This window comes from Ruegeria sp. BB6 (assembly GCF_056539385.1).
The window spans coordinates 115,344-172,650 of the sequence record NZ_JBQFUW010000002.1; the positions used below are offsets into that span (position 1 = coordinate 115,344).

A 57,307-nucleotide genomic window follows, 5' to 3' on the forward strand; every position below is an offset into this window, starting at 1 on the left:
ACGGGCTACCGATCAAGGACGCTGCCGCCGAAGCCGCGTTTCAACGTTTCCGAGCCGTTATGATGACGGCCCTGTCCTTCCTTCTGGGTGTTGTGCCCCTGCTGGCGGCAAACGGCGCGGGCGCGGCCAGCCAGAAGGCCATCGGCGTTGCTGTCTTCGGCGGGATGCTGGCGGCCACACTGGTCGGAGTGATCGTCGTTCCAGTGCTATACGCCCTGATGCAAGGACTGCGTGAGTGGATGAAGGGCACCAAGAACGATCCGGGATCGCCCGAGAATGCAACCTGATCAGAAATAGTCCAAAATAGAAAAAGCCCCGCTACCTGCTGGCGGGGCTTTTTGTTTTCTGTCGAGTCATGCAGCTATGGCGCGCTGGTTTTCTATCCAATGTTGGATGCGGTGTACCTGATCTTCATCTAGCCGAAGGCCCAGTTTGTTGCGCCGCCACACGACATCTTCTGCAGTCCGCGCGTATTCTTTGGTCACAAGCCATTCCAATTCACGCTCGGTCAATGTCGCGCCGAAATTTTCGCCTAAGTCTTTTTCGGACTGCGCATCGGCCAGAATAGTCCGCGCCTCTGTCCCGTAAGCGCGCGCAAGACGTTCCGCCCATGCCCGATCCAAGAATGTGTAGTCGGCTTCGAGCCCGGCAATCAGGTTTTGAACGCCATCAACAGGAAAATCTCCTCCGGGCAATGCGACGCCTGCTGTCCACGGCCCCGGCAAATTCGGGAAATGCTCGGCCACTTTTTCCAGCGCGCTTTCAGCGAGCCTCCGGTACGTCGTGATCTTTCCACCAAACACATTCAGGATCGGTGCCCCGCCCTGAGCATCCACCTTCAACGTATAGTCCCGCGTCGCGGCGGTCGCGCTCGTGGCGCCGTCGTCATAGAGAGGCCGGACGCCGGAATACGTCCAGACAATGTCATCGCGCGATATGGGCTGCTTGAAATATTTCGACGCGAAAGCGCAAAGGTATTCCTGTTCCGCTTCTGTACAAATTGGCGGCTCTGAGGGGTCAGGGTGATCTTGGTCGGTCGTACCGATCAACGTGAAATCGCGTTCATAGGGAATGGCGAAAATGATGCGGCCATCCTGACCCTGAAAGAAATAGCATTTGTCGTGGTCAAACAGCTTTCGGGTCACAATATGGCTTCCCCGCACAAGCCGAACACCTTCACGCGAGTTCACTCGTATCTTGGTCTGAATAATATCGCCGACCCACGGTCCACCAGCGTTAATCAGCATCCTTGCCTTCACCAACCGTGACTCACCGCTGTTTTCGTCGCGGATTGTGACATGCCACAGGTCGTCCACTCGTTCAGCCGACATTACCTTGGTTCGCAACATGATCTGGGCACCGCGCGACTCGGCATCCCGAGCGTTTAGAACGACAAGCCGCGAGTCCTCGATCCAGCAATCCGAATACTCGTAAGCCGTTTGGAACTTTTCCTGCAAAGGCCCACCCTCTGGAGAACTGCGCAGGTCCAAAGACGACGTGCCCGGAAGAATTTTCCGGCCGCCAAGGTGGTCGTACATGAAAAGACCCAGCCGGATCAGCCAAGCGGGTCGGCGGCCACGCATCCACGGCATCACTGTGCTCAGCAACCGGGACGTCGGCGTGTCTGAATCGAACCGCATGTCTTCGTGGTATGGCAGAACAAACCGCATCGGCCAGCTGATATGGGGCATGGCCCGCAAAAGGGTTTCGCGTTCGACCAGCGCCTCGCGGACCAGCCTGAACTCAAAATATTCGAGGTATCGCAATCCACCGTGAAACAGCTTGGTCGAAGCCGAAGAAGTGGCCGATGCCAAATCGTTCATTTCGGCCAACGTTACGGTCAGCCCTCGCCCGGCTGCATCCCTGGCAATGCCACACCCGTTTATGCCGCCCCCGATGATGAAAAGATCGCATACCTGTTCGTCTTGCCGTTCCATTCTCGGTCGATTCCCCACGCTGGCACATTCGGCGCCATTAACCCGGCGGACACTCGGTTCGTCAACGTGATTCTTCGTTTATGTTCGCTTTGTGCAAATCAGGCATTTATTTTTTTGTTAAATGTCGAACACTGAAACCTAATTCTTGCATTTTGACGGAAAGAGAACAAAAACGAACACTCTTACTTAACAGGAGACGCCCGTGTCACTTTCTTTCCGCCAGTCGGACATTCTGAAGATCGCCAAGCAGAACGGGCGCGTCATGGTCGAGGAGCTGGCCGAAACCTTTGATGTAACCGTCCAGACAATTCGCCGAGACCTGTCAGAGCTTGCAGATATGGGAAAGTTGGACCGCGTGCATGGCGGAGCTGTGCTGCGATCCGGTGTCTCGAACATTGGATATGAAGACCGCCGCGCGCTGAACGCAGACACCAAAGCCCGCATCGCGCAAGCCTGCGCCGATGACATCCCGGATGGCGCGTCACTTTTCATGAACATCGGAACCTCGACCGAGGCGGTCGCGCGTCAGTTGCTGAACCACAAGGACCTGATGGTCGTGACGAACAATATGAATGTCGCAAACATCCTAGTCGAAAACACGGATTGCGAGATCGTTGTTGCCGGAGGAGTCTTGCGCCGTTCCGATGGTGGCTTGATCGGAAACCTGACAATTTCGACGATCGAGCAGTTCAAGTTCGATTATGCGGTCATCGGATGTTCTGCGCTGGATGCAGAAGGCGACTTGCTGGATTTTGACTTTCAGGAAGTTCGGGTAAGTCAGACGATCATCGCACAGGCCCGTCAGACCTTGCTGGTCTCGGACCATTCCAAATTTCAGCGGACCGCCCCGGCGCGAATTGCGTCTCTGTCCGATGTCGATGCCTTCTACACCGACTTACCACTCTCCGATGATCTGACGCAGAAGTGCAACGAGTGGGACACGCGGCTTTGTTTGGCCCCCTAAGGCCCGTCGTTTTCGCATTTAGCGCGTATTCCCAAACGCGGTTCTTGTCAGACGCGATTTAGCCTGACAATATCACAACATATTGCAATCGTTGCACGGGAGGGAGGCTCCGGGCCATGATCGCGCTTTTATTCGCGTTACTTACAGCCACAATGGGGCTGAATTATTTTCGACTGACCACCGCAGCCAACGTGCTGTTTCTTATAACTCTGGCCCTGAGCGTTTACTGGTTCAAGTTTCACGCTACCAGCCAATTGACGATTCAACTCTAGGGGACTGCGATGACACCTGATCTGTCCCGGAACCTGAACGCCCTTGGCACACTGGCTGTCAGTCTGGTTTTGCTTCTGGCGTATATCTATCAGTTGATGTTGTACGAACTGCCCTGCCCCCTTTGCTTGCTGCAACGCGTTGGCTTTGTCGCCGTTGGGGTTGGGCTAGGGTTGAACCTTCTATACGGTGCGCGGCCCAGACATTACGCCCTGATGCTGATTGCCGCCCTCTTTGGTATCAGCGTTTCGGTGCGGCAAATTCTGCTGCATATCGTCCCGGGCACGGGGCACTATGGCTCGCCTGTTCTGGGTTACCACTACTATACGTGGGCGGCGATCTGCTTTTTCCTGATCCTGCTGGGAACCGCCATCATGCTGATGTTCGAGAGGCAGTACGCTGACGACACATCCGATCAGCCTCGGTTCGGCGGCAGCGCATTGGCGAAGGTCGCGTTCTTCATAATGCTGGGTTTGGCCGCCTTGAACGCAGTCTCGACCCTGCTGGAGTGCGGCCCCGGCATATGCGCTGACCCGCCTACGGACTACAAACTGATTGACGAACTGGGGACCAACGACTGAGGATGGGTCAACCGTCCCTCAAGGAGGCACGAGCATGGGACTATTGGGGCAGCCGCTTGGCTACTATGACTACCTGACATTTCTTGCGCTGATATTGCTGCTTGCTGCGGTTATGGGGCTGTTCCTGTTCCTGATGGGGTTGCCGGGCCGTATTGCGATCAAACGCAACCATCCACATGCCGAGGCAGTCAAGATCATGGGCTGGATGGGATTCCTTGCGATCGTGCCTTGGGTCCACGCGTTTATCTGGGCCTTCCACGACGGGACAACCGTGGATATCCGCCGTATGCCAGACGATGAACGGGACGCCGTGCGCAAAGAAATCAAGCGGTTGGGCGGAACGCTGACAGACGAATATCGCGACCCGCTTGACCCCGACGAGACGCAGAAGAGCTAAGCCAAAGGAACTGAAACACCATGTTTGTCGCCCTCGGCATTACGCTTTTCTACATCATTTTCGTCTGGTTCATTTTCTTCAAAATGCAATGGCTGCGGTTCAACATCGCTTGGGGCATCGTGTCCTTTTGGGTGGGCGCACACCTGCTGCTGATTTTCCTCGTCGCCTTGCGGTTTTTTCAGCCGTTTTCGATCGACAGCCATGTTGTCCGCTCGACCATCCAGATCGTACCCCGCCTGACCGAGCCGACGATCCTGACGGAGGTTTTGGTCGAACCCAACACCCAGGTCAAAAAAGGAGACCCGCTCTACCGGTTCGACGACACCGTTTTTTCGCTAGAGGTTGAGGAAGCCAACGCGCAACTGGTTGCCGCACAGCAGAACGCCAAGATCCTTGAACAGGACGTCATCGTTGCCGCCGAAGCCGTCGAGCGCGCGAACGCTAAGCTCGCCTATTCACTGACGCAGCAAGCGCGATACGAAAACCTCGTCCCTGCAGGCGGCGCGCGTCAGGATGAGTTGGACCGCTGGAATGAACAGGTCACCGAAGATCAGGCCTCGATCAAGGAAGCCGAAGCAAACCTTGAGAAAGCGGAACTGGCGCTGAATTCTCAGATCGACGGGGTGAATACGGGCATCCTACAAGCGCAAGCACAGTTGGAAAAGGCAGAGTATTTCCTTAATAATACAACGATCTACGCACCTGAGGACGGCATGATCGTGTCGCAACAGGCGCGCCCCGGCCTTGTTGTTGGCGATATTCGTCTGGGCGCGATTGCCAGCTTTGTGACCAAGGATAACCCTTATATTCTTGCGACCTATCGGCAGCAGAACCTCAAGTTTGTCGAGGTCGGTCAGGATGTCGAGGTCGCGCTGGACCTGTATCCCGGCGAAATCCTCACCGGCAAGGTCGAGGCAATCTGGTGGGCCACGCGCCAAGGTCAGTACCTGCCCTCCGGCCGCCTGCCCGGCTTTGAGCTGCCCAAATTGCCGGGCCGCATTGCGGTGCAGGTCTCGGTCGATCTTCCTGACGGCCACACTTTCCCCGCCGGTGGGCACGCGGCGGTGGCGATCTACACAGGCCAAGGCAAGAGCTTTGAGTTCCTGCGGCGTATCAATATCCGTCTTTATTCCTTCGCCAACTTCATCCGACCACTGGACATCTGAGGACGCGCAGCATGAACCGGACCAAATTCCGCAGCAGGGTAATCGGTACAGCGCTGAGCGCCGCATTACTTGCGGCATGCGCACCCGTCGGTCCCGATTTCGTGCGGCCAAATTCGCCGGTCGTGAAGCAATGGATCGAGGTGAACAGCCCGAGCGCTGGTTCAAGTGGCTTGACGTCACGCAGTGCGCCCGTGGCGCGCTGGTGGGAGACATTCAACGACCCCACACTGAACAAACTGATTGCAGAAGCCTATGCCCAGAACCTTGACCTGCAAGTGGCAGGAGCCCGCGTTTTGCAGGCCCGCGCGCAGTTGGGCATCGCGTTTGGCGAACTCTATCCGCAATCACAGGCCATCGGAGGGTCTATCGAGCGCCGCCAGATCAGCGAAAACCTTGGGCCAATCTCGGACATTAACCGGATTATCCCCTTGGACACCGAATTTTCGACCTCGCAAGTCGGCTTTGACGCACAATGGGAGCTGGATGTCTGGGGCGCGCAGCGACGAGGCGTCCAGGCTGCGCGCTCGAACCTTGCGCTTCAGGTCGCGAATTATGACGACGCGTTGGTCACTTTGACCGGCGATGTGGCCGCGCTGTACGTCAATATCCGCGCGTTGCAAGAATCTTTGGCTGTGGCGCGCGAGAACATTCAGTTGCAGCAGGAAAGCGCGGACCTTACCGAACTCCGGTTCAAAAACGGCGTCACGACTGAGCTGGATGTGCAGGAGTCCCAAGCGCTATTGAACAACACCAAGGCTTTGGTCCCTGCAATCGAAAGCGATCTGCAGCAGGCCAAGAATGCGCTGGCCGTGTTGCTGGGCGCGACCCCGTCAAGGATGGCCGGTTTGCTGGGGAATTCAGGACGTATCCCCACAGCGCGTTCCAACGTGTCCGTTGGCGTTCCGGCGGAGCTGCTGCGGCGACGCCCGGATGTGCGTGCGGCTGAACTGGCGGCGGCCACGCAATCGGCTCAGGTCGGGATCGCGCTGGCAGACCTTTACCCGCAGTTCATCCTGTCAGGTTCTATCGGAGTGCAGGCTTCGGGCGGTCGCGATCTGTTTTCGGCGGCCAGCACCACGGGACTTGCCAATGCCGGAGTGGTCTGGAACGTCCTGAACTATGGCCGGATCAAGAACAACGTCCGCGCGCAGGACGCGGCCTATCAAGCCCTTATCGCAAATTACCAGAACACTGTCCTGACGGCCTATTCCGAAGTTGAAAGCGCGATGGTCGCTTACACTCAATCCCGCAAACAGGTCGGGTTTTATGAAAACAGCGTCGCCGCATCACGCAAGGCGGCCGAGATTGCGGTGGATCAATACCGCGATGGGGCTGCCAGCTACTCTCGCATCTTGAACACGCAAACGGCGCTGCTGCGGTCACAGGCGAATTTGATCGAGGCACGGCAACAAGTGTCGAACAACCTTGTTTCAGTCTACAAAGGTCTGGGTGGGGGCTGGCAGATTCGTCAAAATCAAGAGTTCCTGCCCGAAACCGTCCTTGCAGAGATGGCATACCGCACAGATTGGGGTGACCTGCTGCAAGAAACGCCGACTGGGGTCAGCCTGAACTGATCGCTATTTCGTCAGACCTTTCAGCCCGCCCGAGATAAGGATATTCACCTCGTACAGTATGCGCGGGGCCGCTAGACCTCCGGGGCTGGCCAGATAGTTCGGGCTCCAATCCGGGTCGAACTTCTGCTTAAAAGACCGCAGCCCCTCAAAGTGGTAGAACTGCTCACCGTGCTCGTACACGAACCCACCAATGCGGTTCCAGATCGAGGCAAGCTGACGGTTTTCGATCCCTGAAAATGGGGCAGCTCCCAATGAAAACCATTGGAACCCCTGCTCTGCCCCCCACGACATCATCTCGGCAAAAAGGGCGTCCATGACAAAGCTGGGGCTGTCAGGCTCATACCGCATCAGGTCCAGTGACAGTTCAGACTTGTGGCCACCCTGAAACAGATTGGCAAACGCAACGATTTCGCCCGTATCCCCGTTGCGCAGAACCGCATGGTCGAAATACGAAAGGTATTCGTTGTCGAACCCACCCAAGGCGAACCCTTTTTCTTCGCCCGCTTTTTGCGCGAGCCAATCATCGGAAATCTTCCGCAACTCGGGCAGAACCGGTGCCAGTTTCTCTTTGGGAATGATTTCAAACACATACCCTTCCCGCTCGGCCCGGTTCTTGGCCTGACGAAAGCGTTTGCGCGACTTTCCGTCCAAAGAGAAGTCTTTCAGCGGAACACGCGCAACCTCGCCGATTTTCAGGATCGACAGACCCAGATCAAGAAAAGTCGGCAGGTATTTGGTCGAAACGCTGTAAAACGCGCAGAGCTTGCCCTCACGGTCTGCCATTTCGCGAAGTTGCCAGATCAACTGCTGCCCGGCCGTTTCATCACCAACAGGCTCTCCCTTGGTGATCAGGGCGTTACCGGTGTCAGCGTAGGCCAGAAAGGCGTTTTCCTCGGGCGAGATCAGGAACTGCTTGTCGCCGGTCAGAGAGATTTGCGCCTCAGTATCTTCGCTTTCCATCGCCAGACGTTCGACCGCCGCGGGGATTTCAGTGCGAACAGGCGGTGGAATATCCCTTCCAAACAAGGTGTTCACGGCGACCACGCCCAGAATGACCGCCACAATCAAGCTCGAACGCAGGAAACGCGACGCATCGCCGTTCCACGCGAATTCCCACCAAAGGGAATTCTGATATTCGACATGAGAATAAGCAAACAAACCAATCCAGAAAATGACGGCCAGCAGAGCAATCACACTGACAAGCCACGGGATATTCAGCCTGAAAATCGACGCGCCACTTACGCGATAGAATGCGCCCCGGAACATGGCGAGCAAGGCGATTGTGCCCAGCATGCTAACCGCCTCGTGCGTGTTCAGACCTTTGGTCAGCGACGCCACAAACCCAACAACCATCAGCAACATGGCCACGACCCACGCCCGATAGAGTTTACGGAACAACCCGCGCGAGACGAGGATCAGCAGGACACCGACCGCACTGCCCGCCAGATGAGACGCCTCGACAAAGGACAAGGGCAGGAAATCCCGCAGAACCCCAAGGTTTTGGCTGCTGGTCGGCAACGCGCCGGAAACCAGCAGGATCACCCCGGCAACGGCTGATACCCCCGCGGCAACCATCGGCACGATCGGACGCAGAATGCGGTAAACCCACGTGGCGGCTCCGCCAATTCTGCGGCGGTGGGTCAACGCCGAAGCGACAGCGATTGACAGACTGGCGATGGCAAAAGGCAGGAACGTGTAAACCAACCGGTACAACAGCAGCGCAGCAATAACGTCCGAGCGGCCAGAAGCCCCCAGCCCCGCGATCAGCGTGGCCTCAAACGCTCCAATCCCCCCCGGCGCGTGGCTTAGGATGCCGACCGCGATCGCACCAATGTAAACCGCAAAGAAGAACGGGTAGCCAATGCCCAGATCATCGGGCATCAGGACATAGAGCGCCATTGACGCACCGAAAAGGTCACCAATGGCCGCGAGGGTCAGCAATCCGGCCAACTTACCGCCCGGCAGATTGAACCCCAGCCCCCCGTAGGCCAGTCTGCGCCCACCCCTTGCCAGCCAGATCAAAAGCGTCGCGAGGCCGATCAGAAGGCAAACACCTATGACGGTTTCGACGGTTTCGTCGATCGGAAGGATTTTGGAAATCCCATCGGGATGAAGGGTCAACAGGCAGCCCAGCAACAGGACCATACCCGACCAGAAGGCTATCCACGATGTGGCGATCACGCCCGCGACCCGCCCAAGGTCCAATCCAAGCGAGGCATAAATGCGATATCTGATCGCTGTCCCCGTGATGTAGGAAAAGCCCAGACAGTTTGAAACGGCATACCCGCAAGCGCCTGCCATACCTGCAACGGGCAAAGGAACCTCACCATCAGCCACGCTTTGAACGGCGAAAACGTCGTACATGGACAGGGAAACAAAGCTGAACGCCGTCCAGCAGACGGCAAAGAACATCAGCTTCCACGACGTGTTCGCCACGTCTGTCTGAACGTCAGACCATTTCACATGCGATGACAATTCATGCAAAACGACCAAAGCGATCAGTGTGACCAAGACTGGAATTGCGATACGGACCAGAGGTCGCTCAAGAAATCCCGTCGCACGTTCGGCCCAGCGAACCGCCCACAGTTCTTCGCCTGTGTCCTGCGTCGTCATGTTGTTCCCCTGCTCTCAGGTCTGACAATAGTCACTCGCGCGCGTTACCCGCTCAAGGAAACTGTTGCACAATTTCCTTGAGCTTCAAAGGACTACGGACATCAGACGCGCCCTTTGCGGGTGGATAGCAGAAGATTGGTTTCGGAACGGGTGATCCCTTCCATCCGGCGTATCTGAAAGAGAATCTCATCCAACTCGGCCAAGGTTTCGGTCCCGATTTCAGCGATCAGATCCCAGCTTCCATTGGTCGAATGCACGGCACGCACCTGTGGTAAGGCCGCGATCCGCGACATTGTCCGCTCGGTGCCGCGGCCTTCAATCTCAAGCATCATCAGGCCGCGAACCGGGCTTTGCGCCACATCCCGACGGGTCAGAACGGTGAACCCCACGATTTCCCCTGATTGCTTGAGGCGCTGCAAGCGACTGCGCACCGTTGCGCGCGTTACACCCAGCGTTTCGGCAAGCTCGGACAGCGACGCGCGCGCATCGCGGTGCAGAGCGCTGAGCAATCTACTATCCAAATCGTCCATACGTTCTTCCCATTTTGTATCATCGGGTACCTTTTTGAACACTTTGCAGTATATTCGCAACCCACAGCGATTGGTTAGATTGTCATATGGATACAGGAAATGTAATATTGGTCGGTGCCCCGATGGATGCGGGGAAACGCCGACAGGGATGCCGCATGGGCCCTGACGCCTATCGGGTGGCAGGGTTGGAGCAAGCTCTGACCAATTTAGGACATATGGTTCAGGACGTCGGTGATATTCGCCCTGATGACACTGACACTCCACCACATGATCACCTTTTCGCTCTGCCAGAATGCGTGGGCTGGACACGCGCCCTAAGCCGCGCGGCCCAAGACGCCGCTGCCAAGGGGCTGCCGATCTTTATGGGCGGTGACCACGCTTTGTCGATGGGCACGGTCAAAGGCATGACCGAATATGCCAACGGAATTGGCCGCCCAATGTTCGTTCTCTGGCTGGATGCGCACAGCGACTTCCACACCCCCGGCAGCACAGACAGCGGTAACCTGCACGGCACGCCTGTCGCCTATTTCACCGGGCAACAGGGGTTTGACGACTTTCCGGCTGTGACAACCCCGATTCCAACCGATCGCGTCGGCATGATTGGCCTTAGGTCCGTGGACCCGGCCGAGCGGCAACGGCTTGAACAGGACCAAGCAATGCTGGCCGACATGCGCAGCATCGATGAACATGGGATTAAAGCCCCCTTGATGGCATTCCTTGACAGGGTGCGGGCCGCAAACGGAATGCTTCATGTTTCGCTGGATGTGGACTTTCTCGACCCCTCAATCGCACCGGCTGTCGGCACAACAGTTCCCGGCGGTGCAACCGAACGCGAAGCGCATCTGGTCATGGAACTTCTACACGAAAGCGGGCTTGTATGCTCGCTGGACCTGGTCGAATTGAACCCCTTTTTGGATGAACGCGGTCGAACCGCAAAACTGATGGTCGATCTGGCTGCCTCATTGCTGGGGCGTCGAATCTTTGACCGCCCAACCCGGAGTTTCTGATGACACAACCTTCTGACAAGGCGCTGGTGCCATTTGTTTCTGTCGACAACATGATGCGACTGGTGCACCACATCGGTGTCGAGCGTATGATCACGAAGCTCGCCGCCCAGATCGAAGCAGACTTCAAACGCTGGGAAAGTTTCGACAAAACCCCCCGTATTCCAGCACATTCACCGCACGGCGTTATCGAGCTTATGCCGACATCGGACGGTGAGGCCTACGGGTTCAAATACGTTAACGGCCATCCGAAAAACACCTCGGAAGGGCTGCAAACGGTCACCGCCTTTGGGCTGCTGGCTGACGTGTATACTGGGTACCCCACATTGCTGACCGAGATGACCCTTCTGACGGCGTTGCGCACGGCCGCGACATCAGCGCTTGTCGGCAGCTATCTGGCACCAGAATCAGCCACAACAATGGCGATGATCGGAAACGGCGCGCAGTCAGAGTTTCAATGCCTGGCTTTCAAGGCAATGTGCGGCATCGATACGGTGCGCCTCTACGACACGGACGCCAAAGCAACCGAGAAATGCGCAGCAAATCTCAGAACGTCAGGCCTGACCGTCATTTTGTGCAAGACCCCTGAGGACGCTATCGAGGGCGCCCAAATCATCACCACCTGCACTGCCGACAAGAAATACGCCACGATCCTGACCGACAACATGGTCGGACCCGGCGTTCATATCAACGCAATCGGCGGCGATTGCCCCGGCAAAACCGAGCTTCACCGGGATATCCTGCTAAGGTCAGACATTTTCGTCGAATATCCTGAACAAACACGCGTGGAAGGCGAAATTCAGGCGCTTGATCCCGGTCATGCGGTCACGGAGATGTGGAAAGTAATGACCGGTGAGGCACAAGGCCGACGCGACGACCGGCAGATCACGCTGTTCGACAGTGTAGGCTTTGCAATCGAAGATTTCTCGGCCCTGCGCTACATCAAAACCGCGATCGAAGGGACAGATTTTTACGAGCCGCTCGATATGCTGGCTGACCCTGACGATCCGCGCGACCTATACGGAATGTTGATGCGGGCACGTTGAACGGGGGCTCTGCCCCCGCCGCCCTGCGGGCGCCTCCCCCGGGATATTTGGGGCCAGATGAAGCAGGGGATCCGCTCTTCATCTGGCTAAAAATATCCCGGAGCGCGAGGCAGAGCCTCGCAAAATACAAACTGCTAACCGGCAAGCGACGGAAGATAGAGAACAATGCCTGGGAACGCGACAAGCAATGCGATAGTGACCGCATCTGCTACAAAGAAAGGGGTCACCCCTTTGAAAACGTCCTGAACACTCAGGTCCGGGCGCACACCGGCAACGACAAAGCAATTCAGGCCGATCGGTGGTGTGATCAGGCAGAATTCAGCCATTTTGACCACAAGGATTCCAAACCAGATGGCGCACATCGGCCCTGACATGCCAAATGCACTATCCGCTGCACTGACAGTCTCGCCCCCGTTCAAAGCCATGACCGCAGGGTAAACAACTGGAAGTGTCAGCAACAGCATCCCGATGGCATCCATGAACATGCCCAGCACCGCATAGGCAAGCAGGATGCAAATCAGGATCAACATCGGAGACATTTCCAGCCCGGTGATCCAATCGGAGAACGCGCCCGGCAGATCGGCAAAACCGAGAAAGCGCACATAGATTAGAACGCCCCAGATGATCGAGAAGATCATCGCCGTCAGCTTTGCGGTCTCAAGCAGTGCGGACTTCAACTCGGTCCAGCGCATCCCGTGGAAAAGAGCGAAGCAGAACACGATAAATGCGCCGATTGCTCCACCTTCGGTAGGTGTACCCCAGGCTTTTTCACCAAAGGGATTGTAGACGAAACAGATGATGATCAGGATTACGGCCACGATCGGAAAGGCACCCGGTAGCGCGGCAAAACGCTGTTTCCACGTAAAGCCCGTGACCGGAGGGCCAACGGTTTTGAACACAACCGCAATCCCCACGATCAGCAATCCGTAGACCACGGCCGAAAACGCGCCCGGAATGAAACCAGCCAACAGGAGTTTTCCCACGTCCTGCTCAACAATGATGGCATAGATCACGAGAATCGCGGAGGGCGGGATCAAGGACGCCAGTGTCCCCCCAGCCGCCACCACACCCGCGGCGAATTGCTTGTTGTAGCCGACCTTCAGCATCTCGGGGATCGCGATGCGCGCGAAAACCGCTGATGTCGCAACTGAGGCTCCGGAGACAGCCGCGAAGCCCGCCGTGGCGAATACGGTCGATACGGCCAAACCTCCGGGCACCCAGGCGACCCAGCGTTTGGCCGCCTCGAATAATGCGCGGGTCAGGCCTGCATAGTAGGCAAGGTACCCGATCAGGATGAAGGTCGGGATCAGGCTGAGAGTATGGGCGGCGACCTTGGAATGCGGCACCTGCCCCGCTGTCTTGACAGCTACCGTCAGAGCTTTGCCGAACCGGTCCGGGTCGTAGCCAAACTTGGCCCAGAAGATCCAGACCAGCCCAACCAACCCTGCCAGTCCAGCGGCAAAAGCCACACGCATGCCGGTCACGACCAATACAAGCAGGCCACCGGTGACCCAGAGCCCGATGTCAATACTGTCCATCTACTCGTCCTGCCCCTCAAATTGTTCGGCTTCGGCTGCGGCTTGCGCTGCGGCATCCTGGATCAAAGGCACGGCCACAGGGCTTTCCAGCCCAAGAACAAAGGCACGGCCGTATCCCCAGATTTGAAGAACCAAACGCACACACAGCACCGAAAACGCGACGGGCGCCAACAATTTTGCAGGCCAAAGCGGGATACCGATGTCGATCGAGCTGTCGCGGCTCCACAATGGCGCGCCGAAATCGAACGAGCGGTCGAAATGGGACCAGCTTCCCCAGACAAGGGCCAGCATCAGCACAAGGATCAGAATGACCGAGATCAGTTCAAACAGCCAAAGCGCCCGCCCATGCAGGCGCGAGATAACGATGTCCATACGTATGTGGCCGCCATCACGCTGCACATAAGAGACGCCGAGGAACGCAATCAATGGCATCGCCTGTTCGATCCAGTCCACGTATCCGGGCAAGGGTGCGTTGATTGCATTTCGCCCGCTAACCGACACGACGGCAAGCACCATCAAGCCAAAGACGGCAAGACCGCTTATCAGGGCAAGAAACCGCTCTATCCTCAGTAGATGGTGATCCAGCCGGCTGAGGCGACTGCCATCTTCCAGCACCGTGGCCTGTCCTGCCATTCCGGTGATCCTCTTGTTTATTATTGGTATCCGGGTGCCCTGTCAGGCACCCGGAACAATCAAGTCAATTTCCGCCGCGCTGCTGTTTCAGCGTCGACTGAACCAGATCATACAAGTCCTGTGCAGGCAGACCCTGTGCGCTCATGTCCGCAATCCACTGTTCGCGGATTGGATCTGCGGCCTTGGTGCGGAATTCTTCGATCACGGCGTCGTCGATCATTACTTTCTCGACGCCCTTTTCGGAAAGCACACCGTCCCACTGCTCGAGCAGACCGCCGTAATTGGCGAGGTAGTGGTCAATCGCCTCGTCAACCGAACTGTCCAGAGCTTCGCGGTGCTCTGGTGACAGCGCCTCGTAAGCATCAATGTTCACGACAACCGGGCAATTCACAGTGCCGGGGTTCAGGTTGGCCGTCCACCAGTCAGCTTCGTTAATAGTGCCGAATGACAGGTGCGCGTGCTGAGCAAACGCTACGGTATCGACAACCCCTGATTCCATCGCGTTGAACGCCTCGGTTGCAGGGACCGAGGTGGGAACACCGCCAACCGCCTCGAACGCCTGACCCAGACCACCCGTCGCACGCACGCGCATTCCGTCGAAATCAGCGAGAGTTGCGCGAGGGTCGCCTGTTCCAACGAGGTTGTACTGAGGCATGGGCGACGTCATGATAATGCGCGCATTCCACTGGGCCATTTCATCCTTTACGGCGGGATGATCGTAGACAGCGTGGCTGACAGCCACCTCCTCGTCCAGAGTGTTTACCCCAAGGAAGGGCAGCTCAAGTACCGTGATCGCGCGGTTTTTGTCACGGTGGTAGCCCGCACAGAACTGGGCCATCTCAAATGCGCCGATCTCGATTCCGTCAAGGTTTTCACGCGGTTTGGACAAACCGCCATAGCTGACATTGATCGTGAAGTCGCCGCCGGTCTTTTCGTTGACCAACTCAGCCAGCTTTTCAACATGTTCGGTAAAGGCGCGACGTTTGCCCCAGACCGAAGCATTCCATTCAGTTGCTGCGGCCTCAGAGACAAACGCAACAGTCAAGGCAGCGACGGCGGCGCCGCTCAACATCTTTTTCATCATGATTTCTCCCTTTGATGCGCCCCCTCGCCTGGGCGCTTGGGGTAAAGCTAGCGCCAACATTACAATGTGCCAACCCCGGACAGCTGTCCGAAAATTCTACAGACAGCTCAGTTGAGCGCTAACAACCAAAAGATGAATTAGAAATGCTTCATTCAAAGTCGGGGGCGACCTGTGCGCCCCACGAAAATCTGTGACATTTAACAGTTTGTCTTTGCTTTATTTTTTCCAATTTTGTTGATTTTATTTACAGATGGCAACCAATGAAAGAAAGTTATTTACAAACTAATCCATAGTTTTCTGTAATTTATTTCCTTGTTTTCAGTTCTCCGTATTATCCGGTACTGGGAGGAAGCGGGTCGACATTGCCGGTTCAGCAGGCAAAATCGACTTAGTGAAATTTAGTCCAGAGGGAGGAGCCTCAGAATGACAACCGCTGCTCAGGCAGATGCCAAAGTCTATCCGCCATCCGCAGATACCGTTGCGCGTGCACATGTCGATGCTGAAAAATACACCGAGATGTACGCGGCCTCTGTCAACGACCCTGTCGCGTTCTGGGACGAACACGGGAAACGCGTTGACTGGATTAAACCCTATACGCAGGTCAAAGACGTCAACTTCGATTTCGGGTCCGTCGGAATCAACTGGTATGCCGATGGCACTCTGAACGTTTCGGCCAACTGCCTGGATCGTCACTTGAAAACGCGCGGCGATCAGACGGCGATTATCTGGGAGCCGGATGATCCAAACGACGCGGCCCAGCACATCACTTACGCCGAACTGCACCGCCGCACTTGCCGGATGGCAAATATCCTTGAGTCGATGGGCGTGCGCAAAGGCGACCGTGTGGTGATCTATCTGCCGATGATCCCCGAGGCCGCCTATGCAATGCTGGCCTGTGCACGGATCGGCGCGATTCATTCCATTGTTTTTGCAGGTTTCTCGCCGGACGCTTTGGCGGCGCGGATCAATGGCTGCGACGCGAAGGTTGTCATCACAGCGGACGAAGCACCGCGTGGGGGCCGCAAGACGCCGCTGAAGTCCAACGCGGATGCGGCTCTGCTGCACTGCAAGGACACCGTAAAATGCCTGGTGGTCAAACGCACCAACGGGCAGACCACGTGGATCAACGGTCGTGATTTTGACTACAACGAAATGGCGCTTGAGGCGGACGACTATTGCGCACCCACCGAGATGAACGCCGAAGATCCGCTGTTCATTCTTTATACCTCTGGCTCCACGGGCCAACCCAAAGGGGTTGTGCACACGACCGGCGGTTATCTGGTTTATGCCGCGCTGACACATGAGGTCACATTCGACTACCACGAAGGCGACATCTATTGGTGTACCGCTGACGTCGGCTGGGTCACCGGCCACAGCTATATCGTCTATGGACCGCTGGCCAACGGCGCGACCACGCTGATGTTTGAAGGTGTACCCACCTACCCGGACGCGGGCCGCTTCTGGGAGGTTTGCGCCAAGCACAAGGTCAATCAGTTCTACACCGCCCCGACCGCGATCCGCGCTCTGATGGGTCAAGGCAACGAGTTTGTCGAAAAGCACGACCTCAGCGATCTGCGTCTGCTGGGCACTGTGGGCGAGCCCATCAACCCCGAGGCGTGGAACTGGTACAACGAGGTTGTCGGTAAAGGAAACTGCCCGATCGTTGACACGTGGTGGCAGACCGAAACCGGTGGTCACATGATGACCCCTCTGCCCGGCGCACATGCGACGAAGCCGGGTTCGGCCATGAAGCCCTTCTTTGGCGTTCAGCCCGTGGTTTTGGACCCGCAATCGGGTGTCGAGATCAGCGGAAACGGAGTCGAAGGTGTTCTCTGCATCAAGGATAGCTGGCCCGGTCAGATGCGCACCGTCTGGGGCGATCATGAGCGGTTCGAGAAGACGTATTTCTCTGACTACAAAGGCTATTACTTCACTGGCGACGGCTGCCGCCGCGATGAGGATGGAGATTATTGGATCACCGGCCGTGTGGATGACGTGATTAACGTCTCTGGTCACCGCATGGGCACCGCCGAGGTTGAAAGCGCGCTGGTCGCCCACGCTGCCGTGGCCGAGGCCGCTGTGGTGGGCTACCCGCACGACATCAAGGGTCAGGGCATCTATTGCTACGTCACCCTGATGAATGATCGCACGCCTTCGGACGATCTGCTGAAAGAACTGCGCACTTGGGTGCGGACTGAGATCGGACCGATTGCCTCGCCGGATGTAATCCAGTGGGCACCGGGTCTGCCGAAAACCCGTTCCGGCAAGATCATGCGCCGTATTCTGCGCAAGATCGCCGAGAATGACTTTGGCGCGCTGGGTGACACGTCGACGCTGGCTGATCCGTCGGTGGTCGAAGACCTGATCGAAAACCGTGCGAATAAGTGAGGATGTGATGGACGCTGCCACGATCACCACACCCGCTGTTCTGATCCTTCTCGGCCCTCCGGGTGCCGGAAAGGGAACGCAGGCCCGGATGCTGGAGGACAAGTTCGGGCTTGTTCAACTCAGCACCGGCGACTTGCTACGCGCAGCCGTGGCTGCGGGGACAGAGGCAGGCAAAGCCGCCAAAGCCGTCATGGAGGCCGGTGACCTGGTCAGTGACGACATCGTCATCGCTATCCTGCGCGACCGTCTGGCCGAACCGGACTGCGCCAAGGGTGTCATTCTTGACGGCTTTCCGCGCACCACGGTTCAGGCGCAGGCGTTGGATACGCTGCTGTCCGAGACCAGTCAGAAGATCAACGCCGCGATCAGCCTTGAGGTTGAGGATGCGGAAATGGTCACGCGCATCTCGGGCCGGTACACCTGCGCCATGTGTGGCGAGGGGTATCATGACACGTTCAAGATCCCTGCGACTGACGGGAAATGCGACAAGTGCGGCAGTTCAGAGTTCAAGCGCCGCGCGGATGACAATGCCGAAACCGTTGCCTCGCGTCTTGCGGCCTATCACGCGCAAACGGCGCCTCTGATCACCTATTACCAAGACCAAGGCGTTCTGAAAGGTCTGAACGCCATGGGCGACATCGACGACATCGCAAGCCAGCTTGAGAAAGTTGTCAGCAGCGCGATGAACTAGGGGAACTCGGCCCGCCCGAAACTCAGGGCCGAATTCCTAAACGAATACTTCATCGGAACCGCCCTGGCGGACCGGAGGGGTTTTGCCTGATGCCACCCGGCCTTGGGCGTTACGAAAAGCGGCCCCAAGCGCTGGAGGACAAAGCAAGGGGTCGCAACAGGAGGAAGCGAAGGAGGACCCCGCGATGGCGGATCAATCAACAAACTCCGCGCAGACTGCCGAGGCCGACAAGGGCTATTGGCAGGCCAATCTGCGTCTCATCTACATCAGCCTCGTGATCTGGGCGCTGGTGTCTTTTGGATTCGGCATTTTGCTGCGTCCGCTGCTGTCGGGTATTTCCGTAGGCGGCACCGATCTGGGCTTTTGGTTCGCCCAGCAGGGTTCGATCCTGGTCTTTCTGGTGCTGATCTTCAACTACGCCTGGCGCATGAACAAGCTGGACGCCGAATTCGGCGTGGATGAGGAGTAAACCCCATGGACCAGTTTACCATCAACCTGCTGTTTGTCGGCGCGTCCTTCGCGCTGTACATCGGCATCGCGATCTGGGCCCGCGCGGGTTCCACTTCGGAATTCTACGCCGCCGGTCGCGGCGTTCACCCGGTCACCAACGGTATGGCGACAGCGGCGGACTGGATGTCTGCGGCCTCGTTCATCTCGATGGCGGGCCTGATTGCCTTTACCGGCTATGACAACTCGACCTTCCTGATGGGTTGGACCGGCGGCTACGTGCTGCTGGCGCTGCTGCTTGCGCCCTATCTGCGTAAATTCGGCAAGTACACTGTCTCGGAGTTCATCGGTGACCGGTTCTACAGCCAGACCGCACGTGTCGTTGCGGTGATCTGTCTGATCGTCGCCTCGGTGACCTACGTGATCGGTCAGATGACAGGCGTGGGCGTGGCCTTTGGCCGCTTCCTCGAAGTGTCGAACACATCCGGTCTGCTGATCGGTGCCTGTGTGGTGTTTGCCTACGCGGTGTTCGGTGGGATGAAGGGCGTGACCTACACGCAGGTCGCTCAGTACTGCGTGCTGATCACCGCCTATACCATCCCGGCGATCTTCATCTCGTTGCAGTTGACTGGCACACCTGTTCCGGCGCTGGGCCTGTTCGGTGACACCGCCAGCGGTGAGCCTCTGCTGACCAAGCTGGACGCGATCGTGACCGAGCTGGGCTTTAACGAATACACGGCCCACCACTCGAACACGCTGAACATGGTGCTGTTCACCCTGTCGCTGATGATCGGTACGGCGGGTCTGCCGCACGTCATCATGCGCTTTTTCACCGTGCCCAAAGTGTCGGACGCCCGCTGGTCGGCAGGCTGGACGCTGGTCTTCATCGCGCTGCTGTACCTGACCGCCCCTGCGGTTGGCGCAATGGCTCGTCTGAACATCACCGACATGATGTGGCCCAATGGAGGCATCGACGGTGGCGCTGTGACGGTTGAACAGATCGACAACGATGCCCGCTATGACTGGATGCAGACATGGCAGAAAACCGGTCTGCTGGACTGGGAAGACAAGAATGGCGACGGCAAGATCCAGTACTATAACGACGCAAATGCCGACATGCAGGCACTTGCCGAGGAAAAAGGCTGGGTTGGTAACGAGCTGACCAAGTTCAACCGTGACATTCTGGTTCTGGCCAACCCCGAGATTGCCAACCTGCCGGGTTGGGTGATCGGTCTGGTCGCGGCCGGTGGTCTTGCGGCTGCTCTGTCGACTGCTGCGGGTCTGCTGCTGGCGATCTCGTCGGCTGTGTCCCACGACCTGATCAAAGGGGCGATCAACCCGCAGATCTCGGAAAAGGGTGAGTTGATGTCGGCCCGTGTCGCGATGGCTGTAGCCATCGTCGTGGCAACCTATCTGGGTCTGAATCCTCCGGGATTTGCGGCGCAGACGGTGGCCTTGGCCTTCGGTCTGGCGGCGGCCTCGATCTTCCCGGCGTTGATGATGGGGATCTTCTCGACCCGCATCAACAACACCGGCGCGGTCGCGGGTATGCTGGCCGGTCTGGTCGTCACTCTGGTCTACATCTTCCTGCATAAGGGCTGGCTGTTCATTCCGGGCACCAACTCGTTCACCGATGCTGACCCGCTGTTGGGTCCGATCAAGTCGACCTCGTTCGGCGCAATCGGTGCCATGGTCAACTTTGCCGTCGCCTATGTGGTGGCCGGTGCGACCAAGGAAACCCCGCAGGAGATCAAAGATCTGGTCGAAAGCGTCCGCATTCCCCGTGGCGCGGGTGCAGCTCAGAATAAATGAGCATGATGCGGCCCAAAGCGTACTTGCCAAAGGCCGCATCTTTCGACTGACTACTCCCGCCCGGCACACCACCGGGCGGGATTTTTCACCCCGAGACCGAGGAGTATTCCATGCCCCTGTCCCATGACGAGATCACCCGGTTTCTGAAATCCGTACACCCTTATGACGCCCTGCCTGCCGATGTCCTGGACTCGGTGGCAAATCAGATCGAGGTCTGGGAGGTCGAAGAAGATTTCCCCGTGTACGAGCTGGGCCACTCCCTGCCCGGCGTATTCGTGATTTATGAAGGACAGGTCGAGATCAAGGATGAGAATGACGCCGTCGTATCTCATCTGGGGTTGCGCAACTCGTTCGGAGAGCGAGGACTGCTGAAAGACGGGAAAGCCTCGACAAAGGCCCGAACGCATGCGCCGTCGGTCCTGCTGGTGCTGCCGCCCGAATTGGTCAAGGAATTGATCGAAGGGCATGACGTCGTATCGAAGTTTTTCGACCGGTCCAGAGGTCAGCGCGCGGGACCGCAGAGCCTCGCCACCAGTGCAATCGACGTACTGATGGCCCACAATCCCGCCACGTGCCCGCCCGAAACTCCGGTCCGAGAGGCCGCAAAGATGATGCGGGACATGAGCATATCATCCCTGTGCGTGACGAACGGCGAAGACCTGCTTGGCATCATCACGCTGCGGGATATTTCCAGCAAGTACGTCGCCGAAGGGATGTCCAAGGATACCCCCGTTTCGACCATCATGACGGCCGACCCGATCACGTTGTCTCCGTCCGACATTGGCTCAGACGTTCTGCACGTGATGATGGAGCGCGGGATCGGCCACATCCCGATTACCGAAGGTGGCCGCATCGTTGGGATCGTGACACAAACGGATTTGACGCACTATCAAGCCGTAAATTCAGCAGAGCTTGTACGTCGGATCGCCGCTGCGCAAAGCGCACAACAGATGGCCGTTGTGACCGACGAGATTCCACAGCTCTTGGTGCAGCTTGTCGCCGCCGGAAACAGGCATGAGATCGTCACGCGTCTGATTACCGACATCGCGGACACTGCAACACGGCGGTTGCTGATACTGGCCGAGGCGGAACTTGGCCCGCCGCCCGCGCCCTACCTCTGGCTCGCCTGTGGATCGCAGGGACGGCAAGAGCAAACGGGGGTCTCGGACCAAGACAACTGCCTGATACTGGATGACAGTGTATCGGATGGTGACATGGCCTATTTTCATGCGCTGGCCAAATTTGTCTCGGACGGGTTGGACACATGCGGGTATTTCTACTGCCCCGGCGATATGATGGCGACCAACCCGCGCTGGTGTCAGCCCGTGCACGTCTGGCGGGACTATTTCAAAGGCTGGATCGCCAAGCCCAATCCCGAGGCGCAGATGTTGGCCTCGGTCATGTTTGACCTGCGACCGATCGGAGGCGCATTCAACCTGTTCGACGACCTGCAGGCTGATACGCTGGCCTCGGCGCAAGCAAACTCGATCTTTGTGGCGCATATGATCTCGAACTCGCTGAAACATACGCCGCCGCTCGGATTGCTGCGCGGCTTTGCCACGATCAGATCAGGTGAACACCGTAACACGTTGGATTTGAAACATAACGGAGTAGTTCCAGTGGTCGATCTTGCACGCATTTACAGCTTGCAAGGTCAACTGACCGAAGCCAACACCCGCGCGCGTCTGAAAGCTGCTGGTTCCGCTGGCATCCTCAGCCCGTCTGGAGCGCGCGACTTGCTAGACGCATACGACCTGATTGCTGAAACACGGCTGGAACATCAGGTCAGGCTGGTGAAATCTGGCAAGAAACCGGACAACTTCCTACCGCCCTCTGACCTGTCCGACTTTGAGCGAAGTCATCTTCGGGATGCTTTCGTCGTGGTAAAGACGATGCAGTCTGCGGTAGGTCACGGAAAGGGAATGCTGGGTTAACCCGGCTGGAATTCGGAGAAGCACCATGTTCTTAGAACTGCTTGGCACCATTTTTGCAGGCGTCGCCTTTGCGGGGGTGGTGATGGTCGTCAACAAGCTCTCGGGTGGCCGCCTGCCCCGCTGGGTTGCGCCTGTTGCCGCCGGGCTGGGCATGATCGGCATGACGATATCCAGCGAATATTCCTGGTACGACCGCACCCGCGCGACCTTGCCAGAAGGTTTGACCGTCATTCACGAAGTGGAAAGTCGCGCATTTTACCGCCCCTGGACCTATGCCGTGCCTTTCGTAGATCGGTTTGCGGCCATCGACACCGCCTCGGTCCGCACAAATGATCAGGTGCCCGAACAACGCCTTGTTGATATGTATTTCTTCGGTCGCTGGGCACCGGTTTCAAAATTGCCCGTCGCAGTCGACTGCGCTGAAAACTTGCGCGCAAATCTGGCGGACGGCGCTGAATTTGGGGACAGCGGCGAGCTGCTGAATGCTGATTGGGTCGAGGGCGAAACCGTTGATCCGATTATCGAGGCAACCTGCGAGGTTTGAAATGCTGACTCGGCTAAGTCTGCGTCTTCGCGTTTTTCTGTTTTTCTGCCTGCTGGCCATCGGTGGTCTGGCGGTCAGTTCCGTCGCGCTTTGGATCAGTTACCGCCGCATCGCCGACCCGGAACTGATTAACCCCTTTATTTTCGCTGAAATCCTCATGGGGTTTGGATTTGTTGCCCTGATCGTCGCGGTTTGGCTTCTGTTTGATGACAATGTGGCAAAGCCCATAGAGCGACTTTCGGCAGAATTGCGCGCCCGTGCGCATGCGGGCGTCAGTACCGACATGGATGTTCGGGCTGCTCGGTATTTGGGCGACTTGGCTCCCGCTGCCGCAGGGCTGGCCGAACAGCTTTCAGACAAAACCATGAGCGTGGCCGAAGCCGTCGCTGCGGAAACCGCGCATCTGGCCGCGGAAAAGCAACGACTGACTGCTTTGCTGACGGAAATACCTGTCGCCATGATCCTGGCCAGCCCGACTCATAAAATCGTGCTCTATGACGGTCAGGCCGCACAGGTGCTGGCGCAGATTGCGCATCCTCGCCTGAACGCATCGCTGTTTGAATATCTGAAACCTGGCCCGTTGGAGGACGCGCATGCCGCGCTGATAAAGACCGGGCTGGAAGTTACCTGCGACCTCACCAGCATAGATGGCGCACAGACATTCAAGGCCCGAATGAAGCCATTGGGGGATGCGCCGGGATACATCCTCATGCTGGAAGACAGTGCGGCGAATATCGCGCCCGAGGCTGCCCGTCCTCTGGTCTATGACTTTGACCTGCTAAACTCTACGACCGACGCAGCCTTTGAAACCCTTGCCTTGCAGGATCTTTGCTTTGTCGTGTTTGACACTGAAACAACGGGACTACTGCCGCATAAAGATGAGATTGTCCAAATCGGCGCTGTCCGAGTCCTGAAAGGGCGTATCGTGTCTGGTGAAAAGCTGGACATGCTGGTCGACCCCGGCATGCCTATCCCGCCCGCCTCAACCAAGGTGCATAAGATTAACGACCGGATGGTCCAAGGGTCGCCGGACATTGCCGAAGCCGGGCGTGTTTTCCATCAGTTTGCGCGCGATGCTGTGATCGTTGCCCATAACGCTCCATTCGATATGGCTTTTCTGCGACGGCACGCCAAAAGAATGAACGTGGATTGGAACCACCCGATTTTGGACACGGTCCTATTGTCCGCCGTCCTGTTCGGCGCAAGCGACAAACACACGCTGGACGCGTTGTGCGACAGGCTCGACATCACCATCCCGGTTGAACTGCGCCACACTGCCTTGGGCGACGCGGTCGCGACGGCAGAAGCCTTGGTGAAAATGCTGCCAATGCTGCAAGCGCGCGGCATGAGCACTTTTGGCGCGGTGATCGAAGCAACCCGGCAGCATGGCCGCCTGCTTGAAGACCTCAACTGAGCAGGAAAAATACAGTAAAGATTCAGCTTTTCGTGGACAATCTGTGCAGGTCGTGGCACCTGATGCGCGGCTACGGATTGAGCGCACGATGACGGAAAACACCTTTACCCCAACCCCGGACACTAGCACCGCCTTTCGCGAGGCTTTGGGGTGTTTTGGGACCGGTGTCACTGTCGTCACGACAAACACCGGCCAAGGACCACGCGCGATCACCGTAAACTCGTTTTCCTCGGTGTCATTAGATCCACCGCTTGTATTGTGGTGTCTTGCCAAGGATTCAAACCGGTTCGACGCTTTTGAAGCCTGTGAGCATTACGCAATCCACGTAATGGCCGAAGAACAACAAGGGTTGGCTCTTAAATTCGCACGAGACGGGTCTGATTTTTCCCATGCGGATTGGGCTGTTGACCATCTTGGGCGCCCCCAACTAGCGAATTGTCTGGCGCGGTTTGACTGTCAGCTTCACACCCGTCACGAAGCCGGAGATCACCTGATCATTGTAGGTCAGGTGGAAAAGGTAATGTTTCGCACCGGCAAGGGACTGATTTTCAAACGCGGTCAATTCGGCGGGTTCGCCGACCTGCTTTAGGCGTCAGTCATCAAGCGAGCCGTGAACGGCCAGCGCCTCAAGCTGCGTTTCTTGTGGCGTGATGATCCGAAACGCTTCGTGCACACCTGTGTCGGTTAATTCTCTGACCACGGTCAGAAGTGTATTCGGCGCGTGTTCATCGCATAGTTCAGTCATGTGTTTGATCTCGGATCGCGCGACTTCCAGCGCAACATCGACGGACGGCGCGCCATAGAATTGCACAAAGTGATCAGCAAGGTTCTGCATGATCTGATCAAGCTCGGCCTGTTCGATCTGCGTGACCGCAACAAAGGTCACGCGCCCAAAGGTTTCCAACCCCAACCAACCATTGGAAAAGGCTTGACGAGCTTTGCCCTCCAGATCGCCCTCGCCCCAGTTTGAGAACTCGAATCCGCCGGAAATACACCACTCACCCGTCCGGGCCGGAGAGTGAAAGACATTCATGTCGCTTTCATCGAAATGGATCGCTCGGGCCAGTTTCATTTTCCGTTCTCCAATAACTCCGTCAGCGGCACAAGGTGTGTGTCTGCCCCGTCGCGGATCAGCATACCGAACCTCTCATCGGTGCCCAGAAAGACGCCCTTTTCGCCGTAAGGTTCCCCGACCCCACGCAATAGCCCCATCCATTCGGCGTGCAGCGACGCATTGCCGTCCTCTTGCCAGCGGTTGAGCCATGTCAGCGTGTGCCGCGACCAGCTTTCGACCAACTGAGTCGCCGTAACTTCGGCGCACCCCTCGTCATAAAGCGCTGTAATATCGGGGTTTTCGCCGGGCGCGTCGCTGGTTTGCAGCAAGGCCAGATCCCACCCCACGATCAACCAATCCGGTTCCTCATTCGGCGCATCTGTCGATGCCACGACGTGAAACGCGCCGCATTTCGCACCATTCACGCAGATCGGCCCGTCCCAATCCAAATGCACCGCGACTTCGGGCGGGGCCAAGGCACCTAGTGCATTCTGAAACCCCACGGCACAAAGCGGAAGCATAGCCATCGCATCCTGCAAGGGAACTTCGGGCGCAAAGACAATGGCAACACGCAGGCGGTCCGCCTGAATGTTGTAGACCACTGCCCCCGCATCACATCCTAGCGCGGCCATGGCCTGGGCGCGCTGGAACGGATCTTCTCCACCTTGTACCGGATGCCCTGTCAGCAAAGGTGGAAAGACCGGCTGCGTCATGCGTTGCCCTTGGCGATCAGATCGCGCGCGATCTTTCGGAACGCATCTGCCTGCGGGCTGTCGGGTTTACTGACCACGATGGGTGCACCTCCGTCAGCGGCGACGCGGATGTCCAGATGCAACGGTATTTCGCCTAGCAACGGAATACCCAGCGACTCGGCTTCGGAGGCCACGCCTCCGTGACCGAACACGTGTTCCTCATGCCCGCAGTTGGAACAGATATGGGTGGACATATTCTCAATCATCCCGACGATCGGTGTCTTGAGTTGATTGAACATGTCGATCCCCTTACGGGCGTCGATCAGGGCCACGTCCTGCGGAGTCGACACGACGATTGCCCCATCCACCTTGAACTTCTGGCTCAGCGTCAACTGGACATCGCCAGTGCCGGGCGGCAAGTCGACGATCAGCACGTCGAGCGCACCCCACTGCACCTGATTCATCATCTGTTGCAGCGCGCCCATCAGCATCGGACCGCGCCAGACAACCGCCTGACCTTCGTTTGTCATCAACCCCATCGACATCATGGTGACGCCGTGATTGCGCAGCGGCAGGATCGTCTTTCCATCCGGGCTGGCCGGACGACCAGAGACACCCAGCATCCGAGGTTGCGACGGTCCATAGACATCAGCATCCAACAGGCCAACCCGCCGCCCTTCCGCCGCAAGTGCGCAGGCTAAGTTCGCGGAAACCGTAGATTTTCCTACGCCACCTTTACCGGATGCAACGGCAATGATCCGGTCAACACCCGCCACAGCCTGCGGCCCGGTCTGCGATGGTTTGGGTTTGGGCTTGAGGTCAGGCGGCGCCTTTTCGGAATGGGCGGTCATCATCGCCGAGACTTTGGAAACTCCACTCACCGTCTGTGCCGCCTGCTCAGCAGCGGCGCGCACTGGCTCCATGCGTTCGGCCTGCTTTGGGTCGATTTCCAACACGAACCGCACGGTATCACCATCGACATTCAGTGCGCGGACCACGCCAGCGCTGACAATGTCCTGTCCGGATACAGGGTCTGTGATTTTCTTCAGGTTCGCTAGAACCGCGTCACGAACGCTCATGCTGTAAACCCTTTGCCTTGCCCTACCATGTGTCTTTATCTCTTTCAGTCTATTTGACGCATTCGGGTCCGTGCCGTTAGGCTGGCCCCATGCGCATTGTCCTTTTGTGCCTGAGCCTGACGTTCTCTACCACCCCCTCTTGGTCGCAGGAGGCGTTGGGGTTTGCTGCCCCGGCCGAGGTTACAGACTCTGGTCTATTGCAACATATCCTTCCACGCTTCTCTCTCAAGACCGGTATTCGCGTTATTGCAGATGACGCGGGTGTTTTGGTGCTGGAAACGGCCCCGCCGGGCGATCCCGTCTTTGCCCGAGACGGCGTGATCTACCACCTGCGCATCCAAGACGACGCCAGACACGAAAGGTTCCGCGACTGGCTGCTGTCGGACATTGGTAAACGCACCGTCGAAGGGTTCAGCCCAGAAAACGGCCCGCCGTTTTCCGCCAGCTTCAAGGTTACTGCCGTCCAACAGGAAACCGTGATCGACGGCAATGCAGCATTGGGCGAAGAACTGTCGATGACGCATTGCGGACGGTGCCACGTGATCGGCCCCAAAAACAGAATGAACGGTCTGGGCTCCACCCCGTCATTCGCGGTGCTGCGCGCGATGCCTGACTGGTCTGAACGGTTCGAGGCGTTTTTTGCCCTCAACCCCCATCCGTCCTTCACGCAAATCGAAGGGCTGACCCCTCCGTTTGACCCTGAACGCCCGTCCCCCATCCATCCGGTCGAGATGACACTGGACGAGTTAGAGGCGATATTGGCTTTCGTATCCGTCATAAAAGCCGCCGATCTGGGCGCGCCGCTGCAGCTTCAGTGATCCTTTCTTTTTGAAAAGTAGTCGTCGGTGGTGACGACCTTTGGCTTCGGATTGGACTGGAACGGGTTGTCCTTCTGCTGAAACTGCGCGTTCACGCGGCAGTTGTCGCACATCTGGATCATGCGCGCCTTGTCCGAGGTCGCAAACATCGGGTGCGCACCCGACAGTTTTTCCATGATACGCTCGACCGTCGATTTGACACCGAACAATGCCCCACATTCCACGCAGGCAAAGGGTTCTTCCTCGTTCAACACCTGCTGGGACAGGGCCGCATCGCTGAGGTCAAGTTGCGGAACAAGCGTTATCGCGTTCTCGGGGCAGATCGTTTTACACATCCCGCATTGCAGACAGGCGTCCTGCTGAAAGTTCAACTGCGGCTTATCCGGGTTGTCGATCAATGCCCCGGACGGGCACAGCGACACGCAGCTCAGGCACAAGGTACAGGCGTCTGTGTTGACCGCGACAGCCCCATACGGTGCGCCTTCTGGCAGTGGCATCGGCGCCTCAGCTTCGGGATTAAGCGCCTGAGCCGCCAATCGCGCGATCTGACGGCGATTGCCAAGCGGCAGGACCGGATCAGCCAGTGGAACCGGCGCGTTTTGTTCATACAGCACATCCGACAGCGCATCCGGGTCGGTCTCGTCGATCAGACCAAGCGCGTCAGTTCCGGCGATCGCCTGTGCCAGTTCAAGCTCACGTTCCAATGCGTCCCGTTCTGTGGTCGGCGCAAGCACAACATCGACCCGCGCAAACCCATGCGCCAGCGCTGCCAGCATTTCGGCATGGCCAAAACCGGAGATCACATTCAACTCAATCGGGATCACATCGGAGGGCAGCCCCCTGCCGAAACGAGCAACCAAACGGATCATTTCAGCCCCATGCGCATCATGGACCAACAGCCGCGGTGCTTGCCCTCCGGCCCGGCGATAGGTTCGCGCAAGGATATGCATCCGCGACAGCAGGGCCGAGACAGGTGGGTCTTCATACGTGATTGCGGTTGATGGGCAGAGCGCGGCGCACGCCCCGCACCCCGCGCAAATCATCGGGTCTATTGCAACATGCTCACCTGCCGGAGTGATTGCTCCGGTCGGGCAGATATCCAGACAATTCGTGCACCCCACCTGCTCGGCCCGTGAATGGGCGCAAAGGCTTTCCTCAACCCGAACATATAGAGGCTTCTCAAACGTACCCACCAGTTGCGCGGCCTCGAACGCCAAGCGTTCGACGGCAACGGCATCCTTGGGGTCTGCGCTCAGATACCCTTCCCGTTTGGCGGGCGCCTGCACAAAGGGCGTGCCGCCCGTGAGGTCCAACACGATGTCGCAGGACGACTTGGCCTTATCACGCGGCTCGCTCCACGCAAACGCTCCACGCCCACCGGGTTCAAGTTGCTGCAAAGCGTCCATCGACAGGGTGAACCCGCCCAAAGCTCCGTCCAGCGATTTGATGCGCCCCCGCACAACGTCGTAGGCCCGCGACACCGGTTCGGCGTCATCTGTCACCAATACCGTCACAGCGAGCGTGGTCGCCAGCCGCTCGGCCACATCAAAGGCGACTGCTCCGGGTCCAATGACGAAACAGGTGCCTTCGCTGAACACATCCACACTTGGCGTTATTGGCTGAGGCAGCAGAGCCTCGGCAGCCAAGGCCGCCATCTTGGGTGCTGCATCTTTCCCCTGCTCGGACCAGCCCGCACGATCCCGCAGATCGACGAACCCCGGCACATCCAGTTCCAGTTCTTCCGCCAGCGCCCGAAAAACGTCTTGTTCCTGCCCACAGGCGATAATTGTGTCGCCTTCCTGCATCAGCGCAGCCGCCGCCTCGATCTCTCGGGTGCATAGCGCCGTGTGAACCTTTGAACACGCCACATCGCAGGCCGACGTTAGCTTTTCGGCGTCAATGGATTGAGACCCCGCGCAGTCGCAAAGAAGTATCTTGGTGCTCATATCCCCTCCCCGGACGTCGCGCCTTTCCTCAGCACAGTAGGCTGTATTCCCAAAGTGGCAATGTAAACCCTGTGCCTGAACGGGTTGGGCGCATGCCAAATACCCCAGATAAGCGTTAAAACTAAGGTGTCCCGAGGGTTGCTCGCGAATATGCGATCACGCCCTACGACTAAGGTCGTAGGCATCGGGCTTGGCACAGAGCTATTTTGTGTATCATAGTGGACGTAGGGGAAGGTCGGGGAGAGCCTTCCGGGGAGGATTACGTGGCGAAGGCCGCTAACCAGATTGAAATGCCAATAGGCGTCGTCGTGCGCAAGACACCTGGTGTAACCCGCTGGGCCAAGTGGAACTGGCGCGCCGTTGCCGTTCTGCCCGGTGCGGGGCCAGCCGATTGGCATGAAATGCGACGCGAGGGTGAGGCCATTGAGTACCATGCCGCCACCCTGCCGCTGACCCTTTGGGCGGACGAAACCGAAGCCTACATGGTGAACCTGTCGGACGGGCAGCCGTCGATCTATCTGGTTTTGCGTGACGCCTTGGATGGCCAGCGCCCGATGGACGCGGTTCTGGTCACCGCGTCCCCGTTCGAGGGGCAGGACTATGCCGATACCGGAGAGGAGATTGTCGAGAAGATCCCGATGACTGAAGGGTTGATTGCCTGGGTTCGGGATTTCGCTTTGGAACATCACCGTGACGAGGTTTTCGTAAAACGCCGCCGGGACAAAAAGCGCACGGACCTTGTAGAGGACGGCAAAGGCGACGCGCGCATCCGGCAAGCATCAGATGTCTACCGCGCACCTCGGAGGATTGTGCAGTGACCGAAGCTCGCGATTTCTGGTCCCGCCGCAAGGCCGCTGTTCAGGCCGAAGCCGATGCCGAAGTACTGGCGGTGGAAGAACAGGCCATCGCTGCTCAGAAGGCAGAGTTGGAGGAAAAGACGGACGCTGAAATTCTGGCCGAGTTCAACTTGCCCGATCCCGATCAGTTGCAAGCTGGCGATGACGTCTCGGGTTTCATGGCAAAGGCCGTACCTGACCGACTGCGTCGCCGCGCGCTGCGTCGGTTGTGGCGGCTGAACCCGGTGCTGGCCAATGTCGACGGGCTTGTTGATTATGGTGAGGATTACACCGACGCCGCCTGCGTGATCGAAAACATCCAGACGGCTTATCAGGTTGGCAAGGGAATGCTCGCCCATATCGAAGCTCTGGCGGCTGAGGCCGAAGAAGACGAACCTGAGGTCGAGATCGAAGCTGCTGCAATCGAAGAAGAACCTCAAGTCGCTGAGGAACCAGCCCCTACGCCTATTATCATGGCCGACCTTGAAGAACCGCAAGAGGCAGACGTGCACCCTGCCCCGCGCCGCATGAAATTTGAATTTGAAGGGTAACCCTATGACCGCAAGCGAAGCGCAAAAGATGGATGTCTCGACCGAAGACCGTCTGCGCGCGGATTTCTACAACTTCCTTGGGCTGCTGATGGCGGCGCCGCCGGATCAGATACTGCTGGATCAGGTGGCCGGCCTGACCGGGGATGAAACTGATCTGGGTCAGGCGATTCAGGCAATGTCGCGTGTCGCCAAGGTGACGAAACCCGCAGCGGCCGAGCGTGAGTTCAACGCGCTGTTCATTGGCTTGGGGCGCGGAGAATTGCTGCCTTATGCAAGTTACTACCTTACAGGTTTTCTGAACGAGAAACCTCTGGCCCAGCTTCGCAACGACATGGCTGCGCGTGGGATAACCCGTGCACAGAATGTATTTGAACCGGAAGACAACATCGCCTCGCTGATGGAGATGATGGCGGGCATGATCGTCGGGCGTTTCGGCACGCCCGCCACGTTGGACGACCAAAAAGCGTTCTGGAACAAGCATATCGGCCCGTGGGCCGCACATTTCTATTCGGATTTGGAAGGAGCCGAGAACTCGGTCCTCTATGCCTCGATCGGTACCGCCGGTCGGGTCTTCATGGAGATCGAACGCGAAGCCTTCCGAATGACGGCGGCCTAGCCGCCACTCGCCAGCGTCCCAAAGGGCGCTCATACGCAAATGGGAGAGGAGACACCCATGAGCAAGACCAAGGAAGAAGGCGCAACCCGCCGCGACTTCCTCAAACTGGCCGGAACCGCAGCGCCCGCTGCTGTCGCCGCCGCCAGCCTGACCGGGAAAGCCGAGGCAGCCGAGCTGCCGACGGACGAAACCCGGATGCAGGATACCGCGCACACACGCGCCTACCTAGACAGCGCCCGGTTCTAAGCCGGACGACGTCACACCCGACAGACGGTTGCGATTGGCCCTGACGTCGGCATCAGCAGTACCAAGCCAGCCATGGCTGACATGGCCAGCAAGGGAGGAAAGAAATGCTTAGGAAAAAGACCAACGGGGTTGCGAGACGCCCCCAGCGGACAAGTATCCTGTCCCAGATCGGCGAGAAAACCGTCGATCGCCGCGCATTCCTGCGTGGCTCGGGCCTGACGATCGGCGGCCTTGCCGCGATCAGCGCCACGGGTGGAACCGTGACGCCCGCCAGCGCCCAGACAGCGGCAAATCAGGCCGTTGAAAACATAAAATCCATCTGCACCCACTGCTCGGTCGGCTGTACCGTCGTCGCCGAAGTGCAGAACGGCGTCTGGATCGGGCAGGAACCCGGCTGGGATAGCCCGTTCAATCTGGGTGCCCACTGCGCCAAGGGTGCCTCGGTCCGCGAGCACGCCCACGGCGAGCGCCGCCTGAAATATCCGATGAAAAAGGAAGGCGGAGAGTGGAAGCGCATCAGCTGGGAAGAGGCGATCAACGAGATCGGCGACGGCATGATGCAAATCCGCGAAGAATCCGGGCCGGACAGCGTGTATTGGCTGGGATCGGCCAAGCACAACAACGAACAGGCTTACCTGTTCCGCAAGTTCGCCGCCTACTGGGGCACGAACAACGTGGACCATCAGGCCCGTATCTGCCACTCGACCACGGTTGCGGGTGTTGCGAACACATGGGGCTACGGCGCCATGACCAATTCGTACAATGACATCCACAACTCTCGGGCGATCTTCATCATCGGCGGCAATCCAGCCGAGGCGCACCCCGTCTCGCTGCTGCATGTTCTGCGCGCGAAAGAACAGAACAACGCACCGCTGATCGTCTGCGACCCGCGCTTTACACGAACTGCGGCACACGCGGATGAATATGTCCGCTTCCGCCCCGGCACGGACGTGGCGCTGGTCTGGGGTATCCTGTGGCATATCTTTGACAACGGCTGGGAGGACAAAGAGTTCATCCGCACCCGTGTCTGGGGCATGGACCAGATCCGTGAAGAAGTCGCCAACTGGAACCCAGAGGAAACCGAGCGTGTAACCGGCGTGCCCGGATCGCAGCTCAAGCGGGTTGCCCGAACCATGGTCAACAACCGTCCCGGCACGGTGATCTGGTGCATGGGCGGTACGCAGCACACCAATGGCAACAACAACACCCGCGCCTACTGCGTACTACAGCTTGCGCTTGGCAACATGGGCACTTCGGGTGGTGGCACCAACATCTTCCGCGGCCATGACAACGTGCAGGGCGCGACGGACCTTGGTGTTCTGTCCCACACCCTGCCCGGCTACTACGGCCTGTCCAAGGGTGCTTGGGGTCACTGGGCCCGTGTCTGGGGTGAAGAACCCGAATGGTTGGCTGGTCAGTTCGCGACGATCAAGGACAAGGAAGGCAAGGACAAACCGCTCCAGAACGAGCGCGGCATCCCCGTCTCGCGCTGGATCGATGGTGTTCTGGAAGACCCAGCCAACATGGATCAGGACAACAACGTCCGTGCCATGGTTCTGTGGGGTCACGCTCCGAACTCGCAAACGCGGGGTCCAGAGATGAAGACGGCGATGGAGAAGCTGGACATGCTGGTCGTGATCGACCCGTATCCCACCGTCTCGGCCGTTTTGCATGACCGCACCGATGGCGTCTATCTGTTGCCCGCTTGTACCCAGTTTGAAACCCGTGGCTCGGTCACGGCATCGAACCGGTCGCTACAATGGCGCGACAAGGTGGTTGATCCGCTGTTCGAGAGCTTGCCGGACGAGGTCATCATGGCCAAGTTCGCCAACAAGTTCGGCTGGGCGGATCGGTTCTTCCGCAATATCGAGATGGAAGACCCCGAAACCCCGAATGTTGAAAGCATCACGCGTGAGTTCAACTCGGGCCTCTGGACCATCGGTTACACGGGTCAGTCGCCGGAACGTCTGAAAAGCCACATGGCCAACCAGCACACGTTCGACAGAACCACGCTGCAAGCGGTTGGTGGTCCGAATGACGGCGAGTACTACGGTCTGCCCTGGCCCTGCTGGGGAACGCCGGAAATGGGTCATACGGGGACTCCGAACCTCTATGACATGTCCAAACCGGTGGCCGAAGGCGGCCTGACCTTCCGCGCCCGTTTCGGCGTGGAACGTGATGGCGACAACCTGCTGGCCGAAGGGGTCTATAGCGTCGGTTCGGAAATTCAGGATGGATACCCTGAATTCACGATGCAGATGTTGATGGACCTTGGTTGGGATGGCGACCTGACGGCCGAGGAACGCGCGGCCATCGACGCCGTTGCGGGACCAGAGACCAACTGGAAAACCGACCTTTCCGGCGGTATCCAGCGGGTCGCGATCGAGCATGGCTGCGCCCCCTTCGGGAACGCAAAGGCCCGCGCGGTCGTCTGGACCTTCCCGGATCCGATCCCACTGCATCGCGAGCCGCTTTACACGAACCGGCGCGATCTGGTGGAGGACTATCCAACCTATGAGGACCGGCACGCCTATCGCCTGCCTACCCTTTACGCCTCGATCCAAAAGAACGACTTTTCAAAGGATTACCCGATAATCCTGACGTCAGGTCGCTTGGTCGAGTATGAAGGCGGCGGCGACGAGACACGGTCGAACCCGTGGCTGGCCGAGCTTCAGCAGGACATGTTCGTCGAGATCAATCCGCGCGATGCCAACAACCTTGGTATCCGTGACGGATCGCAGGTCTGGGTCGAAGGTCCTGAGGGCGGCAAGGTCAAGGTGATGGCGATGCTGACCAACAGGGTCGGTGCCGGCGTCGCCTTCATGCCATTCCACTTTGGCGGCCATTTCCAAGGCGAAGACCTCAGGGCGAAATACCCTGCTGGTGCTGACCCTTATGTCTTGGGTGAAAGTACCAATACCGCCCAGACCTATGGCTATGATTCAGTGACCCAGATGCAGGAGACGAAGGCGACTCTCTGCAAAATCTGGTCAGCGTAAGGAGGACGATAATGGCTAGAGCAAAGTTTCTCTGCGACGCTGAACGCTGCATCGAGTGCAACGCCTGCGTAACCGCGTGTAAGAACGAACACGAGGTGCCGTGGGGCATCAACCGCCGCAGGGTGGTGACGATCAATGACGGCGACCCGGGCGAACGCTCGATCTCGGTGGCCTGTATGCATTGTTCGGATGCGCCTTGCATGGCGGTGTGCCCGGTCGACTGCTTCTATCAGAACGAAGAAGGGGTCGTCCTGCACTCCAAGGATCTGTGCATCGGTTGTGGCTATTGCTTCTATGCGTGTCCGTTTGGCGCGCCGCAATACCCGCAGGCAGGCAACTTTGGATCGCGCGGCAAGATGGACAAGTGTACCTTCTGCGCTGGCGGTCCCGAGGAAACGCACTCGACCGCAGAGTTCGCCAAATATGGTCGCAACCGGATCGCCGAGGGCAAACTGCCCATCTGCGCCGAGATGTGTTCCACCAAAGCCCTGCTTGCCGGTGACGGCGACGTGGTCTCGGCCATCTACCGCGAGCGCGTCGTCGCCCGTGGCTTTGGCTCGGGCGCGTGGGGTTGGGGCACTGCCTACGACCAGAAAGACGGCTAAGGTCTTCAAATGAAACGACAGTCCCCGCGTCACGTCGGGGGCTGTCGCACTGATTTGTGCGGCATCCACTGTTTGGTTCGGCCGTACGATTTGACCGTGACGGAGTTGAAATGACCGACGAAATTTACTGGCTGCTAAAGCTGGACCTGAGCCCCGAAAAACAATCCGATTTCGAGGCGCTGATGGCCGACATGGTGAAGGCCACCCTTCAGGAAACCGGCGCAAAAAGTTATGAATGGCACCAGAGCGATAACTCGGTCCACATCTACGAACGCTACGCCAGTTCCGAGGATGCCATGATCCACATGCAGAACTTCGGCGCCAACTTTGCCCAGCGTTTCATGACGCTGCTGACACCCGTTCAGTTTGATGTTTACGGACCTGCGAAAGATGACCTGCGTGCGGCCCTGTCCCCGGTTGGCGCGGTCTTTCACCAACAGATAGGCGGGTTCGACCGCTAAGCCACCAACCCACAGGAGGGTATCCCAATGCGCCTGATCCACTTCCTGCTCGTTTCGATATTCCTAACCGGGGTCGCTTGGGCGCAGGACACTTCCGAAGCTCAGGCACCTGACCGCGCCTCTACTGGTGGTGCAACCACGTTAGAGGACATTCTTGCCCGACAGCGCGGCGAAAAGGTCGACAATTCTTATCGGTCAGAGAATACGGGCCAAGGCAACGCCGAAGGATTGCTGGGGCAACTAGGCACGCGCGGCGTGGCTTCTGACAGCGATGTATATCGGGCGCTGCGCTATGGATCGGCGGATGTGACAGTTTCATCCAAAGGTCCGGCTGCAAGCGTTTTGATCCAGGATGGCGGCATGTGGTGGCTCAACTTCCGAACTGGACCGCTGCGCGAGTACGGAACCTACATAATCGCCGGAATGATGGCGATCATTCTTCTGTTTTTCCTGATCCGGGGAAAAATACGGATCGACGGGCAAAAAACGGGGCGGACGGTCACTCGGTTTGATGGGTTCGAGAGGTTCGGGCACTGGCTGTTTGCAGGGTCGTTCCTGATCCTTGGTCTGACCGGACTGCTTACACTATATGGGCGCGATTTCCTGATGCCTATCTTTGGCAAAGAGGGATTTGCAACAATCGCGCAAGGGTGCAAATGGCTACACAACAACCTCGCCTGGGCCTTCATGATCGGGCTGGTGATCGTTACCATCAACTGGATTTCGCACAACATACCAAACCGCGTCGACCTAAAGTGGCTGGCTGCTGGCGGAGGGCTTTTCACCAAGGGATCACACCCGCCCGCTAAAAAGTTCAACGCCGGTCAAAAGATCATCTTCTGGGCCTGTATCCTGTTGGGTATTTCGATCAGCCTGTCAGGTCTGTCTTTGCTGTTCCCGTTCGAGATGCCGCTTTTCGCCAAGACCTTCTCGATTGCAAATGCGACGGGCCTGCCGCAACTGATGGGGCTGGACTTGCCGACGCAGATGTCGCCGCAAGAAGAAATGCAGTACGCACAGGTGTGGCATGTGATGGTTGCCTATATCTTCATCGCCATCATCATTGCGCACATCTACCTCGGGTCGGTCGGAATGGAAGGCGCGTTCGACGCGATGGGCACAGGTGAGGTCGAAGAACAATGGGCGCGCGAACACCATTCGCTTTGGCTTGAGGAAGTGCAGGAAAAAGAGGCCGGTAAAACAGCAGCCTCACCCGCCGAGTAGATGCGTATTCTGGTGCTGGCTCTGGCGTTTTTGCCCCTGCCCGCCTTGGCCGAGTTTTTTACGCTCAAGGGTCACGGCGGGCCGATTATGGGGATCGCCACTGCTCCTGACGGGCGCATTGCCACTGCCAGTTTCGACAACTCGGTCGGCATATGGTCCGACAAGAAACCCGAGTGGCTTGAGGGCCACGAAGCCGCAGTCAACAGTGTCATCTTCAATGGCACCGCGATCTATTCCGCCGGAGACGATTTTACCCTCAGAAAATGGCCCGGCGGCCAAGTTATAGGACAGCACAAAGGCAAAATCGTCAGCATTGCGGCCTCGAAAACTCAAGTGGCAACGGCAAGTTGGGATGGCAGTATCGGCATTTGGCCCTTAGACGGCAGTGCGCCCAAAACGCTTGGCCCGACTGGGGGCGGCGTAAACACTGTGGTGTTCTCTGCTGACGGATCGCAGCTTTATTCCGCCGGTATGGATGGCACCCTGCGGTTGTGGGACTTGAAGACCGGGCAAGAAACCCTGCGCGTGGTCGAGCATGGTTTTGGTATCAACGAATTGGTTTTGAACGAACAGGACAACTGGATCGCATATGGCGCAGTCGACGGCGTCACCCGTATTCACGATTTGAATACCGGTGAGGAACGAGATTTCACCCTTGATCGTCGTCCGATCCTTGCCCTTGCGCTTAGCCCTGACCGCAGCCTTCTGGCTGTGGGTGATGGTGAGGGATACATCATGGTCATAGACACGGTTGAATGGCGCATTGCGCAGGACTTTCGCGCAACCCTGCGCGGCCCGGTCTGGGCGTTGGCATTTTCCGCAGATGGTCTGAACATCCACGCGGGAGGTATCGACGAAGCCATGTATAGCTGGCCGGTGGCAAGCCTTGGCAACCAGACACAAATGGCCCAAGGCGAGCTCAGCTTCCTGAAAAACCCGGATGAAATGAGCAACGGCGAGCGTCAGTTCGCCCGCAAATGCTCGATTTGCCACAGCATAACGCCCGATGGTCAACGCCGCGCCGGACCGACCCTGCACGGTGTCTTTGGACGCAAGGCGGGCAGCGTGCAGGGATATTTGTACTCGGATACGCTGCAAGACTCTGATATCGTTTGGAATGACGACACGATAAACGCTCTTTTTGACGAAGGGCCGGATCACTACATTCCGGGAACGAAGATGCCAATGCAGCGGATTACGCAAGCCAACGACAGAAGCGATCTGATTGCCTTTCTGCGCCGCGCCACGGCACCGGAAAACTAAGCCGGAGGAGAACATGAAAGCCTTTCTTGCCGCACTCGCTGCAATGGTCGTGATCACTGTGGCCGCGCCCTTTGCGCTCAGCCAGATCGGTTTCAGCGCTGCAGATGCCGGTACAGGTTCGGCCGTGCGTCTCGACTGAATGTCTCAATATCTGACCACCAAAGAGCTGGCCGACTTGCTGCGCATTGGCGAGCGTAAAGCCTATGACCTGGCTTCCTCGGGTGAGGTGCCCTGCGTTCGCGCGATGGGCAAATTGCTGTTCCCAAGGGCCGAGATCATCGCGTGGCTGAACGCATCCCGCACAGGTCCGCAAGTCGCCGAATCCCCACTTCCCCCTATTGTCGCTGGAAGCCATGATCCATTGCTTGATTGGGCGTTGCGTGAAAGCGGTTCAGGATTGGCGACGTATTATGATGGCTCATTCGACGGGCTGAACCGCCTAAAGGATCGAACTGCACAGGCCGCGGCCCTTCACATTCACGAAGGTGGCGGCTTTAACGAAGAAACCCTTCGGGATCATCTCGGCGAAGCGCCAGTGGTTCTGCTCGAGGTCGCTCAACGGCAACGCGGGCTTTTGACAGCCCCCGGCGTAACCGGCGTCTCGGGCTTTCCCGATCTAAAAGGCCGCAGAGTCATTCTCCGTCAGGACAGCGCAGCCAGCCAGCGACTATTCGATGAACAGCTTAAGGCCCACGGTCTGACACGGGATAATCTGAAGCCCCTACCAACCTGTGCCCGAACCGAGGAGGAATTGGCCATCACCCTGCATGACGGCAAGGCCGAAGCGGGATTTGGCCTTGGCGCTCTGGCAGGGCTGTATGACCTTGGATTTGTTCCGACCCACGCAGAACGGCTGGACCTGGCCATCTGGCGGCGCGCCTATTTCGATGAACCAATGCAAAAGCTTCTCAGCTTTCTTCGGTCCGATCGTTTCGCTTCCCGCGCGGCAGAATTCGGCGGTTATGACCTTTCAGGGCTTGGCGCGATCCACCACAACGGAGCCAGCGGCTGATTTCACTCGGCGTTTGGGAAAAATAGCTGCTGACCGTTCAACCTGTAGGATGCGATTGCGGCCTGCCCATCCGGGCCTTTCAGCCAGTCAATAAACCGTTGCCCGGCGGCCGCACGAACACGGGGGTGCTTTTCCGGGTTTACCAAAATGACACCGTACTGATTGAAAAGACGCGGATCCCCCTCGACCATGAGTTCAAGGTTTCCTTTGTTCCCGAACGACTGCCAAGTCGCGCGATCGGTCAGCACGTAAGCGTCCATTCCGCTGGCCACGTTCAGCGTCGCGCCCATGCCGGACCCGGTTTCACGATACCAGGTGCCCGACGCAGATGTGGGATCAATCCCAGCGGCTTGCCAATGACCCATTTCTGCCTTGTGAGTGCCGCTGTCATCACCTCGAGATGCAAAGGGAATTTCGGCGTCAGAAACCGCCCTCAGCGCGGAAACGATATCGGTTCCACCTTTGACCTTTGCCGGATCCGACTTTGGCCCAACAAGGACGAAATCGTTGTACATCACGTCAAACCGTTCGACCCCCCAGCCATCGGCCACAAACTTCTCCTCGGCGGGCTTTGCATGGACTAAAAGAACATCACCATCCCCGTTGATCGCATTGCGTATCGCCTGCCCAGTTCCGACGGCAACCACCCGCACATCAATGCCAGTTTCCGCTTCAAAGCCCGGCAGGATGTAGTCCAGCAGGCCCGAGTTCTGGGTGGAGGTCGTCGATTGCACCACGATAAACGGTGCCTCGGCAACAGCTGGCGCTGCTGTCAGGCCAAGCGTCACCAGAGCCGCCCGAACGATATTCCGGATCATTCTGATCTCCAATTGTCTACTAGGTCACCAAGCCGCCAGAGAGATACCGGCGCGAGGCGACGCTTTCGGGGGCATCCAGTACCTGTTTCGCAGCCCCATGTTCAACCACTTGGCCGCCTTGCATCATCACGATATCTGCGGCCAACCGGCGCGCCTGTCCAATATCATGAGTCACCATGACGATACGCACGCCTCGGGAAGATGCTCGAAGGATCATCCGCTCGATCGTCTGTGTGGCGCTAGGGTCCAACGCACTGGTCGGCTCATCGAGGAACAGCGTTTCAGGGTCCAGCGCCAGCGCGCGCAGGATGGCAAGGCGTTGAGCCTCACCACCCGACAATGAACGGGCGGATTGGCGCGCCTTGTCCTCAAGCCCGCCTTCAGCCAGCAATTCCTCGATCCGTGCTTTGCGGGCCTGACGCGGAATTCCCTGTCGTTTCAGAACAAAGTCCAGATTTGCAGCAACGGACCGCCGCAGCAATACGGGTTGCTGAAACACCATCGCCTGCCGTGCTTTGTGTTCGGCCCCCAGCAGCGCACCATCTTGTTCGACCCGTCCGCGATCAGGTGCAATCAACCCGTGCAGGCACCGCAAAAGCAGGCTTTTGCCGGCTCCGTTCGGTCCAAGGATCAAAGTCGGTCCGGGTCCGTCCAGAGACAGATGTGGCACCTGCAACAACGCTTTGCCGTTACGCGCTATCTGAAGGTTGTGAACGGACAGACACCTGACCATATCGGGCGCAAGATCACGCATGGCGCAGACCCTCCTGCTCGGCCCGCAGGCTAAGCGTGCTGACCATTGCATTCACCGCCACGGCTATACCGATCAGGATCGCGCCCAGAGCCAGCGCCAGCGCGAGATTGCCCTTAGATGTCTCAAGCGCAATGGTCGTGGTCATCACCCGCGTCACGTGGTTGATGTTGCCGCCAACGATGATGACCGCGCCCACCTCGGCTATGGCGCGTCCAAACCCGGCCAATAACGCCGTCACCAAAGCCAGCCGCGCATCCCACAAAAGCACGGGGACTGACGCCAGACGCGACACACCCAGCGACCGCAACTGTTCCGAGTATTCCTCGGCCAGCATTTCGATCACCTGCCGGGTCAGCGCAGCAATGATCGGCGTGACCAAAACCACCTGAGCGATGATCATCGCAGTCGGCGTATAAAGCAGTTCCAGAACACCCAACGGCCCCGAGCGTGACAACATCAGGTAAACCAGCAGGCCGACAACGACCGGTGGAAATCCCATCAGCGCGTTCATAAAAATTATCAGAAGCCGACGCCCCGGAAATCGCGATACAGCCAGAGCCGCGCCAACGGGCATCCCGATCAGCGCAGAAATCAACACCGCGAATACGGAAACTCTGAGGGACAACAGCACAATCGCCCACAGCTCGGTATCCCCTTCAAGGATCAGAGTGAACGCTGAATTGAATTCTGTTGCAAATCCCTGCATATCCTCCCCTTGCGCGCTTCTTCCGCATCAAATGCGCCCAATTACAGGATTATACTAGGTCATTTCGGGTCTAAATACACGCATAATTGCGACACCAAATACAAGAAACGCGGCCCCGGTTGGGACCGCGCTGCAAAGCCCTTTAAGGCTATTTTAGTTTAGCGCCGCATCCGTGATCTGGTGCGTCCAAGCGCCCTCGGGCTGCTTGGTGATCACCGGATCAGAACCGCCTGCCAGCAGCGTACCAACAGTGCGCTCAAAATCCGCCGGATCCAGCGCGCCATTTGACCCTGCGGTCAGCTTGGCAATCTCACCCATCATGCGCTTTTGATGTTCTTCGGTCTGAGCGCCCGTCGCGTCGTTCTCCAGAACGATGTCCGCCGCTTCATCCGGGTTTTCTTCGGCATATTTCCAGCCCTTCATTGAGGCGCGCACGAACCGTTCCATCTTGTCGACAAAGGCGTCGTCGCTCAGGTTCTCCTCCAGAACGTACAGACCGTCTTCCAGCGTCGCGACGCCCTGGTCTTCGTATTTGAAGGTCACCAGCTCATCGGGGCTGACGCCTGCATCAATGACCTGCCAGTATTCGTTATAGGTCATGGTGCTGATGCAATCGGCCTGACGCTGCAACAGCGGGTCAACGTTGAAGCCCTGTTTCAGAACCTCGACACCGGACTCGCTCTTGCCGCCTGTGTCGATACCAAGCTGGCTCATCCAGCTCATGAACGGGAATTCATTGCCAAAGAACCAAACGCCCAGCGTGCGGTTCTTCAGATCCTCGGGCGAGGAAATTCCGGCGTCCTTCCAGCAGGTCAGCATCATGCCCGAGCTTTTGAAAGGCTGCGCGATGTTCACCAATGGCAAACCCTTTTCCCGCGCTGCAAGCGCCGCAGGCATCCATTCGACGGTCACATCCGCACCGCCGCCCGCGATAACCTGAGTGGGCGCGATGTCGGGACCGCCGGGCAGAATTGTAACGTCCAGCCCTTCTTCCTCGTAGAACCCTTTGTCCTTGGCCACATAGTAGCCCGCGAACTGTGCCTGCGTGACCCACTTCAATTGCAATGTCACCTCATCCGCCGCCAGTGCAGCACTGGCTGCCAAACTAAAGGCGGCGACCGCCCCGCTGAGTAACTTTTTCATCTTCATGTCTCCTAGTTGCAGTTGATGCCCCGTTCTCGGGGTCTGTTGAGAATTTAGTGTTAGCCTCGTTGCGACGGATGCCAGAACGTCACAGCCTTTTCGATCATCGCCATCAGGCCATAGAATGCAGTTCCGGCCAAAGCCGCGACCACGATTTCCGCCCAGACCATATCCAGCGAAAGCTGACCGACACTGGTCGAAATCCGAAAGCCCATCCCCAGTGTTGGCGAGCCAAAAAACTCGGCCACAATAGCACCGATCAAAGCAAGGGTTGTCGAGATTTTCAAGCCATTGAAAACAAAAGGCATTGCGGCAGGCAGGCGCAGCTTGAGAAAGCTCTGCCAATAGGTTGCGGCATAGGTCTCCATCAAATCGCGCTGCATGGCAGTTGCCTCGCGCAGCCCCGCGACCGTGTTTACCAGCATCGGGAAAAACACCATAACAACGACAACCGCCGCCTTGGACTGCCAATCAAACCCGAACCACATGACCAGAATGGGCGCCGTGCCCACGATTGGCAGAGCCGCCACGAAATTGCCCACAGGCAACAGACCCAAGCGCAGAAAGTCCCAGCGGTCCACCGCGATTGCCGTCAGGAAGGCCGCACCGCACCCGATGATATACCCGCTCAAAGCCCCCTTGATGATGGTCTGCACAAAGTCGGCCCACAAGATCGGCAGGCTGTCGGCAAACCGCACAGCGATGACCGACGGGGCAGGCAGGATGACCAGTGGCACATTAAGCCCCCGGACGACCAGTTCCCAAATTCCGATAATCGTCAGGCCAAAAATCAACGGCGCAAGAAAACGCACCATTCGCGTATCCGCATACGGCCCGCTGGCGAGGCGACTATTTAGCCACCAGCCAATCAGCCACAACAGGATTGCACACAAAACCAGTATCATTGCGCCATCCCCATCCGCTTTAGAACCGTCCGCTCGATCAGCCCAAGCAGACCGACAAGGCAGGCCGCAAGTATGGCCGCGGCAAACAGCGCCGACCAGATTTGCACCGTCTGACCATAATAGCTACCGGCCAATAGACGCGCGCCCAGCCCGGCGACGGCACCGGTCGGCAGCTCTCCGACAATGGCTCCGACCAGCGAGGCAGCGATACCGATCTTCAGTGAAGTGAACAGGTACGGCATCGACGCAGGCAGGCGCAGCTTCCAGAACCACTGAGACCGGCTGGCATTGTAGGTGCGCAACAGGTCCAACTGCATCGCATCCGGACTACGAAGCCCTTTGACCATCCCCACGACGACAGGGAAGAAACTCAGATAAGCCGAAATCACGGCCTTTGGGATGATCCCCTGAATGCCTACGGAATAGAGCACCACGATAATCATCGGTGCCAATGCGATGATCGGGATCGTCTGACTGACGATGGCCCAAGGCATCACCGATAGGTCCATCACCCGGCTATGAACAATCCCGACCGCCAGCAAAATGCCCAGCCCTGTGCCAATCGCAAAGCCCAGAACCGTCGCGCTAAGCGTCACCCAACCGTGATAGATCAACGACCGCTTCGAGGTGATCTTCTTCTGAACCGTCGTCTCCCACATCTCGATCGCGACCTGATGCGGCGCAGGCAGTCGGGGGCGGTCCTGTTCCCATGTTGCAGGGATGGCAAAGCTATTGTTCAGCACCAAACCCAGCTCGGACATATCCCGCCGGTCTTTGGCAGTCGGAGGTTGCACTGCGGCACCCGCGCGTTCCTGCTCGGTCAAAACCCCTTTGATATTCATCGGAACACACGCCACGTACCAGAAGGCCACGATCACCGCGAGAACCGTAAGAACCGCCCAGAACGCTTTGAAACCAGAGCTATTCATCCGAATGCCCCGCCCGCAGCCCTTCTCGCACCCGATGGGCAACCTCGATGAATTCCGGCGTGTCGCGGATATCCAAAGGCCGCTCTTTAGGCAGAGGACTGTCGATTACATCCGTAATCCGCCCCGGCCGGGGACTCATGACCACAATCTTGGTACTCAGATACACCGCCTCGGGGATCGAGTGCGTAACAAAGCCAATGGTCTTTTCCGTCCGCGCCCAAAGCGCAAGAAGCTGTTCGTTCAGGTGATCGCGCACAATCTCATCGAGCGCGCCAAAGGGCTCATCCATCAGAAGGATATCAGCGTCAAAGGCCAACGCCCGAGCGATACTGGCCCGCTGCTGCATCCCACCCGACAATTGCCAGGGGAACTTGCCGCCAAACCCTTCCAAATCAACAAGTTCCAAGACCTTCTTAACGCGGTCTTCCTGCTCAGCGGCGGAATAGCCCATGATCTCAAGCGGCAGCTTGATATTCTTGGCAATGGTCCGCCAAGGATACAGCCCTGCGGCCTGAAACACATATCCATATGCCCGGTTCCGCCGCGCCTCATCCGGGGTCATTCCGTTGACGGTCAAAGAGCCAGCTGTCGGCGTCTCAAGCGCCGCGATACAGCGTAAGAAGGTGGTCTTGCCACACCCCGAAGGGCCGATGAAGCTGACAAAATCCCCCTTGTCGATGGTCAGGTTCACGTCTTTCAGTGCGTGGACCGGGCCGTCGTTGGTCTGGAAGGTGAGGTCCAGTTGTTTCGCCTCTATGACAGGCTGAGTGGTGCTTTCAGTATTCATTCCAGTGCCTTGAAAAGGTTCGGTTATGGGCCGCACTTAAATCGGCCCAACCAGGTCACACACCTGTGGCCGGGATACCCGTCCGCTCAACGGGTCGCGGAGCCGTCAGTTCCTTCCACGTGCTCAGCGCCCGGTTCACATGCCCGTTCGGTTCACGCGCCACGAACTCACCATGGCCTTCCTGCGTGCGGATTTCCCCGTCATGCACCGCTACCTGACCGCGTGTCAGGGTAAAGCGCGGCAGGCCCTTGACCTCTTTGCCCTCGAACACGTTGTAGTCGATTGATGATTGCTGCGTATCGGCGCTGATCGTTTTGGTCTTCTCGGGGTCCCACACGACAATATCTGCGTCAGCACCCACCAGGATCGCACCCTTTTTTGGATAACAATTCAAAATCTTAGCGATGTTTGTCGAAGTAACCGCCACGAACTCATTCATCGTAAGGCGACCAGTATTCACCCCATGAGTCCACAGCATCGGCATCCGATCCTCTAACCCGCCGGTCCCGTTGGGGATCTTGGTGAAATCGCCCACGCCATAGCGCTTTTGCTCGGTCGTAAAGGCGCAATGGTCGGTCGCCACCACGCTTAGCGTTCCCGAATGCAGCCCGTTCCACAGGCTATCCTGATGCTGCTTATTCCGGAACGGAGGGCTCATGACCCGGCGCGCCGCATGGTCCCAATCTTGATGGAAATACTCGCTCTCATCCAAGGTCAGGTGCTGGATCAGAGGCTCCCCCCACACCCGTTTTCCCTGCATCTTGGCCCGGCGAATGGCCTCATGCGCCTCTTCGCAGGATGTATGCACCACGTAAAGCGGCACTCCAGCCATATCCGCAATCATGATGGCGCGGTTCGTGGCCTCACCCTCGACCTGTGGCGGGCGGGAATAGGCGTGGGCCTCGGGGCCGGTATTGCCCTCGGCCAGCAGTTTCGCACTCAACTCGGCCACCACATCTCCATTCTCGGCATGGACCATAGCGATCCCGCCCAGCTCGGCCAGACGCTTGAACGAGGCGAACAACTCGTCATCATTCACCATCAATGCGCCCTTGTAGGCCATGAAATGCTTGAACGTATTGATCCCGCGCGTCTCAATGACCGTCTTGATGTCGTCAAACACCTGCTCACCCCACCAGGTGACAGCCATGTGGAATGAATAATCACAATTCGCCCGCGTCGATTTGTTATCCCAGCGCTTCAACGCGTCCAGAAGGCTCTCACCCGGATTCGGCAGCGCAAAATCCACCACCATCGTAGTGCCCCCAGCCAAAGCCGCCCGCGTCCCGCTTTCAAAATCGTCGCTGGAATAGGTCCCCATGAACGGCATCTCCAGATGCGTATGCGGATCAATTCCACCCGGCATCACATAGCACCCGGTCGCGTCCAGCTCTTTGTCGCCCTTCAAACCCAAACCAATCTCGGTAATCACCCCGTCTTCGACCTTCACATCTGCTTTGTAAGACAGATCAGCCGTCACGACGGTCCCATTCTTGATCACAGTACTCATTTTAAACTCCCTGATGCGGTCTGCGCCGCTTGCTTCATCTGGCTAAAAATATCCCGGGGGAGTCGCCCTCGGGCGACGGGGGCAGAGCCCCCTATTCCACGATTTCCGCTGTTTCCACCACCGCATGAAACAGAACATCCGCCCCGGCAGCAGCCCAGTCCTTGCTGATCTCTTCGGCCTCATTATGGCTCAATCCATCCACGCAAGGGCACATCACCATGGCCGTCGGAGCAACCCGGTTTATCCAGCACGCATCATGCCCCGCGCCCGAAATGATGTCCGTATGCGAATAGCCTAGCCGTTCGGCCGCATCACGCACCGCCGCGACGCAACCGTCGTCAAACTTCACTGGATCGAACCCGCCAACCTTTTCAAACTCAATCTCAAGGCCCATTTCTTCCACGATATCCTCGGCGGCGACACGCAGCCGGTTCTCCATATCCGTGATCACTTCCAGTTCAGGTGACCGGAAATCGACCGTGAACACCACTTTGCCGGGGATCACGTTGCGCGAGTTTGGAAAGACATCGATATGCCCCGCCGCCCCAACCGCATGAGGCGCATGGGACCACGCAATCTCATCCACCTTTTCAAGAATGCGCGCCATGGCGAGGCCAGCATTCTTGCGCATCGGCATCGGGGTCGAGCCAGTATGCGCGTCCTTTCCGGTGACCGTGATTTGCGTCCAGCTTAGACCCTGACCGTGGGTAACGACACCGATATCCTTGCCCTCGGCTTCCAGAATCGGACCCTGCTCAATGTGCAGTTCAAAGAAGGCGTGCATCTTACGCGCACCCACCTCTTCGTCACCGCGCCAGCCGATCCGCTGCAATTCGTCACCGAATTTCTTGCCCTCGGTGTCCTCTCGATCATAGGCCCAGTCCTGCGTATGCATCCCGGCAAACACGCCCGAGGACAGCATCGCAGGTGCATAACGCGTGCCCTCTTCATTGGTCCAGTTGGTCGCGACAATCGGATGCTTGGTCTTGATCCCAAGGTCGTTCAGCGTGCGAATGATCTCGAGCCCGCCAAGAACACCCAGAACACCATCATACTTTCCGCCCGTGGGCTGCGTGTCCAAATGCGAGCCAACATAAACCGGCAAGGCCTCTGGGTCCGTCCCCTCGCGGCGCGCGAACATGTTGCCCATCTGGTCCAACCCCATCGAGCATCCCGCGTCCTCGCACCATTTCTGAAACAACGCCCGCCCTTCGGCATCCTCATCCGTCAGCGTCTGACGGTTATTGCCGCCCGCAACGCCGGGGCCAATCTTGGCCATCTCCATCAGACTGTCCCACAACCTGTCGCCATTGATCCTGAGGTTCTGCGCCGGAGCTGCCATCTTGTTCTTCCCTGTTGCTTGCGATTTGGCTCGCTATTGGTGTCTTGATTTGACCATCTGGTCAAACTCACGCTATCACGGGTTCGAGATCAGTCAAGAAAATGCAGGACGCCGCAGGAATTTTTGGCCTATCCAGCGCCTGCTTGCCGGAAAAAGAGACAGCCTGAAAACATGCCCAAAGACCGCACCCCCACCAGAATTCAGAAAAAGAACCGCGCTGCAATACTCGAAGCCGCTCTGAACGTATTCTCGGCCCACGGATTCCGCGGCGCAACGGTTGATCAGATCGCGGCAGAGGCGGGGCTGAGCAAACCCAACTTGCTGTACTATTTTCCATCGAAAGAGGCGATTCACTCCGCCCTCTTGTCAGGTCTTCTGGATACATGGCTGGCCCCTTTGCACGATCTGGATGCGGACGGCGACCCGATGGAGGAAATCCTCGCCTATATTCGGCGCAAGCTGGAAATGAGCCGCGATCTGCCCCGCGAAAGCCGGCTGTTTGCGAATGAACTGGTTCAGGGCGCACCGCGCATTCACGAGTCGCTGTCCAATGACCTGAAGGCGCTGGTGGACGAAAAAAACGCAGTTCTTTCGGCTTGGATGGACCAAGGCAAAATTGCCAGACTGCATCCCTATCATCTGATCTTTTCGATCTGGGCGCTGACCCAGCATTATGCGGATTTTGATGTTCAGGTCCGGGCGATCCTGGGGGACGAAGACCCGTTTGAAGGGGCCGAGCCGTTCATTGATACGCTCTATCGCAAGCTTCTGACGCCATAAAAAAGGGGCCAATCGCTGGCCCCTTTCTTTGTTTACTCGGCAGCTTTTGCCATCGGATTGTTCGGGTGCGTTGTCCAGTTGGCATAGTCTGGCTGCACTTCGCGCCCTGTACGTGGATCGACCTCTCCGGCGGCCATCGGCACCATCGAGATACAACCGTCAACCGGGCAGACATCCACGCAAAGGTTACAGGCCACGCATTCGTCATCCATGACCTCGAACACGCGATCCTCGGACATCGAAATCGCCTGATGACTGGTGTCTTCGCAGGCAGCGTAGCAGCGGCCGCACTTAATGCACTGGTCCTGATCAATCTTGGCCTTCGCCACGTAGTTCAGGTTCAGATACTGCCAGTCTGTCACGTTCGGTACGGCCAAACCGACGATTTCGGAAACGTCCTTATAGCCCTTCTCGTCCATCCATTTGGACAGGCCAGCCGTCAACTCATCAATGATCTTGAAACCGTAGGTCATGGCCGCCGTACAAACCTGAACGGTTCCGCAGCCAAGGGCCATGAACTCTGCCGCGTCGCGCCACGTGGTCACGCCGCCGATACCCGAGATCGGCAGGCCATGCGTCGCTTGCGCCCGCGAAATCTCGGACACCATCGACAGCGCAATCGGTTTCACCGCTGGACCACAGTACCCGCCATGGCTGCCCTTGCCATCAATCGACGGCTCGGGGCTGAACGTGTCTAGGTTCACGCTGGTGATCGAGTTGATCGTGTTGATCAGCGACACCGCGTCCGCACCGCCATTTTTGGCGGCTTCGGCAGGTTTGCGAATGTCGGTGATGTTCGGCGTCAGCTTTACGATGACCGGACGGTCATAGTATTTTTTGCACCAGCGCGTGACCATCTCGATATATTCCGGCACCTGCCCCACAGCGGACCCCATGCCGCGTTCGCTCATGCCATGCGGACAGCCGAAGTTCAGTTCGATCCCGTCTGCGCCGGTTTCCGCCACGCGCGGCAGGATAGCTTTCCACGCGTCTTCCTCACACGGCACCATGATCGAAGCGATCAGCGCCCGATCCGGGTAATCCGCCTTGACCCGCGCCATTTCCTCGAGGTTCACCTCAAGCGGGCGGTCCGTGATCAGCTCAATGTTGTTCAGCCCCAAAAGCCGCCGATCCGCACCATAGATCGCGCCGTACCGAGGCCCGTTCACATTCACGACCGGCGGCCCCTCGGATCCCAGCGTTTTCCAGACCACACCGCCCCATCCGGCCTCGAAAGCGCGGCGGACGTTGTATTCCTTGTCGGTCGGCGGCGCCGAGGCCAACCAGTACGGGTTTGGGCTCTCGATACCCAAGAAGTTTGTTTTTAAATCAGCCATTTATCCGGCCTCCCTGATGCCGTTCAGCATCTTTATCTGTGGGTTTCACGCAGTCAGGCTTGCGTGGATATCCATTGCGGCATCGCGGCCCTCGGCCACGGCTGTCACGGTCAGGTCTTCGCCACCAGCGGCACAGTCGCCCCCGGCCCAGACACCTGCCATCGAGGTGCGCCCGGCCCCGGAGACGGCGATCTTGTTGCCGTCCAGTTCCAAGCCTTCCGGTGCGCCTTCCAAGGTCTGACCAATCGCCTTGAGCACCTGATCAGCGGGCACGCGGACCATCTCGCCCGTGCCGGTCAGTTGACCATCATGGCTGGCAGTATACTCCAGTTCGATCTCTGCGGCTGCCCCGTTTCCGTGCACGGCCACAGGCTGCACGTTGGTCATGATCTTGACCCCGTGCGAAGCAGCCAAATCCTGTTCGTATCGGCTGGCCCCCATCGCGTCACGGCCACGCCGGTAAGCGATTGTGACATGCTCGGCGCCTAGCAGCTTGGACTTCACTGCCGCATCCACGGCCGTCATACCGCCACCGATGACCACGACATTCCGACCAACCGGCAGGTCAGCCAAGTCACTGGCCTGACGCACATCGGCGATAAAGTCGACTGCAGCCCGCACACCGTCCTTATCGACACCACCAGCGCGCAGAGCATTCACCCCGGCCAGACCGATTGACAGAAAGACAGCGTCGTAATTTTCCGACAGACCTTCCAGCGAGATGCCCTCGCCCAGCACCGAACCGGTTTCGATGGTGATCCCGCCGATTCCAAGCAGCCAGTCCACCTCAGCCTGCGCGAAATCGTTGGTCGATTTGTAGGCTGCGATTCCGTATTCGTTCAAGCCACCCGGCTTGGGCTTGCTTTCGTGAATGACAACGTCATGGCCCAGCATGGCCAGCCGATGCGCACAGGCTAGACCCGCAGGGCCAGCGCCCACAACCGCCACTGTCTTTCCAGTCGGTGCCGCACGTTCAAACGGGTGTGCCCCATCAGCCATAACGCTATCCGTCGCATAGCGCTGCAAACGCCCGATTTCCACTGGCGACCCCTCGGCCGTCTCACGCACGCAGGCTTCTTCGCACAGCGTTTCGGTTGGACACACACGGGCGCACATCCCACCGAGGATGTTCTGCGCCAGAATAGTCTCACCCGCCGCTTCGGGCTGTCCGGCCTGAATCTGTCGCATGAACAGCGGTATGTCGATGTCCGTGGGACAGGCCGTTACACATGGCGCGTCATAGCAAAAATAGCACCGATCAGCGGCCACGGCAGCCTCATGCGGGGCCAATGGCGGATGCAGATCCGTGAAATTCGAGGTCAGCTCATCGCTGGAAAGCCGCCCGGCAACTATGCCGGGGACCATCTGGCCCTGTGCCATCGCTCTACTCCCTGTAGATATGTTTGTTATGACCTCAGCTTGCCACAATCTGATTTTTTATCAATTGGTAAAATTTGTCAAATGGTCAAAAAATGAAAAAACCGGGCCAAAAAGCCCGGCTTCACCGTTCTACTGCCTGTTTTTAAAGCAATCGCGGAATTCAGATCATCTGGTTCAAATGGCCGGATTTCATCCAAACACGTGCGCCAGATGCCCCGGCTTGCGCGCTGGACTTGTCACCGGGTGGGAGTCTGAGCCAGTCCCAGGCCGCGAAATCCTCGGACGATTCCTGCACCGAGCCTTCGATTACGAACATCTCAAGCCCTCCGTCAGCATCCAGTTCGACTGTTTCGCCTGGGCCTAACGTCAGAACGCGCACGTCCTCTTGCGCGTCTTTGAAGAGTTGCATGTTACCCTCTCCGTTAATTGACCGCCGCACTTGTGTGCGATCCTCGGGATCGAACTGATGCAGTTTGACCAATATCGTTGCACCTTCCTTTGCCGAAGGCGTGTGAGACGAGGTCGGTGGGTTCCGCACGTAGCTGCCTACAGGAAAGTCACCTGTTTCATCCTGAAAGACGCCGTCCAGAACAAGGTATTCCTCACCCCCGTCGTGGGTATGCGCAGCAAACGCACTGCCCGGCGCAAACCGTACAATTGTCGTCGCGCGCGCGACTTCCTCGCCGATCCGATCAAGCATTTTCCGCTCAACCCCCGCCGCAGGCGATGCGACCCATTCACTCTGATCGAAATGGACAGCGACACGTTTGGTGAAGTCCGCGTTGACCCTCATGAGGTTTCTCCTGTTTCGTCACATGTTCAATAGATGGGCACACCGCCGGCAAAATCAATTTTCTCGGGGTCGGTCCATCCTGGCCTCTGGTTTTGACTGAGCGCGCTGCATACTGTACGTCCAACACAAATCGAGCAGCCCACTAAGCGGCCAAAGTCCGAAAGTTCTTCGATGCAGGCCAACGCCCACAAGTTTAACGTCGTCATCGTCGGACAGAACAACCGACTGCAGTATGAGGCGCTTTTGTTCGCTGCTTCATTGCGGCACAGCTCACCTGATTTTGCCGGCCGACTGTTCGTAGCCTCCCCGCAATCCGGGCCGCGATGGTCACAGGATCCTAGCATCCGGGACGAAGATGTTCTCAAGGCGCTGAAACAGTTGGATGTCGAAGTTCTAGCATTCGACAACCACGTATTTGGTGAGAGTTATCCAAACGGCAACAAGATTGAAGCCTTGCTCGCACTGCCCGAGGGTGAGCCGTTCGTGTTTTTTGACAGCGACACACTCATCACCGGAAACCTGAACAGCGTTCCTTTCGACTTTGATCGTCCTAGTGCCTCGCAAAAGGTCGAAGGGACATGGCCCCGCCCAACGCTGTATGGTCCCGGCTTTGATGGTATCTGGGGCGCATTTTATCGCCGGTTCGGGCTTGATTTTGACAGTTCTTTAGACAAATCGAAGCCGCGCGATTATTGGCGGCGGTATCTGTATTTTAATGCTGGGTTTTTCTTTTACCGTTGTCCCAATGAGTTCGGAGAACGATACTTGGAGTATGCTCGCACCATCCGGGACGAGGACATCCCCGAACTGGCTGGGCAAACGCTGACCCCTTGGCTGGATCAGATCGCTCTGCCACTTGTCATCCATTCATTGGGCGGTGGGCGTGACACCCTGCCTTCGGGCCTTCTGGACGGGTCGGTTAGCTGCCATTACCGCCTGTTTCCTTTGCTGTACGCGCGCGAAAACGACCACGTGGTCGAGGTACTGGAAACCGTCGTTGCGCCGAACAAGGTCAAGAAGGTGCTCAAGAGGTATGACCCGATCAGGAAACTGGTGATCCAGCGCAAGGGCTATAAAATCCGTGAGATGTTTGATCGCACCAACCTGCCCAAACGTGAACAAGCCATTCGCAACAAAATCAAAAGCAGCGGCCTCTGGATGCGTTGACTGGGTTGTTGTGCGCAAGCGCCCAATCGCCTAGAGAGTCAGCAACACACATTCCAGAGGGAGATTTCAACGATGTCGGACGGTCCAACCTACGGCTTTGACACGCTTCAAATTCACGCTGGTGCGCGCCCTGATCCGGCAACCGGCGCACGGCAGACCCCAATTTATCAGACCACCGCGTATGTATTTCGTGACGCGGACCATGCGGCCGCCCTGTTCAATCTGCAGGAAGTCGGCTTTATCTATTCCCGCCTGACAAACCCAACCGTGGCCGTCCTGCAGGAACGTGTTGCCACTTTGGAAGGCGGCGTAGGCGCGGTCTGCTGTTCCTCGGGTCACGCGGCGCAAATCATGGCGCTGTTCCCGCTGATGGCTCCGGGCTGCAACATCGTTGCCTCGACGCGCCTTTATGGTGGAACCGTCACGCAGTTCACCCAAACCATCAAGCGCTTTGGCTGGTCCGCTACATTCGTGGATACGGATGATGTAGACGCGGTGAAAGCTGCCATCGACGAAAACACCCGCGCGGTATTCTGCGAATCCGTCGCCAACCCCGGCGGATACGTCACCGACATCCGTGCTCTGGCGGATGTAGCTGACGATGCGGGCATTCCTCTGATCGTCGACAACACCTCGGCCACCCCATATCTGTGCCGCCCGATCGAGCACGGCGCGACGCTGGTGGTGCACTCAACCACCAAATATCTGACCGGCAACGGCACAGTAACGGGCGGCTGCATCGTGGATTCCGGCAAGTTCGACTGGTCGGCGAATGACAAGTTCCCCTCGCTCAGCCAACCCGAACCCGCCTATCACGGCCTGAAGTTCCACGAGACGTTCGGCCCGCTGGCCTTTACCTTCCACGGCATCGCCATCGGTCTGCGCGATCTTGGTATGACGATGAATCCGCAAGCTGCCCACTACACGCTGATGGGAATCGAGACCTTGTCGCTGCGGATGGAGCGCCATGTTGAGAATGCCCAGAAGATCGCGGCCTGGCTCGAAGCGGATGACCGGGTGGAGTATGTGACCTACGCCGGACTGCCCTCGTCCCCCTATCACGACCGGGTCAAGGCGCAGTACAAGAAGGGCGCAGGCGCTCTGTTCACCTTTGCGGTCAAAGGTGGATATGACGCCTGCATCAAGCTGGTAAACGCGTTGGAAATCTTCAGCCACGTGGCCAACCTTGGTGACGCACGTTCGCTGATCATCCACTCGGCTTCGACCACCCACCGCCAACTGACCCCCGAACAGCAAGAGGCCGCAGGTGCCGGTCCGGGCGTTGTGCGCGTGTCCATCGGCATCGAAGACGCCGACGACCTGATCGCTGATCTGGATCAGGCGCTGGCAAAGGCGTCGGCCTAAACCATGGTCGAGCACGTAACGAACGAATTGGGTCAACCCATTGGCCTACCGGTCTCGGGCGAGTTTCCGCGCCCGACCCCGCCCTACACGCCGATGGAAGGTCGCTATTGTTCGGTCGTGCCACTGGATGTGAATAGGCATGCGCCCGGTTTGTACCGGGCGTTTGCCAACGATACCGACGGGCGGAACTGGACCTACCTGCCCTACGGCCCGTTCAAGGCCGAAGAAGACTTTGAGGCTTGGGTGCGTGCGTCCTGCACGGACGCTGATCCTATGTTTCACACCGTGCTGGATCACGAGGGCACTCCGGTCGGGATGGCCTCGTTCCTTCGGATTGACCCCGCTGCGGGTGTGATTGAGGTTGGGCATATCCATTTTTCGCCGCTCTTGCAGCGCAAACCGCCTTCGACCGAAACGATGTTCCTGATGATGCGCCGCGTATTCGATGAACTCGGCTATCGGCGGTATGAGTGGAAATGCGACGCCCTGAACGCCCCGTCACGCAGCGCGGCCGAACGGCTGGGCTTTACGTTTGAAGGGATTTTCCGACAGGCGACGCATTACAAGGGACGCAACCGGGATACGGCTTGGTATTCCATACTCGATACCGAATGGCCCCGCATCCGCTCTGCGTTCGAGGAATGGCTATCCCCCGACAATTTCGATCAAACGGGCCAGCAACGGCAACCGCTGCAAGCCCGCGCCAAAAGCTAGGCTTATTCCGAGATCCCGAACTCCATCGAAACGGTGACAGAGACCGAGATTTCCCCGCCTGCAACTGGCACTCCACTGGAATCCGCCATGTTGTACTCGCGCATCTGAGCGGCAGGCCGGACGCTCGCGACCTGCTCGCTGATCGTCTGGACCGAGCCCAACGTCAGGTTCGCAGCTTGCGCCAGTTGTTCAGCCTTGGCGGTCGCCTCGGCCACAGCTTTGGCACGCGCTTCCGCCTCAAGGGGCTTCGGGTCTTTGATGCCGAAACTGAGACCACCGAAATCGTTGGCCCCATCCTGAATGACGGCGTCCATTAGCGATCCAAGCTGCGAGAGATCCTTAATGCGCACAATCACCCGGTTCGAGGCAACAAAACCCGTGATCTCTGGCGTTTCTGCGTTTTGATTGCCGCGTCCCGACCAAACCGGCGATACTGAGATATCTCGGGTCTGCACGTCCCGCGCTTCGACGCCCAGTTCCTCCAGACGTTTCAAAATCTGAGCTACTGCGTCCGACGTGGCTTGCATCGCGGTTGACGCCTGCGCATCCTCATTCGTGACACCCAGATTGATTGTCGCCATATCGGGGGCCGCCTGAACGGTGCCTGCCGCAGCGACCGAGATGCGACGTTCTTCCGCATGCGACACACTCGCGGCAGTCATGGCCAGCACAGCGGCCAAAAAAGCAAGTTTCTTCAAGGTCTTCCCTCCAAATTCATTTATACCAAGATGGGGTGGCAACGGTCTGCCGAACAAGGGGAAGTATTGGCTTTTTCTTTCCCTCGGCGGGATCCTGCTTTAATGTCGGTCTGCGGACGATTTATCGCCCGCTCTGACGCTGACAATTATGGTTCTTCCGGAATATGAAACCTGCCTTCGCGCTGTCTTTTTCTTCTACCGGAATTTCTT

The 57,307-nt window shown here is 58.0% G+C and carries 57 protein-coding genes (2 of these 57 only partly in view); 34 read left to right on the top strand and 23 right to left on the bottom strand.

Translation table 11 applies throughout. The features are described from left to right. On the top strand, positions 1–287 hold the final stretch of the coding sequence (locus ACR0B7_RS05055) for an efflux RND transporter permease subunit (protein ID WP_170416970.1). 2,851 nt of this gene lie to the left of the window's left edge; only the last 287 of its 3,138 coding nucleotides appear in the window; its start codon lies off the left edge, out of view; it ends in the stop codon at positions 285–287. Between the two features lie 66 nt (positions 288–353). Here ACR0B7_RS05055 and glpD read toward each other — a convergent pair whose 3' ends face one another. Continuing rightward, the gene (glpD, locus tag ACR0B7_RS05060; protein WP_480681030.1) at positions 354–1,937 is read right to left on the bottom strand and encodes a glycerol-3-phosphate dehydrogenase; all 1,584 of its coding nucleotides are present in this window, start codon (positions 1,935–1,937) and stop codon (positions 354–356) included. Positions 1,938–2,139: 202 nt separating this feature from the next. On the opposite strand from glpD, the gene ACR0B7_RS05065 reads away from it, so the two are divergent. The 6 genes from ACR0B7_RS05065 to ACR0B7_RS05090 all read left to right on the top strand — a co-directional run bounded on the left by ACR0B7_RS05065 (position 2,140) and on the right by ACR0B7_RS05090 (position 6,889). After that, positions 2,140–2,901: a DeoR/GlpR family DNA-binding transcription regulator gene (locus tag ACR0B7_RS05065; RefSeq protein WP_170416966.1), complete on the top strand. Its 762-nt coding sequence runs from the start codon at positions 2,140–2,142 to the stop codon at positions 2,899–2,901. Positions 2,902–3,017: 116 nt separating this feature from the next. Then, positions 3,018–3,173 (top strand): DUF5993 family protein, encoded by a 156-nt coding sequence (locus ACR0B7_RS05070; protein ID WP_480681032.1) that lies wholly within the window; start codon positions 3,018–3,020, stop codon positions 3,171–3,173. A gap of 9 nt (positions 3,174–3,182) precedes the next feature. Further along, positions 3,183–3,752: a disulfide bond formation protein B gene (locus tag ACR0B7_RS05075; RefSeq protein WP_170482361.1), complete on the top strand. Its 570-nt coding sequence runs from the start codon at positions 3,183–3,185 to the stop codon at positions 3,750–3,752. A gap of 34 nt (positions 3,753–3,786) precedes the next feature. Continuing rightward, a complete protein-coding gene (locus tag ACR0B7_RS05080) occupies positions 3,787–4,149 on the top strand; it encodes a DUF3302 domain-containing protein (protein WP_170383924.1) in 363 nt (120 codons plus the stop codon). A gap of 20 nt (positions 4,150–4,169) precedes the next feature. Then, positions 4,170–5,315, top strand: coding sequence for an HlyD family secretion protein (locus ACR0B7_RS05085; RefSeq protein ID WP_170569022.1), 1,146 nt, complete (start codon positions 4,170–4,172; stop codon positions 5,313–5,315). A gap of 11 nt (positions 5,316–5,326) precedes the next feature. Beyond that, entirely contained in the window at positions 5,327–6,889 is a 1,563-nt protein-coding gene (locus ACR0B7_RS05090; protein ID WP_170482366.1) for an efflux transporter outer membrane subunit, read from the top strand. Positions 6,890–6,892: 3 nt separating this feature from the next. Here ACR0B7_RS05090 and mprF read toward each other — a convergent pair whose 3' ends face one another. Then, complete coding sequence (gene mprF, locus ACR0B7_RS05095) at positions 6,893–9,502, bottom strand: bifunctional lysylphosphatidylglycerol flippase/synthetase MprF (protein ID WP_170482369.1); 2,610 nt, start codon at positions 9,500–9,502, stop codon at positions 6,893–6,895. Positions 9,503–9,603: 101 nt separating this feature from the next. Then, entirely contained in the window at positions 9,604–10,032 is a 429-nt protein-coding gene (locus ACR0B7_RS05100) for an Lrp/AsnC family transcriptional regulator (protein ID WP_170482371.1), read from the bottom strand. An 86-nt stretch (positions 10,033–10,118) separates the two neighbouring features. On the opposite strand from ACR0B7_RS05100, the gene rocF reads away from it, so the two are divergent. Continuing rightward, a complete protein-coding gene (gene rocF / locus ACR0B7_RS05105; protein WP_170482374.1) occupies positions 10,119–11,039 on the top strand; it encodes an arginase in 921 nt (306 codons plus the stop codon). Further along, a complete protein-coding gene (locus tag ACR0B7_RS05110) occupies positions 11,039–12,082 on the top strand; it encodes an ornithine cyclodeaminase (RefSeq protein ID WP_170482376.1) in 1,044 nt (347 codons plus the stop codon). Before rocF ends, ACR0B7_RS05110 begins: the two co-directional genes overlap by 1 nt. 134 nt (positions 12,083–12,216) lie before the next feature. Here the strand turns inward: ACR0B7_RS05110 and ACR0B7_RS05115 are convergent, their stop codons facing one another. The 3 genes from ACR0B7_RS05115 to ACR0B7_RS05125 form a co-directional block, all read right to left on the bottom strand. Then, positions 12,217–13,620, bottom strand: coding sequence for a TRAP transporter large permease (locus ACR0B7_RS05115; RefSeq protein ID WP_170482378.1), 1,404 nt, complete (start codon positions 13,618–13,620; stop codon positions 12,217–12,219). Further along, positions 13,621–14,253 carry a TRAP transporter small permease gene (locus tag ACR0B7_RS05120; protein ID WP_170383908.1) on the bottom strand — a complete coding sequence of 211 codons (633 nt, stop codon included), beginning with the start codon at positions 14,251–14,253 and terminating at the stop codon, positions 13,621–13,623. A 64-nt stretch (positions 14,254–14,317) separates the two neighbouring features. Continuing rightward, complete coding sequence (locus ACR0B7_RS05125) at positions 14,318–15,334, bottom strand: C4-dicarboxylate TRAP transporter substrate-binding protein (protein WP_170483045.1); 1,017 nt, start codon at positions 15,332–15,334, stop codon at positions 14,318–14,320. 426 nt (positions 15,335–15,760) lie between these two features. Here ACR0B7_RS05125 and acs point away from each other — a divergent pair, with 426 nt between their 5' ends. The 8 genes from acs to ACR0B7_RS05165 all read left to right on the top strand — a co-directional run bounded on the left by acs (position 15,761) and on the right by ACR0B7_RS05165 (position 25,156). Further along, complete coding sequence (gene acs, locus ACR0B7_RS05130; protein WP_170482382.1) at positions 15,761–17,725, top strand: acetate--CoA ligase; 1,965 nt, start codon at positions 15,761–15,763, stop codon at positions 17,723–17,725. Between the two features lie 7 nt (positions 17,726–17,732). Then, positions 17,733–18,416 carry an adenylate kinase gene (locus ACR0B7_RS05135; RefSeq protein ID WP_170569028.1) on the top strand — a complete coding sequence of 228 codons (684 nt, stop codon included), beginning with the start codon at positions 17,733–17,735 and terminating at the stop codon, positions 18,414–18,416. A 184-nt stretch (positions 18,417–18,600) separates the two neighbouring features. Further along, the gene (locus tag ACR0B7_RS05140) at positions 18,601–18,885 is read left to right on the top strand and encodes a DUF4212 domain-containing protein (protein WP_170383899.1); all 285 of its coding nucleotides are present in this window, start codon (positions 18,601–18,603) and stop codon (positions 18,883–18,885) included. Positions 18,886–18,890: 5 nt separating this feature from the next. Continuing rightward, positions 18,891–20,675, top strand: a complete 1,785-nt coding sequence (locus ACR0B7_RS05145; RefSeq protein WP_170383897.1) for a sodium:solute symporter family protein — start codon at positions 18,891–18,893, stop codon at positions 20,673–20,675. Between the two features lie 110 nt (positions 20,676–20,785). Beyond that, positions 20,786–22,609 (top strand): DUF294 nucleotidyltransferase-like domain-containing protein, encoded by a 1,824-nt coding sequence (locus ACR0B7_RS05150; protein ID WP_170482388.1) that lies wholly within the window; start codon positions 20,786–20,788, stop codon positions 22,607–22,609. 25 nt (positions 22,610–22,634) lie between these two features. Beyond that, on the top strand, positions 22,635–23,153 hold the full coding sequence (locus ACR0B7_RS05155) for a hypothetical protein (protein ID WP_170482391.1): 519 nt from the start codon (positions 22,635–22,637) through the stop codon (positions 23,151–23,153). Position 23,154: 1 nt separating this feature from the next. Further along, a complete protein-coding gene (locus ACR0B7_RS05160; protein WP_170482394.1) occupies positions 23,155–24,567 on the top strand; it encodes a 3'-5' exonuclease in 1,413 nt (470 codons plus the stop codon). Between the two features lie 88 nt (positions 24,568–24,655). Further along, complete coding sequence (locus ACR0B7_RS05165; RefSeq protein WP_170416939.1) at positions 24,656–25,156, top strand: flavin reductase family protein; 501 nt, start codon at positions 24,656–24,658, stop codon at positions 25,154–25,156. Positions 25,157–25,159: 3 nt separating this feature from the next. Here ACR0B7_RS05165 and ACR0B7_RS05170 read toward each other — a convergent pair whose 3' ends face one another. Genes ACR0B7_RS05170 through ACR0B7_RS05180 form a run of 3 tightly spaced genes read right to left on the bottom strand, consistent with a single transcriptional unit; the run spans position 25,160 to position 27,392 of the window. After that, on the bottom strand, positions 25,160–25,639 hold the full coding sequence (locus ACR0B7_RS05170) for a DUF6505 family protein (protein WP_170482397.1): 480 nt from the start codon (positions 25,637–25,639) through the stop codon (positions 25,160–25,162). Further along, the gene (locus ACR0B7_RS05175) at positions 25,636–26,334 is read right to left on the bottom strand and encodes a biotin/lipoate--protein ligase family protein (RefSeq protein ID WP_170482402.1); all 699 of its coding nucleotides are present in this window, start codon (positions 26,332–26,334) and stop codon (positions 25,636–25,638) included. Before ACR0B7_RS05175 ends, ACR0B7_RS05170 begins: the two co-directional genes overlap by 4 nt. After that, entirely contained in the window at positions 26,331–27,392 is a 1,062-nt protein-coding gene (locus ACR0B7_RS05180; protein ID WP_170416933.1) for an Mrp/NBP35 family ATP-binding protein, read from the bottom strand. Before ACR0B7_RS05180 ends, ACR0B7_RS05175 begins: the two co-directional genes overlap by 4 nt. An 89-nt stretch (positions 27,393–27,481) precedes the next feature. Between ACR0B7_RS05180 and ACR0B7_RS05185 the strand changes: the two genes are divergently transcribed. Beyond that, the gene (locus tag ACR0B7_RS05185; RefSeq protein WP_170569031.1) at positions 27,482–28,210 is read left to right on the top strand and encodes a c-type cytochrome; all 729 of its coding nucleotides are present in this window, start codon (positions 27,482–27,484) and stop codon (positions 28,208–28,210) included. Here ACR0B7_RS05185 and ACR0B7_RS05190 read toward each other — a convergent pair. Next, positions 28,204–30,156: a 4Fe-4S binding protein gene (locus ACR0B7_RS05190; RefSeq protein ID WP_170569034.1), complete on the bottom strand. Its 1,953-nt coding sequence runs from the start codon at positions 30,154–30,156 to the stop codon at positions 28,204–28,206. The genes ACR0B7_RS05185 and ACR0B7_RS05190 overlap by 7 nt on opposite strands. A 263-nt stretch (positions 30,157–30,419) precedes the next feature. Here ACR0B7_RS05190 and ACR0B7_RS05195 point away from each other — a divergent pair, with 263 nt between their 5' ends. The 11 genes from ACR0B7_RS05195 (at position 30,420) to ACR0B7_RS05245 (ending at position 39,969) form a co-directional block, all read left to right on the top strand. Continuing rightward, positions 30,420–30,974, top strand: coding sequence for a DUF3305 domain-containing protein (locus ACR0B7_RS05195; protein WP_170383876.1), 555 nt, complete (start codon positions 30,420–30,422; stop codon positions 30,972–30,974). Continuing rightward, complete coding sequence (locus ACR0B7_RS05200; protein WP_170482411.1) at positions 30,971–31,543, top strand: DUF3306 domain-containing protein; 573 nt, start codon at positions 30,971–30,973, stop codon at positions 31,541–31,543. Before ACR0B7_RS05195 ends, ACR0B7_RS05200 begins: the two co-directional genes overlap by 4 nt. Positions 31,544–31,547: 4 nt before the next feature. Continuing rightward, a complete protein-coding gene (locus ACR0B7_RS05205) occupies positions 31,548–32,159 on the top strand; it encodes a molecular chaperone TorD family protein (protein WP_170482414.1) in 612 nt (203 codons plus the stop codon). A 57-nt stretch (positions 32,160–32,216) separates the two neighbouring features. Further along, positions 32,217–32,405 (top strand): ubiquinol-cytochrome c reductase iron-sulfur subunit N-terminal domain-containing protein, encoded by a 189-nt coding sequence (locus ACR0B7_RS05210; RefSeq protein WP_039530250.1) that lies wholly within the window; start codon positions 32,217–32,219, stop codon positions 32,403–32,405. A 104-nt stretch (positions 32,406–32,509) separates the two neighbouring features. Further along, entirely contained in the window at positions 32,510–35,404 is a 2,895-nt protein-coding gene (locus tag ACR0B7_RS05215) for a formate dehydrogenase subunit alpha (protein WP_170383870.1), read from the top strand. Positions 35,405–35,415: 11 nt separating this feature from the next. Then, positions 35,416–36,009: a formate dehydrogenase FDH3 subunit beta gene (gene fdh3B / locus ACR0B7_RS05220; RefSeq protein ID WP_085821701.1), complete on the top strand. Its 594-nt coding sequence runs from the start codon at positions 35,416–35,418 to the stop codon at positions 36,007–36,009. A gap of 110 nt (positions 36,010–36,119) precedes the next feature. Then, a complete protein-coding gene (locus tag ACR0B7_RS05225) occupies positions 36,120–36,470 on the top strand; it encodes an antibiotic biosynthesis monooxygenase (protein ID WP_170482417.1) in 351 nt (116 codons plus the stop codon). A gap of 27 nt (positions 36,471–36,497) precedes the next feature. Beyond that, positions 36,498–37,694 (top strand): formate dehydrogenase subunit gamma, encoded by a 1,197-nt coding sequence (locus tag ACR0B7_RS05230; RefSeq protein ID WP_170383866.1) that lies wholly within the window; start codon positions 36,498–36,500, stop codon positions 37,692–37,694. Further along, a complete protein-coding gene (locus tag ACR0B7_RS05235) occupies positions 37,695–38,957 on the top strand; it encodes a c-type cytochrome (RefSeq protein WP_170482420.1) in 1,263 nt (420 codons plus the stop codon). It begins immediately after the preceding gene. 13 nt (positions 38,958–38,970) lie between these two features. Beyond that, on the top strand, positions 38,971–39,096 hold the full coding sequence (locus ACR0B7_RS05240; protein WP_480681042.1) for a hypothetical protein: 126 nt from the start codon (positions 38,971–38,973) through the stop codon (positions 39,094–39,096). Further along, a complete protein-coding gene (locus ACR0B7_RS05245) occupies positions 39,097–39,969 on the top strand; it encodes a helix-turn-helix transcriptional regulator (protein WP_170482423.1) in 873 nt (290 codons plus the stop codon). 2 nt (positions 39,970–39,971) lie between these two features. Here ACR0B7_RS05245 and ACR0B7_RS05250 read toward each other — a convergent pair whose 3' ends face one another. The 9 genes from ACR0B7_RS05250 to ACR0B7_RS05290 form a co-directional block, all read right to left on the bottom strand. Then, a complete protein-coding gene (locus ACR0B7_RS05250; protein WP_170482426.1) occupies positions 39,972–40,787 on the bottom strand; it encodes an extracellular solute-binding protein in 816 nt (271 codons plus the stop codon). A gap of 19 nt (positions 40,788–40,806) precedes the next feature. Then, positions 40,807–41,541 (bottom strand): ATP-binding cassette domain-containing protein, encoded by a 735-nt coding sequence (locus tag ACR0B7_RS05255; protein WP_170482430.1) that lies wholly within the window; start codon positions 41,539–41,541, stop codon positions 40,807–40,809. Next, positions 41,534–42,247 carry an ABC transporter permease gene (locus ACR0B7_RS05260; RefSeq protein WP_170482434.1) on the bottom strand — a complete coding sequence of 238 codons (714 nt, stop codon included), beginning with the start codon at positions 42,245–42,247 and terminating at the stop codon, positions 41,534–41,536. The genes ACR0B7_RS05255 and ACR0B7_RS05260 overlap by 8 nt, the downstream gene beginning before the upstream one ends. Before the next feature lie 153 nt (positions 42,248–42,400). Further along, positions 42,401–43,390: an ABC transporter substrate-binding protein gene (locus ACR0B7_RS05265; protein WP_170416909.1), complete on the bottom strand. Its 990-nt coding sequence runs from the start codon at positions 43,388–43,390 to the stop codon at positions 42,401–42,403. Between the two features lie 59 nt (positions 43,391–43,449). After that, positions 43,450–44,295 (bottom strand): ABC transporter permease, encoded by an 846-nt coding sequence (locus tag ACR0B7_RS05270; protein ID WP_170482438.1) that lies wholly within the window; start codon positions 44,293–44,295, stop codon positions 43,450–43,452. Continuing rightward, the gene (locus tag ACR0B7_RS05275) at positions 44,292–45,224 is read right to left on the bottom strand and encodes an ABC transporter permease (RefSeq protein ID WP_480681046.1); all 933 of its coding nucleotides are present in this window, start codon (positions 45,222–45,224) and stop codon (positions 44,292–44,294) included. The genes ACR0B7_RS05270 and ACR0B7_RS05275 overlap by 4 nt, the downstream gene beginning before the upstream one ends. Then, positions 45,217–46,011, bottom strand: a complete 795-nt coding sequence (locus ACR0B7_RS05280) for an ABC transporter ATP-binding protein (RefSeq protein ID WP_170383848.1) — start codon at positions 46,009–46,011, stop codon at positions 45,217–45,219. Before ACR0B7_RS05280 ends, ACR0B7_RS05275 begins: the two co-directional genes overlap by 8 nt. A gap of 55 nt (positions 46,012–46,066) precedes the next feature. Then, a complete protein-coding gene (gene hydA / locus ACR0B7_RS05285; protein WP_170482443.1) occupies positions 46,067–47,521 on the bottom strand; it encodes a dihydropyrimidinase in 1,455 nt (484 codons plus the stop codon). Between the two features lie 91 nt (positions 47,522–47,612). Next, on the bottom strand, positions 47,613–48,863 hold the full coding sequence (locus ACR0B7_RS05290; RefSeq protein WP_170482445.1) for a Zn-dependent hydrolase: 1,251 nt from the start codon (positions 48,861–48,863) through the stop codon (positions 47,613–47,615). A gap of 171 nt (positions 48,864–49,034) precedes the next feature. Between ACR0B7_RS05290 and ACR0B7_RS05295 the strand changes: the two genes are divergently transcribed. Further along, on the top strand, positions 49,035–49,643 hold the full coding sequence (locus ACR0B7_RS05295; protein ID WP_170482450.1) for a TetR family transcriptional regulator C-terminal domain-containing protein: 609 nt from the start codon (positions 49,035–49,037) through the stop codon (positions 49,641–49,643). Positions 49,644–49,675: 32 nt separating this feature from the next. Here the strand turns inward: ACR0B7_RS05295 and preA are convergent, their stop codons facing one another. From preA to ACR0B7_RS05310, 3 genes are all read right to left on the bottom strand, one after another. Next, positions 49,676–50,980 carry an NAD-dependent dihydropyrimidine dehydrogenase subunit PreA gene (gene preA / locus ACR0B7_RS05300; protein ID WP_170482452.1) on the bottom strand — a complete coding sequence of 435 codons (1,305 nt, stop codon included), beginning with the start codon at positions 50,978–50,980 and terminating at the stop codon, positions 49,676–49,678. A gap of 45 nt (positions 50,981–51,025) precedes the next feature. Further along, positions 51,026–52,360, bottom strand: a complete 1,335-nt coding sequence (locus ACR0B7_RS05305) for an NAD(P)-dependent oxidoreductase (RefSeq protein WP_170482456.1) — start codon at positions 52,358–52,360, stop codon at positions 51,026–51,028. A 160-nt stretch (positions 52,361–52,520) separates the two neighbouring features. Beyond that, a complete protein-coding gene (locus ACR0B7_RS05310) occupies positions 52,521–53,153 on the bottom strand; it encodes a cupin domain-containing protein (protein ID WP_170482459.1) in 633 nt (210 codons plus the stop codon). Between the two features lie 171 nt (positions 53,154–53,324). On the opposite strand from ACR0B7_RS05310, the gene ACR0B7_RS05315 reads away from it, so the two are divergent. The 3 genes from ACR0B7_RS05315 (at position 53,325) to ACR0B7_RS05325 (ending at position 56,399) form a co-directional block, all read left to right on the top strand. Then, entirely contained in the window at positions 53,325–54,320 is a 996-nt protein-coding gene (locus ACR0B7_RS05315) for a hypothetical protein (protein WP_170482462.1), read from the top strand. A gap of 72 nt (positions 54,321–54,392) precedes the next feature. Further along, a complete protein-coding gene (locus ACR0B7_RS05320; protein WP_170482465.1) occupies positions 54,393–55,685 on the top strand; it encodes an O-acetylhomoserine aminocarboxypropyltransferase/cysteine synthase family protein in 1,293 nt (430 codons plus the stop codon). A 3-nt stretch (positions 55,686–55,688) separates the two neighbouring features. Further along, complete coding sequence (locus tag ACR0B7_RS05325; protein ID WP_170482469.1) at positions 55,689–56,399, top strand: GNAT family N-acetyltransferase; 711 nt, start codon at positions 55,689–55,691, stop codon at positions 56,397–56,399. Between the two features lie 2 nt (positions 56,400–56,401). Here ACR0B7_RS05325 and ACR0B7_RS05330 read toward each other — a convergent pair whose 3' ends face one another. After that, the gene (locus ACR0B7_RS05330) at positions 56,402–57,097 is read right to left on the bottom strand and encodes an SIMPL domain-containing protein (protein WP_170482473.1); all 696 of its coding nucleotides are present in this window, start codon (positions 57,095–57,097) and stop codon (positions 56,402–56,404) included. A gap of 209 nt (positions 57,098–57,306) precedes the next feature. Between ACR0B7_RS05330 and ACR0B7_RS05335 the strand changes: the two genes are divergently transcribed. Beyond that, position 57,307 carries a 1-nt sliver of a hypothetical protein gene (locus tag ACR0B7_RS05335; protein ID WP_480681051.1) on the top strand. The gene runs 1,847 nt beyond the window's last position, so a 1-nt sliver of its 1,848-nt coding sequence is all that appears in the window; the start codon is cut by the window's right edge — 1 of its three bases falls inside, at position 57,307; its stop codon lies off the right edge, out of view.

Coding starts and splice junctions, on each gene's coding strand:
- glpD (WP_480681030.1), bottom strand. CDS start 1,937: ATGGAACGGCAAGACGAACAGGTATGCGATCTTTTCATCATCGGGGGC.
- ACR0B7_RS05070 (WP_480681032.1), top strand. CDS start 3,018: ATGATCGCGCTTTTATTCGCGTTACTTACAGCCACAATGGGGCTGAAT.
- ACR0B7_RS05075 (WP_170482361.1), top strand. CDS start 3,183: ATGACACCTGATCTGTCCCGGAACCTGAACGCCCTTGGCACACTGGCT.
- ACR0B7_RS05080 (WP_170383924.1), top strand. CDS start 3,787: ATGGGACTATTGGGGCAGCCGCTTGGCTACTATGACTACCTGACATTT.
- ACR0B7_RS05085 (WP_170569022.1), top strand. CDS start 4,170: ATGTTTGTCGCCCTCGGCATTACGCTTTTCTACATCATTTTCGTCTGG.
- ACR0B7_RS05090 (WP_170482366.1), top strand. CDS start 5,327: ATGAACCGGACCAAATTCCGCAGCAGGGTAATCGGTACAGCGCTGAGC.
- mprF (WP_170482369.1), bottom strand. CDS start 9,502: ATGACGACGCAGGACACAGGCGAAGAACTGTGGGCGGTTCGCTGGGCC.
- ACR0B7_RS05100 (WP_170482371.1), bottom strand. CDS start 10,032: ATGGACGATTTGGATAGTAGATTGCTCAGCGCTCTGCACCGCGATGCG.
- rocF (WP_170482374.1), top strand. CDS start 10,119: ATGGATACAGGAAATGTAATATTGGTCGGTGCCCCGATGGATGCGGGG.
- ACR0B7_RS05110 (WP_170482376.1), top strand. CDS start 11,039: ATGACACAACCTTCTGACAAGGCGCTGGTGCCATTTGTTTCTGTCGAC.
- ACR0B7_RS05115 (WP_170482378.1), bottom strand. CDS start 13,620: ATGGACAGTATTGACATCGGGCTCTGGGTCACCGGTGGCCTGCTTGTA.
- ACR0B7_RS05120 (WP_170383908.1), bottom strand. CDS start 14,253: ATGGCAGGACAGGCCACGGTGCTGGAAGATGGCAGTCGCCTCAGCCGG.
- ACR0B7_RS05125 (WP_170483045.1), bottom strand. CDS start 15,334: ATGAAAAAGATGTTGAGCGGCGCCGCCGTCGCTGCCTTGACTGTTGCG.
- acs (WP_170482382.1), top strand. CDS start 15,761: ATGACAACCGCTGCTCAGGCAGATGCCAAAGTCTATCCGCCATCCGCA.
- ACR0B7_RS05135 (WP_170569028.1), top strand. CDS start 17,733: ATGGACGCTGCCACGATCACCACACCCGCTGTTCTGATCCTTCTCGGC.
- ACR0B7_RS05140 (WP_170383899.1), top strand. CDS start 18,601: ATGGCGGATCAATCAACAAACTCCGCGCAGACTGCCGAGGCCGACAAG.
- ACR0B7_RS05145 (WP_170383897.1), top strand. CDS start 18,891: ATGGACCAGTTTACCATCAACCTGCTGTTTGTCGGCGCGTCCTTCGCG.
- ACR0B7_RS05150 (WP_170482388.1), top strand. CDS start 20,786: ATGCCCCTGTCCCATGACGAGATCACCCGGTTTCTGAAATCCGTACAC.
- ACR0B7_RS05155 (WP_170482391.1), top strand. CDS start 22,635: ATGTTCTTAGAACTGCTTGGCACCATTTTTGCAGGCGTCGCCTTTGCG.
- ACR0B7_RS05160 (WP_170482394.1), top strand. CDS start 23,155: ATGCTGACTCGGCTAAGTCTGCGTCTTCGCGTTTTTCTGTTTTTCTGC.
- ACR0B7_RS05165 (WP_170416939.1), top strand. CDS start 24,656: ATGACGGAAAACACCTTTACCCCAACCCCGGACACTAGCACCGCCTTT.
- ACR0B7_RS05170 (WP_170482397.1), bottom strand. CDS start 25,639: ATGAAACTGGCCCGAGCGATCCATTTCGATGAAAGCGACATGAATGTC.
- ACR0B7_RS05175 (WP_170482402.1), bottom strand. CDS start 26,334: ATGACGCAGCCGGTCTTTCCACCTTTGCTGACAGGGCATCCGGTACAA.
- ACR0B7_RS05180 (WP_170416933.1), bottom strand. CDS start 27,392: ATGAGCGTTCGTGACGCGGTTCTAGCGAACCTGAAGAAAATCACAGAC.
- ACR0B7_RS05185 (WP_170569031.1), top strand. CDS start 27,482: ATGCGCATTGTCCTTTTGTGCCTGAGCCTGACGTTCTCTACCACCCCC.
- ACR0B7_RS05190 (WP_170569034.1), bottom strand. CDS start 30,156: ATGAGCACCAAGATACTTCTTTGCGACTGCGCGGGGTCTCAATCCATT.
- ACR0B7_RS05205 (WP_170482414.1), top strand. CDS start 31,548: ATGACCGCAAGCGAAGCGCAAAAGATGGATGTCTCGACCGAAGACCGT.
- ACR0B7_RS05210 (WP_039530250.1), top strand. CDS start 32,217: ATGAGCAAGACCAAGGAAGAAGGCGCAACCCGCCGCGACTTCCTCAAA.
- ACR0B7_RS05215 (WP_170383870.1), top strand. CDS start 32,510: ATGCTTAGGAAAAAGACCAACGGGGTTGCGAGACGCCCCCAGCGGACA.
- fdh3B (WP_085821701.1), top strand. CDS start 35,416: ATGGCTAGAGCAAAGTTTCTCTGCGACGCTGAACGCTGCATCGAGTGC.
- ACR0B7_RS05225 (WP_170482417.1), top strand. CDS start 36,120: ATGACCGACGAAATTTACTGGCTGCTAAAGCTGGACCTGAGCCCCGAA.
- ACR0B7_RS05230 (WP_170383866.1), top strand. CDS start 36,498: ATGCGCCTGATCCACTTCCTGCTCGTTTCGATATTCCTAACCGGGGTC.
- ACR0B7_RS05235 (WP_170482420.1), top strand. CDS start 37,695: ATGCGTATTCTGGTGCTGGCTCTGGCGTTTTTGCCCCTGCCCGCCTTG.
- ACR0B7_RS05240 (WP_480681042.1), top strand. CDS start 38,971: ATGAAAGCCTTTCTTGCCGCACTCGCTGCAATGGTCGTGATCACTGTG.
- ACR0B7_RS05245 (WP_170482423.1), top strand. CDS start 39,097: ATGTCTCAATATCTGACCACCAAAGAGCTGGCCGACTTGCTGCGCATT.
- ACR0B7_RS05250 (WP_170482426.1), bottom strand. CDS start 40,787: ATGATCCGGAATATCGTTCGGGCGGCTCTGGTGACGCTTGGCCTGACA.
- ACR0B7_RS05255 (WP_170482430.1), bottom strand. CDS start 41,541: ATGCGTGATCTTGCGCCCGATATGGTCAGGTGTCTGTCCGTTCACAAC.
- ACR0B7_RS05260 (WP_170482434.1), bottom strand. CDS start 42,247: ATGCAGGGATTTGCAACAGAATTCAATTCAGCGTTCACTCTGATCCTT.
- ACR0B7_RS05265 (WP_170416909.1), bottom strand. CDS start 43,390: ATGAAAAAGTTACTCAGCGGGGCGGTCGCCGCCTTTAGTTTGGCAGCC.
- ACR0B7_RS05270 (WP_170482438.1), bottom strand. CDS start 44,295: ATGATACTGGTTTTGTGTGCAATCCTGTTGTGGCTGATTGGCTGGTGG.
- ACR0B7_RS05275 (WP_480681046.1), bottom strand. CDS start 45,224: ATGAATAGCTCTGGTTTCAAAGCGTTCTGGGCGGTTCTTACGGTTCTC.
- ACR0B7_RS05280 (WP_170383848.1), bottom strand. CDS start 46,011: ATGAATACTGAAAGCACCACTCAGCCTGTCATAGAGGCGAAACAACTG.
- hydA (WP_170482443.1), bottom strand. CDS start 47,521: ATGAGTACTGTGATCAAGAATGGGACCGTCGTGACGGCTGATCTGTCT.
- ACR0B7_RS05290 (WP_170482445.1), bottom strand. CDS start 48,863: ATGGCAGCTCCGGCGCAGAACCTCAGGATCAATGGCGACAGGTTGTGG.
- ACR0B7_RS05295 (WP_170482450.1), top strand. CDS start 49,035: ATGCCCAAAGACCGCACCCCCACCAGAATTCAGAAAAAGAACCGCGCT.
- preA (WP_170482452.1), bottom strand. CDS start 50,980: ATGGCTGATTTAAAAACAAACTTCTTGGGTATCGAGAGCCCAAACCCG.
- ACR0B7_RS05305 (WP_170482456.1), bottom strand. CDS start 52,360: ATGGCACAGGGCCAGATGGTCCCCGGCATAGTTGCCGGGCGGCTTTCC.
- ACR0B7_RS05310 (WP_170482459.1), bottom strand. CDS start 53,153: ATGAGGGTCAACGCGGACTTCACCAAACGTGTCGCTGTCCATTTCGAT.
- ACR0B7_RS05315 (WP_170482462.1), top strand. CDS start 53,325: ATGCAGGCCAACGCCCACAAGTTTAACGTCGTCATCGTCGGACAGAAC.
- ACR0B7_RS05320 (WP_170482465.1), top strand. CDS start 54,393: ATGTCGGACGGTCCAACCTACGGCTTTGACACGCTTCAAATTCACGCT.
- ACR0B7_RS05325 (WP_170482469.1), top strand. CDS start 55,689: ATGGTCGAGCACGTAACGAACGAATTGGGTCAACCCATTGGCCTACCG.